Below are 55,864 nucleotides of genomic sequence, written 5' to 3'. Positions count from 1 at the left end.
TCGGAGAGCAGCGCGACCAGCGCTGGCACGTCGGCACGCCCCGCCCGCTGCACACGATAGATCCGGTCGCCGAGTCGGAGCCGACCACCGACCGAAGCCCGTGCCCGTGACTGCAGTCGGGCGATCAGCGTGTCCAGCCAGGCGCCGACGTGCCGCCGGGCTTCGGGAGTGTCCGGATACCGGCAGCGCAGGTGCAGCCCCGCCTCGTCGAGGATGAACCAGAGCATCACGCCGTCGGTCCGAATCGTCGCGCCGACGTACTGCGCCTCCAATCCGGTCGCGTCGACTCGCACCGGCAGCCGACGCAGGTCCAGCCACGAAATCGCGAACATCCCCGGCGCCTCGGGCATCCCGCCCCACGGACGCAGGATGTCCTCCAGTGGCCAGGACCCCATCCGGACGGCCTCCTTCACCGCCTCCGCGCTGGCACGGGGATCGGAGTCGGCCGACTCGAGCACCGAGTTGGTGATGAACCACCCCACCGAGTCGTGCCAGGTGGTGTCGTACCGACTGTGCACCGGAAACACGGCCCGCAGTGCGGTGCCGGCCAACTCGTGGGTCACCTCGGTCATGGCCCCCACCACCAGTGCCAAGGTCGAGACGCCGTCGTCGCGGGCCTGCGCCGAGAACGCGGCGCTGTCGTCTACGTCGAGGACATCGCGCACCTCCACGCGCTCCTCCTGCAACGTCGCCTCACCCAGCGGCAGCGGGAACCGTGGCATCACATCGCCGCTGCTCGCCAGCACTTCTGCCCAGCGGCGGTGCACTTCGTCGGGTGCCGGCGGGCGGTCCCGCAGCGCGCGGGTGTGCTCCGCGAAGGCGGGTGCGGGCGGCAACGACGGTGCACGACCCTTCTGCACCGCGGCCAGCGCGGTGAGCAGGTCGCGCGCGATCACCAGCATCGACCACATGTCGACGTGCGCGTGGTCGGCGGCGACCACCACGGTCGGCCCTACCGCGGTCTCGAGCACGCAGAGCCGGTACGACGGACGACCGTACGGTGAACAAGCACGGTCGAGCACGGCGCGGAGCGCATCGTTGACCGCCTGCCCCGGAGCGATCACATGCTCGACCCAGCCGCCGGGGTGGATATCGACCTCGTGCAGCCGAGGCTCGCCGTCCTCGCCTGGCACGAAGACCGACCGCAACGTGCCGTGCCGCTCGATCACCGCCAGCCAGGCGGTCGCGAGCTCGTCGGGCGGTACCGGCGCGGAGAGCCTGAAGGACAACGCCATCCAGGATCCCGATCGGTCGCCGGCGCCGACGTGGCGTCGCTGGTCGAAGGACACGGGAAGTGACCGGCCCACCCGACCCGCAGTGACGTCGAAGCCCAGCAGGCGGCCGAACGGCAGGCGCAAGTGCGCGACGTTGGTCAGCCGCATGACGGTATCCTAGGCTTCTTTCCCGAGCGATCGCCGTCTCACCAGCACCCTGGAGCCGCCGTGCCGACCTTCCGTGTTCCCGGCGCCGACCTCGACGTGGAACTGAGCGACGAGGGCGGCCACCCCGTCGTCCAACTCCACGGCCTCACCTCCAGCCGCCACCGCGACCGTCTGATGGACCTCGATCTCGGCCGCGGACTCAGCGGAACCCGACTGCTGCGGTACGACGCGCGTGGCCACGGCCACTCGACGGGCCGTACCGTCCCCGAGGACTATCGGTGGCCGGTTCTGGCCGATGACCTGCTGAACCTGCTCGACCACTGGTTCCCCGGTGAACAGGTGCACGGTGTCGGTCCTTCGATGGGCACCGGGACACTGCTGCATGCCGCTGTCCGCGATCCTGGCCGATTCGCCGGCCTCACCCTGCTGGTGCCCGCGACCGCCTGGCGCACCCGCGCCGCGAAGGCCGACATCTACCGGAAGAATGCCCGCTTGATCGAGGAGCAGGGACTCGACGCCTTCCTCGGTGCCGATCTCACCGTGCCTCGCCCGCCGGCCACCGTCGGAACGCCGGAAACCGTGCCGGATGTCGCCGAGCACCTACTGCCCTCACTGTTCCGCGGGGCAGCGATGAGCGACCTGCCCGCCCCGGAGGCGATCGCCGCGATCGAGGTGCCGACCACGGTGTTGGCCTGGATCGACGACCCCGCCCATCCGGTGTCGACCGCCGAGGCGCTGGTGGACCTGCTGCCGAAGGCCACACTGGAGGTGGCGCACACACCGGCCGATCTCGCACGCTGGCCGAGCATCCTGTGCGAGGACGTAGCAAGACACGGGTAGGCGCGATGCCCTAGCGATTCGTTCTGGGGCCAACCGCCCGATACGATCGCCCGTGCCCCACAGCTCGCCGTCGGCCGGTCCGACTGGGGCCCGAGCGCCCAAATGTACGCTCTGGCTACACGGAACTGATCGAATCGGTCCCAGGACGGGTGCATAACTCGACGAACTCGGGGACCCGTCATCTCCGATCTCGGGCAACAGCAAACCGCGCCAGGCACACCCATCAAGGCCATGCCGGCTAGCGGTGCCTCTTCCCCACAGCACCTCAACCGATTCACTGTTCGGCGCGGAAGGAATGCCGCGACAACGCGAAACAACGGTTCAGCTCGCGAGTATCCGTCGGGCTTCGCGTACACCGGATGCCACGGCCCCGTGCACGGTCGACGGGTACGCATTGTCGGTCGCTTCGCCTGCGAAGAAAAGACGATCGGAGATGGGCTCTGCCAGTGCGGTGTAATCGGCGAGTGACGAGCCGATCGCGGGATACGAATAGGAGCCGCGGGCGTACGGATCCTGGGACCATCGGGTGATCCGGTATCGAATCGGGTCGGGAACGCTCGGGCCGTACATGGTGCGAAGTCCGTTGAGAGCGTCGGCAAGGGTGGCGGTGTCGTCGAGCGCCTCGACCCGGCGAGCGGCGGAACCGCCGCGCAGCGCGGCAAGGACGGGCGCACCGTTGACGCGCTGCAGAGGTACCCAGGTGTCACCGGTGGCCAGGTTCGGGTTCGTCTGGACGAGGATTTCGTTGTCGTCCCAGAAGATCTTGTCGAACTGCAGGAAGATCTTGTTGTACAGGCCGAATCCGACGCGCCCGATCGCGTCGAGCTTGGCGGCGGGGAGCGGCGGATCGAACGCGATCGCGCCGGCTTTGAGCACACCGAGCGGCACAGTGATCAGCACGCGGTCAGCGGTGAAAGTGCCGAGACCGGTCGATACCTCAACGCTGTGCTCCCGCATGGTCACCCGGTCAACGACATGGCTGTGGCGGATATCGAGTCCCTGCGCCAATCCGGTGGCAACTTGGTCGTATCCGTGCCGGAACATCACCTGATCGCCGGGCATGTGTCCATCGAGTTTCAGTCCCCAAAGCGGGATCTCGGCCGCATCCGCGCCGCTGGCCTGCGTCGTGGTGTTCATCAAGTATCGCAGTCTGCCGGTGACATCAGCGGGGACCGGTGCCAGCACGGAGTCGAGGGCCGCCGCGGTGGATGTGTCCGCCTGCCCGGGCGCCCTCGCCAGAGTTTCGAGCGCGCTGACGGCTGCGACGGCACCCGCCTCGAGCTGTCCGGTTGTTGCAGCACCGAGGCGGGTCTGCCCGTCGTAGGTGACGAGGTCGCTCGCATTATGGACCACAGTGAGTAGGCCGAACTCGTCCCGAAGCGCGGTGACGGGGTTGCCGTCGATCCCGTGAATCCAGGACGCACCGAGGTCCAAGGCCACGCCCTGCCAACTGCGATCGGTCCACAGTCGTCCTCCGATGCGATCGCGTGCTTCCAGCACGATCACCTCGATCCCGGCGCACGACAGCTGTCTGGCCGCTGTCAGTCCGGCGGCTCCCGAACCGATCACGAGCACCTGCGTCGACCGCGAGGCAGCGGCCGCCCCCGCGGCGTTCTTCAGCAGGGGCGGGGTCACCAACGCGGCGACCGTACCCCGCAGGAAGGAACGGCGTTTCGATTCGCTCATCGCAGACCTCTCTCGGGGTGTCCGAGTCCGGCTCGGATCACGTCGATCGTGATGCGAACAGCCTGAATCCTGAATGCAACGCTGTTATGCAACGCTGTTGTATGACATTGTTACGGGAAGGGTGCGGCCGACGCAAGGGACGAGGAGTGTGACATGCCTATCGAGGTGGACAGTGCCGAGCGCCGACGCCGAATCGGCGAAGCCGGAGTGCAGATCCTGCGGGAACGCGGGAACGCGAGTCTGACCGTCCGTGCGGTCGCCGAGATGCTGGGCGGGTCGACCAGCCTGGTTACCAATTTCGTCCGCAACCGTACGGAATTGCTGGATCTGACGTTGGAAACACTTTCCGCGCAATGGAATAACGAACTCGACGAGATTCTCGGCCCACCGGAACAACGGTTGGCGACAACCGTCCGCTGGGCATTGGACTGGCACAGCGAATCCGCGCCGCTGGTGGCCCGGATCATGGTTCAGATCCTGGCCGATCCCACGATCGACCTGCAGCGGCTCGCCGCTGTGCACCGCGAGCTCGACCACTTGCACACCGTGCTCGGCGATGCCGTCGACGCCGCGGAGGTCCTCGAACCCGAGGCTGCGACCGACCTGCTCCACCTTGCTTCTCGCGGCGCCATGCTCACCCGGGTAGAAAACCCGGACGACTGGCCGCCCGACCGCATCACACGCGCCGCAGATCTCCTGGCGCGCCTCCTAAACTCCATGAGCGAACTCGACCGGCCGAGCTCCGCAAGTTGACCAGGTCCGGCACGGGACGGGCTGTCGCACGGGTTCGCAACCGACCCGATCAATCCGACCGGAAGACACAACCCAGTGGGGCAGAGGGCTCGGGAGGCGACAATCCGCGGCTGGTTTCCCGCAGAACCGGCTGAACGCGCGGCCAACAAAGATGCTGGCCCCTACATCCTTCTCATCGTCGGTGTTACAGCGCATGTTTGCGGCTACCAACAACACGCGCTGCCCATCACCCGCCGCGCGGCGAATACCGGGAGGAACTGTCAAAACCTGTGGATCGATGAGTTTCAGGCGACCTCCGTTCCGGTGGCGTGGGCCGAATCGGCGGGCGGTGGGGTGATGTCGCGAGGGCATTCGAGGAGCCGGTTGGGTGCGTATGTTGCGTTGGGTACCGGGTTGCGTTGGGACATCCGCCGCCGACGGCGGCGTGGTGCGACAGCTACAGGGTCGACAACGTCCTCGACCAGTGGTCGGGCAGTCACCGAATTGGTGGCGGGGTCACTATGACCACCAGTGCGCCGCGCGTCCCGATACCGAGGACATAAACGAGCTGCGTCGCGGGGTCTATCACGATCGGCTGGGGCTCACCCACGAACAGCTGGTCCACGGCGATCGTGGCGGTGACTGCTCGAGTGCGGGTGTCGAGGACGGAGACGGAGACCGGATAGGGCGATCGGACCTGCTTGTCTTCTTGCGGTTTCGAGTTCGGCTGACGTAGTTTGCGATCGAGATCGAAACGGGGGACGACTGTGGTCGTGGGAAAATCATCGATCACCGTGAAGGTGGCGGTCGGTGCCGCAGTGTTCGCGCTGACCGGGTGTGGATCGGCGGGATCGACAGGTTCGGGGACCGATATCGAGGCACTGCTGTTGGCGCCCAAGGATGTTGACCAGATCATCAATCCTGTCAAGGCGAAGACGATCGACTCGGCCACCTGCGCCGCGATGGCCGCCGATTACACCAAGGATCAGGAGACCCTTCCGGCCGACGCGATGGAGCACCTCGCCGGCATCCACCCGGAAACCTGCGCGGTGTTGGCTGGGATCGGGTTCCGGCAGCTGTATGGATCGGACTTCACCGCATTCCGAAAACGGCAGATCGACAAGGGGACCGGACAGAGCACCTCGAGTTACGAAGCTGTCGCGCTCTATCGTTCGACCGGTTCGAGCGCCGTAGCCGCGATCACGACGGCGCTCCAGGCGTGCGCGGGAACGAAGATCCCGATCGGCGCTGCGGGCGCGACTGTCCTTATCGACAGTGTTCGTACCCGGCCGAATGCTGCGGAGTGGACATATCATTCGCTGAATCCGCAGGTGGTGGACCGGCAAAGGAACTGCGCCGTACGGGTCACGCCCACCGCCGTGATCGAGATCGAGTTGGCGGACGGCGATGCGGGTGCCGTCGCGGACGCGGTCGTCAAACGGCTCGGCGGGTGAGGCGGGGTTTCGCCAAGGCGATCGTGACGATCGGAAAGCCGAGCAGGGCAAGGCGGATCATGTGGTCCATGAATCCTGCCGGGCCGGTACCGAGGAGGTCCGGTTTGACGACTGCTCCGAAGACACCCAGCACGATCACCAGGGCACAACCCGCCATCACCAGGATCTGTCCTGGTCCTCGGCGCACGATCAGCAGGATCGCACCGACGATCAGCAGGAGCGCTGCGCTCGGATCGAAAACGGCTGCCAGCCAGTAGTAGCCGCGCAACCATCCCCGTGGCATGACGGTGTACAGGTCGGCAAAGCCGGCGCTGTAACCGTCACGCAGGGCATGAACTGCACTGAGGGCCCCCACTATGGCCGCCAACCCACCCAGAAAAGCCAAACTGACTACGGCTGCACCACTTTTAACCACGCCCGATAGTACGCATCAGATCACGGACGGGACTGCTGCACAGATAGGTGACATCTGATTTGGCTTGCCTTCGGGCGGGCTGGAAGGATGCTGCCGTGCCCATGCCCTACCCCCGCGAGTTCCGCGACGATGTCGTCCGGGTGGCTCGCAATCGTGATGCCGGGGTGACGTTGGAGCAGATCGCCGTCGACTTCGGAATCCACCCGATGACGCTGTCGAAATGGATGCGTCAGACCGATATCGACGAGGGAACCAAACCGGGCACCAGTACGAGCGAGTCGGCCGAGCTTCGGGAAGCGAAGCGGCGAATTCGGTTGCTGGAGCAGGAGAACGAGGTCCTCGAGCGGGCCGCCGCGTGTTTCGCGCAGGCGAGCCTGCACGACGCCGACGGCAGACCGCCCTCGGTCGTTTGACGCCGGTCGAATACGAGACCATCATGACCCCACCGGCCAGTCAGGCCGCGTGACCGAAACTGTCACCTGATCTTGCAGCAGTCCCCACGGCTCGGGGCTCGTTCGGGGGTAACCGCCTCGCTGATCGCCCAGTTTGATTGTCGGCCAGAACTTATAGAGCCCTATCCGGCCGATCGGGAGGTGAGTGGCGGCTGGCACACACACTGGCCGGGGCTAATGGCCAAGCAACATCGCTCTCGGTCGTGCGCGACCTGAACGAGGAACTCGGTCACCTTCTGCACGTCGTCGTGGCCGAGCAACTCCTGCTCGGGGCTGTCCTTCACGAAACGCGTTTCGGCAGACCAGGTTCCATCCAGGGCGTGGATCGCGGACCAAGAGGGCGGCGGGGCACCCGTCCAGGCTTTCCCCTCGAAACCTGCGACGGGGCGCAAGTAGTCGGATATTTCGAGCACCTCATCCAGTCGCGGATTATGCACTTGCAGCGCGCCGATCAACTTGCCCCCGGAGCGACGGCCCTGGCATGTGGTCGACAAACCGACGATGCCCCCTCCTCGATGCCTATGGGGCTGTCCACGTCCGCATCGGTGATCGACAGCTTGTTCAGGAACCCGCTCTCCTGTGGATCGCGATCTGTTCCGATGAAATATGAAGGACGGCAGTATGAGTCATTGCCATTTGATTCAAGACCGCAGCACTCCACGCGACGAGGAAGCCGCGGCCACTCAGAATCCAGGGGGACGGCGGAACCCGCCGATCACCTCGGCAAGGCACCGCAGGAACTGCACTGCCGTGCGGTCGTGGAGGTAGGGCGCGATCACTTGAATACCGACCGGAAGACCCTGCCGGGTCACACCGACCGGCCCGACCGCTGCAGGCAAATGGTTGAGCGCCGAAGGCGCCATCCATGCCAGCATCTCGCGATACGGCCGGTCGGTGCCGTCGACCAGCAGTGTTCGTACCGACCAGCTGGGATCCGGTCGATGGTCGTGAGGGAAGGCGGCAGTCGGGCTCACCGGACAAAGGAGCACGTCGAACTCGCGAAAGAACTCTGACCAGCGCCGCCGTGAGTGTTGCCGGCGTTCGTCGAGCCGGTGCCAGTCACGGAAGCGGACCGTCAGGTCGGATGCGAACCCGCCGGTGGCCCCTTCGGCTGCGGCCATCTCCACGAGTCCGGCATACGACTCATCTGGTTCGATCAACCCACTCTGCGCCATCAGTAACGATTGGTAGAGAGCCATCGTCTCCTCGAGTCCGACCGGTCCCTTGCGCTCGACCACGACCGCGCCCTCGGCCCGCACTGCCCCCAGGGCCGTCTCCATGATCGCGACCAGCTCGCTGTCGACGGCGCAGAACGGGTCGTCGAGCCATGCGGCGACCCGGAACTCCCGCAGCGTGCTCGATCTCGCGGGAGGCAGCTCCAGCCGCCACGCCGGGGCGCGGTCGGGGTCCGGCACTGCGAGGACGTCGAGACCGAGATCGAGGTCGTCGGCGTGCCTGCCGAGCGGTCCCAATACCGCCATGTCGAACTCCGCGAGCGTCCCGGGAGCATGTCCCGAGACGCTGCCGTGTCTCGGGACGATTCCATACGACGAGCGCAACCCGTACACACCGCAGAAGTGGGCGGGCACCCGAATCGAGCCTGCCGTGTCGCCGCCGAGCTCCAGGCCGGTCAACCCCGCGGCGAGGGCGGCGGCGGACCCGCCGGAGGAACCGCCGGGTCCGCGGGTCAGGTCCCAGGGATTGCTCGTGGTTCCGTAGATCTCGTTGTAGGTCTGCCAGTCCCGGGCGTCTTCCGGAAGATTCGACTTGCCGAAGACGATCGCGCCCGCGTTCTTGAGTTGCGCGACCGAGTCGGCGTCGCAGGTCGAGACATGGTGTCCCCATCTGGTCGAACCACCGGTGGTTCGCATGCCCGCAACTTCGAGACTGTCCTTGATCGTCACAGGCACACCATGGAGGGAGCCAAGCTGCTCGCCGCGGGAGACGGCGCGGTCGGCCGCCGATGCCGCAGCTCTCGCACCCTCTTCATCCCGGGCGACGATGGCGTTCACCTGCGGATTGAATTGGTCCACCCGGGACAGGTAGTGGTCGAGTAGCTCGGTGCTCGACACCTCCTTCGCGGCGACGGCGGCAGCGAGCTCGCGTGTGGAGAGAAATGCTAGGTCGGTCATACGAATCTCCTGAGGAAGCCTGAACCGCGGCGGTCACGCGCCGAAGTGTCAACCGCTACAGCGGATATACGAGATAGCGGGCGGGCATACTGTCGAGGCGAACTGCGCGACTCGTCAGCCGAGCGCTGCCGCCGGTGAGCTCGATCGCGTCTTCGTAGTACCCGGTCGCCAAAAGTCCTGATAGCGAATCGTTCTCGGTGAAGCTCACGTGGAAGTTCGAACGGACCATCCAGTGGTCGGCATCCACCGGGCTCGCGTGGGTGCGCTGGGTGACATGGCGAGTCCGGTACGGCTCGATGGTCCCCGCCCAAACCTCGGTGATGAACTTGACACGGTCCAGCACTCTGGCGCGATTGTCGTCATACATATACGCCAGCGGCAAGCCGCGCTCGATGTTGTCTAGGGTTTGCACGGTGTACGAGCATTCCTGCGCGAACAGGTCCGGCCATTGCGCCCAGTCCTGTTGGTCGAGCACGTAGGAGCAGCGCCCGAGCAGCTCGTCGATCGCGTGCAGTCCGGCGGTAGTCTCAGTAATCAAAGCCCATCACCTTCCGGTAGTTCGCCCAGCCGACGGTATTGCCGATCTCGTCGTTCTGAGTGGCGTCTTCGGGGCGGCCGTCGACGCCCTTGACGAAGCGGGCCAATGTCCCGTCATCCGAGGTCATTTGCTGGCGGTTGAAAACCGCGGCATCCTCGATCGTGATGAAACCGCTGGGCCCCAACAGATTCGATGCTTGCCGTACTCGATGCGCGCGATACTCCTCGGTGTCGCCGGCGTGCCCGAAGAATGCATAGCTGACCTCGGTACGATCGACACCACGTGGGCGTGCGAATCGCACGTTGATGGTGTCGACATGCTTGGTCAGCACCGTGACCGGGCGCAATGCTACAACTCTGGCCCGGTCGTCCGCGCCGCGAAACTGTACGACGCTCGGATCCGCCAGGTAGCCGTTGTCGACGTACGGTGTGCTCTGATAGCCGACCGAGAAGTGGCCGACCGGTTGTGTGATCCGAACTTCACCCTTGCCACCTTGCCAACCCAGAATCCGAAACCCGGTGTGCAGCAACGGCGCATGATAGAAGTCGTTGTCGAAGTAGGTCTTCCAGTTCGTTTTGTAGACGACCTTCTGGTAGCCGAGCAGGGTGAGGTTCCCATCGTCGAGCAGGCAATCACGGACCGGATCTGCGCACTCGCCGAGAAAGGTTTCGAGCAACGGGGTCTCGCGATGTCTCGTCACGAAGATCAACCCGGCCAGCTCCGCGACCCGCAGCTCCGGCAGCGCGTAGTCCTTGCGATCGAAGTCGGAACGGAAATCCCGCTCCCCCGGCGCTCCGCAGAAGTCACCCGAACTGTTGAAAAGCCAACGGTGATAAGGACATTGGAACTCTGTGGCTACTCCGGCCGAGCGCTGTTCCAGCAACGTCCCGCGATGGGTGCAGGTGTTGACGAACGCTCGAATCTTGTCATCGGAACCCCGGCTGACCAGGATCGGGACTTCGCCGAGCCATGCCGTTTTGAAGCTGTTGACCTCGCCCAATTCCGCTCGGTGCGCGACCGGATGCCAGTATGGACCGTAGAAGATCCGCTGCAACTCTTCCCGGTACACCAGCGGATCGGAGAAGATCTCCTTGGGCAGGTCGAGCGGATTGGTGAAGCGCGCGGCGATCGACGCCCGAACCCGCTCGTAGTCCGCCGCGACTTCTGGTTCATATTTGGTGACTAACACCATGCCTCCGCATCGATATTTTTGCAGGCACTCGGACCGTCCAATTCGACTATGAACGATCTACCCATTTGATTCCGGCGCGTAGAACAAAGCTACTGCCCGTTGAACGAATCTTATGATTCGATACACACCAGGTCAAGCATTATCACACTCAAATCCGTTGTGCCACATGCCGGAACAGCTGAATTGACCTCAGCCCGTTCACCGTACCGTTTACCCGAAGGGTCGAATTAACGTGTCCAATCCGAATTCTCATTTGCCACTGGCCGGCCGGGTCGCCATCGTCACCGCTGCGGGCGCAGGTATCGGGCGGGCGATCGCGGTCGAGTGGACCGCGCGTGGCGGCTCGGTGGTCGTCGCGGATCTGCACCGCGACGCGGCCCGCGCGACGGCCCGATCGATCACCGACGCCGGCGGGCAATCCGCGTGGGCGACCGCTGATGTCACGGACGCCGATGCGATGCCACGCGTCGTCGCGACGGCCCTCGACAGCTTCGGACGGATCGACGCACTGTTCAATGTCGCCGGCGCGAGCCTGCCGAAGCGTGTGGACGAGATGGCCGACAGCGACTGGTATCGGATGATCGATATCAACCTGACCTCGGTCTATCGCTGCTCGAAGTTCGTAATCCCCGAACTGCGACGGATGGGCGGCGGCAGCATCGTCAACATATCCTCGACCGCGGGACTGCTCGCCGAAAACCGTTGCTCCGCTTACAGTGCCGCCAAGGGCGGAGTCCTGCTGCTGACCAAGAACATGGCAATGGACTATGCCGCCGACGCCATCCGCGTGAACGCGATCTGCCCCGGAAGCACGATGACTCCCCGCATTCAGGACTACCTCGAACGAGTACCCGGCCATGACTCCCTGCTCGATGACCTGTGCCCGATGAAGCGCTACGCCGAACCGGAAGAGATTGCCCGGCCGGCAGTCTTCCTCGCCTCCGACGAGGCCAGTTACATCACCGGCGCAGTCCTGGCCGTCGATGGCGGGCTCACCGCGGGGAAGCATTTCGCAATCTTCGAGGATGCCTGACCAACGCGAATCCCTTCCGACGCATATCGCCCCGATATTCGATGAAGCCGAATATCGGGGCGATTCTTTGCGCGCCGCGCCACTACCTATTCCGGCATGGCAACCGCGACACCGTTTTTGACCGTGTGCGCCATCCCACTCAGTGCGCACACTTCGCGGCCGACGGTCTGCAATTGAAATTCGACTCGCTCGTCCGGCTGCTGCCCGTAGGCGATCCGCGTGGTCGCCGAGTTGATCGCCGCGCCCAGCGGAGTGGGCCAGCCCCGCAACGCGTGCACGATGCTGCGCAGCGTCTGCAGCGTGGTGACCGCGGCCTGCCAGCCGTAGGCCGTGGTCACGCACCCGACTGCACGGCCCGAGAGATACGGGTTGCCGTCCTCGCGAAGGTCCTCGACATAGTCGAGGGCGTTCTTCACCAATCCCGATATCGACCCGTGGTAGCCGGGCGACGCGATGATTACGCCGTCGGCGACTCGCAGTGCATCGATGAGCCTTCTGGCCTCAGCGACTTTCGGCCCGTCCGGGTCGTACATCGGCAGGGCCGCGAGCACGCTGCCGCCGAACAGTTCCGTGCGCGCACCGTTCGCGGCGGCGGCATCCAGCGCAATGCGCAGAGCCGACTCCGTCGAGGACTCGGCGCGCAGTGTGCCGCCGAGCCCGACGATGAATGGCCGCATCCTTCGTTCCACGGCAGTCACACCATCTTCATCAGGCCGTGGTGTCCCCAGGCGAAACCTGAACCCAGGGAATAGCTTTCAGCCGTCCATGTTGCCGGGTCGACCAACCGCGGGCCCCAGCCGTACTCGAAATGCCATCCGGAAGGATTGCGGAAGTAGAACGAGAAGACGTGGTCGTTCTGGTGGCGGCCGGTCGAAGTGCTGGTGATACCGCGCTCGAGGCACAGGTCGTAGCTGTGGCCGACGTCATCGATGCTGACCGTCTCGAACATGACGTGCTGGATGCGGCGCGGCGCGCCCGGAATATGCATGAACGCGAGCGAATGATGGCGCGAGTTGCAGTGCAGGAATACCGCGAACGGTCCCACCTTGGGAATGTGCGCGAAGTCGCTGACACCGAAACCCAGTACCCGCGAATAGAAGTCGGCCGCACCGAGGATGTCGGCGGCGTAGAGCACGACATGCCCCATGCCCATCTCGCCGGTATTGAACCCCGCCATGTCCCGTCCCGGACGGAACCGCGGCATGAACACCTTCTCGTGTCCGAGCACGAGTTCCATCCGCACTTCCGAATACGGGCAGATGAAGTGGACGAACTCCATGACTCGCCGATCGGCCGCCTCCTCCGGCGTTCCCGCCGTTACGACGACGCCCGCGGCCTCGAGCTGGGCCGCTGCCGCCTCGAGCGCCACCTTCGAGGGCACATCCCAGCCCACATACGCCACATCATCGTCGTGGCCGGCGCGCACTCCGATCCGGTGGTGCCGGTCGTCGGCGCGAACGTAGAGCAGACTGTTGTCGCTGTCGCGCGACACCTCCAGCCCGAGAACGTCGGTCGCGTACTGTTTCCACCCCGGGACGTCGCTGGACGTCCCTACGACATAACTGAGTTGGCTGACAGCGGCCATGGATCTGCTTCTTTCCGGAGATCTAGTGGAACAACGTGGAGTGTGTGAGGACTGCGACTCAGAACACCGCTAGCTTGGGGTCGCGCTGGAGGCCGAGCACCATGCGTCCGTAATGCTGGTAGTTGGCGCGGGCGAACGACACATGGCTGGCCATCATGTGGATGTCGCGCCACTTTTGCTGCATAGGGCTCGTGTCCTTGAAGCCCGACGTGCCGCTCAGCGCGAACAGTCGATCGACGGATTCGACGAGCAGTTCGGTCACCCGGTTGTAGTCGCGCAGGATCTCTGCGCGATCGGCCAGCTCGAGCCGCCCGGAAGTGCCGGCTGCGTCCAGGATTCGCCGAATCGACAGCTGCGCCAGCCTGAGGTCGGCTGTGGTGCGCGCGACCGCCTCCTGGACGATCTCCGAGCCGGCGGTCTGCGGGCGGCTGCGCGCCCACTCGACGAAGTGGTCGTATGCATCCAGCGCTGTACCCATCATCGGGCCGAGGAAGGTGAGCCCGGCGTGCAGCGCCAACGGCTGACGGTAGAGCGGGCCCTGATTGATTTCGGTGCCCGGACCGTCGCCCGATACCAACGCCGCCGCGGGTAGCACGAACCCGTCCGGCACGAAGATATCGTCGACCACGATGGTCTTACTACCGGTGCCGCGCATACCGGCCGCATACCAGTCGTCATCGATGGTGTAATCGCCCGGCCGCACCAGGAAGTGGTGATTCGCCGGCCGGCCGCCATCCTTGATCAGTCCGCTGACGATCACCCAGGACGCGTGGTCGACACCGCTGGCGAAGGCGTGCCTGCCCGTCAGCCGATAGCCGCCGTCGACCTTCTGCACCGTCGCCGCAGGGGCGAGCGATGCGGCGATGCAGGCGTCCGGACCGTCCGCCCACACCGCCTCTTGTGCGGTGAGCGGGAAGAACCCGACCATGTGCGCATCGTGTGGCAGCAGCGCCGCACACCAAGCCGTGGACGCACAGGCGCGCCCGAGTTCCAGCGACACCTCGTACATGGTGTCGAGCGTGAGCTCATCACCTCCGAATCGGCGAGGGGCAAGGATCCGTCCACCGAGCCCGGCCGCCACTATCTGGTCGATCAGCTCCCGCGGCACCGAGCGCAGCGCCTCCGTCACCGCGGACAGCTCCCGGATCTGCGGCCCGAGGGCCCGCGCACGCTCGACCAGCGCCTGATGCAAGGCCAGGTCCGCAGAATCGTCGATATTTGTTACTACCATGGCAATTCGTCTCCTTCAGCTTCCGGCGGCGCGCTAGAACAGCACGCTGAGGTTCTTCGATTGCACGACGTTCTGGTCGAGCAGGATCGTGCGTTTCGCGATCTTGAATTCGCCGTCGGTCACACGCAGCACATCGCGCCGTTCACCCACCCAGACATCGGTCTCAGACTCGAGTCGATTCCGGTACAGCAGGAAGTTCGACACAACGTCGAACTCCGCGGATTCCACTGCGGCGGAGTCATGCTCGCCACGTAGAGTGACGACGACGTTGGACACCAGATGCCGACAGCGCGAGGGCGGGTCCTCGGCCCAGTGGGTTCCGGAGTGCATTTGGCTCACGCGCATCCGCAGCGACTCGTAATTGTCGTAGAAGTGCGCCATCTCGATGCCCTGGGGCACCTCGTCCTGATCGCGCTGGCGGCGAAGACGGTTCTTGCGCACCGGCATCCAGTAGAGGATGTCCTCGGTGAACAGCTCGAGCCAGGTGCCCCACTGCCAGCGATCGAGCAACCGCGCCTCACGGTAGAGGAACTGCTCGACTTGATGCTGGAGCAGCAACTGTCCCAGGGCATTCGTGCCTTCAGGCGCCACGATTCCTTCGGCGGTCATTCCGCACCTCCTGCTACTACGGGCCCTGCCGCAGCCATCTCACCGTTCCGGTCTGCCGGCGGAATCACCGGCCACGCCTCGCTTGTCATGAATTCCAGCCAGCGCCGGTAGAATCCGCGCTGACCCGCCTCGCCGAAGAACGTGTCGTAGTACTCGCCCGGAAATTCCGGGTGTTCCTGCTCGTTTCCGAGGCCCATCTCGTAGTTCCAGGCCATCTTCCGTGCCTGATAGCCGTGTTCGAGAACGCCACCGATCATGCCCCAGTTCTCCCCATCGTCGGTCTCGACGACACCGGCGGCCCCCTCGGTGAAAGACGCCGAAATCTGTTGCGCGCGTTTGACTTCCTCGGGCGCGTTCTTCTCCACGACGGTGAACGACCAGATCTCGAACTTGCCGGGGCCCTTGGGGTGCCACACCCGCAGATTCGCAGAACCCGGCAGGCCCGCGAAGTTCGGGAACGCGTTGAAGTTGGCTACCATATCGGCGCGATCGCCGACCCGCTCGCGCGCGATGCGCCGCTTGTTCTCGTTGTACTGGCCGAGCGGGTCGTCCGCGAACCTGGTGTGGCGCTCGAACAAGAAGCTCTCACCGTGGCCCTCCCGCAGCGAGACATGGGCGCCGTCCTTGGCCTCGAAGCCCGGGCCGAAGGCCAGGAGCGACGAAAGATGGCTCGTGGTGGCGTGATACGTGTCGCCGGCGAACTGTTCGGCGGCCAGCTTCCAATTGGCGTTGATGGTCCACTTGATCGCGCCGGGCAACACCTCGATGCCGCCTTCGGCATGATCGACCCAGCCGTCGATGTAGTACTTCAGATCACCCAGGTACTCGTGCAGCGGCGGCGCGGCCTGGTCGAAGTTTCCGAAGATCAGACCCTGGTAGCTGTCGACCTGCGCGACCTGGATCAGGCCGTTGTCCTCGAGTGACAGCTTGTTGAAGTAGGCGTCCTCCATGTTCGGGACGCCGATCAGCTTGCCCGCACTGTCGTAGGTCCAGCCGTGATAGGTGCACATGAACGAGCGGGTGTTGCCCTCCTCGGCGCGGCACACCCGCATGCCGCGGTGGCGGCAGACATTGAGGAATGCTTTGACTCCGCCGTCCGGCTGACGCACCACGAGCACCGGATCTCCGCCCATGTAGGTCGCGAAGAAGTCGTGGGGATTCGGGATCATACTGTCGTGCGCCAGGAACAGCCAGGAGCGCCCGAAAATGCGCTCCTGCTCCAGCTTGTAGATTTCTTCACTGATGAAGATCTCGGGCCCGATGTTGCCCTTCTTCCAATTCACCAGTGAATGCAGATAGTCGGCGTCAACAGCCACGACCATCTCCTTTCAATATTATTGTCCGGCATTGCTATTCGATGACTGCGCTACAGCCAAGCAGTGCGCGAGTGCCGAGTCGATATGTTCGTTCTGAGCTGCGGAACAGCGGTTTTCAGCTCTCGATCACGACATAGACGGCATCGTCGACGACCTGGACCTCGTACTTGGCGAGCGGCGCGGATGCAGGTGGCGCGGTGACCGCACCGGTCTTGATGCAGAATTTTGCGAAATGCCAGCCGCATTCGATCTGACCGTTCTCGATGTATCCTTCATCGGCCAGCGACGACTTGTCGTGCGAGCACCAGTCCGCTGTCGCGTAGAAGGCGCCGTCGATGTTGTATACCGCGATGGGCGGCTGCGTGTTCACCCGAGTGACGTTGCCGGGGGTCAATTCCCCGACAGCACACACCCGGACAAGATTCTCCGACTTCTCGGATGTTGTCATTGTCTTCTCCTCTTCACCACTGGGTGCTCGTGGCCGTCGCGGCGTCGTCACCGACGCTGCGTAGATCCACCGAAGGGTCGGCAAGCAGCGCGGACACCGGGCGCACCTGTCTTTCGATCAAGGGCATCGCCATTCGGACATCGCGGCGGCGGTTGACCCCGACCACTCCGACGAGGACTCCGCGGCGCAGGTGGAACACGGTGAAGTCCAGCGATTCCGGATCGCCGCGCCACACCTGCTCATCGGCGCTCCGGGGATCGCCCGCGACCTGAATGTTGGTGTCGCCCTGATCGGACCAGAACCACGGGACCTCCCGATAAGGTTCGCGGCGTCCCGCCATCGCGCGGGCGGCGGCGATGCCCTGATTCTGGGCGTGCTGCCAGTGCTCAAGTCGAATGTGTTGTCCAGTCAGCCAATTCGGATGCTGGGCCACATCGCCCGCCGCGTAGATGCCGGGCACCGAGGTCTCGCAGAATTCGTCGACGAGGATGCCGTTGTCGATCTCGATGCCGCAGTCCCGAGCCGCATCGAGTGCCGGAACGACGCCGATGCCGACCACCACCAGGTCGGCCTCGGCGACGAACCCGTCCACGGTGCGCACCCTGCGCACCCGGTGATCGCCCTCGATCCGGGCCACCTCCGCATCGGTTCGAATGTGCACGCCACGCTCGGAATGCCAGCGCGACAGCCGGTCTCCGATTCGCGTGCCGAGCACTCGCCGCAACAGTCCAGCGTCGCGCTCCAGCACCGTGACTTCATTGCCCAACACGACCGCGGCGGCCGCGAGCTCCATCCCGATCAACCCACCGCCGACGATGACCACAGCACCGCCGGTCAGCAATCGTTCCCGGATGGCAATCGCGTCGTCCACGGTACGCAGGAAATGCACCCCGTCGAGGTCAAGTCCTGGAATATCCGGCCGGCGCGGCGCGGTGCCTGTACAGAGCAACAACTTGTCCACGCGCAGCGACGTACCGCTATCGAGTTCGATTGCGCGACTGTGCGTATCGATGCGGGTTGCACGCACGCCGAGGCGCAATTCGATATCGTTGTCGGAGTAAAAACTATCCCGATGGATGAGTGTCGTGCCGGGTTGCTTCTGTCCCAGAATCACTTCCTTCGACAGCGGCGGGCGATCGTAGGGTAGGTGGTGCTCGGCGCCGATCAGGACGACGCGACCGTCGAACCCTTCGTCTCGAAGCGCCTCGACGGCACGGGCCCCCGCCAGGCTCGCGCCGATGACGGCGTAGGTTTCGGTCATTTCGTCCTCTCTGTCATGTTCGGTGCCACACGAGCTCTTTCGGGCGCTGCATCTCAATGGCGGTGATGGCCCCACAGGCTGGTCGAGTCGTAGTTCGACACCCGCCAGGTCGACTCGTCGACGAGGCGGCCGTCGTAGCCGTACTCGACCTCGGATCCGGATGGGTTCTTCATGAAGAAGGACAGCGCCAGATCGTTGGTATGCCTGCCGAGCGTTTCGGTGAGCTGTACGCCCCGGGTCGCAACCTCGTCCAGGGTCCGTCCGACGTCGTCGATGTCGGCCACCTCGAGCATGAAATGTCCCAGGGCCGGGGCCAATTCGTTGTTCTGCACGAATGCGAGGCTGTGGTGGCGCGGGTTGACGTGCAGGAAGTGGACCTTGCGTCCGTGGAACTCGATGGTGTCGCTGAGCCGGAATCCGAGCACATCGAGATAGAACCCCTTGGCGGCGGCCAGGTCGGTGACGAAGAAGAAGACGTGTCCCAGACCGAGATCACCTGTCACGAAACGGATCCCACGCGGCGAAAGGAACGGCTGCTTCGGCACGCGGGCGCCGTAGAAGAATTCGATCCGGTGGCCATCGGAGTCCACGCACCACAGCAGCCCCTCCACCCGGCGGGTCGCGGCGCACCGCACATCCTCTTCGACCGCCACACCTGCCGCGGCCAGCCTGCGACCGAGCGCGTCGAGCGCCTGCCGGTTGGCGACTTCCCAGCCGATATATGCCGCCCCGCCGGCCTCACCCCGGTGAATCGCGAACCGCCAGCCGCGTTCGTCGGCGCGCAGCAGGACGGTGTCCTGGTCGGCCCCTGCTGCGGCGGAGACATCCTGCAGGCCGAGGACCTCGGTCCCGTATGCGCGCCAGGCGTCCAGATCCGTTGCGTAGAGACCTACGTAGCCGAGCCCGACAACTTCAGTCATGATCTCGTATTGCCTTCCTGATGAAATACGCTGGATGCCGCGATGTCGGCTCCGGCGTGGGTGTGGAGAATGCGCGATAGCTGCCGAGCCCGACAACGGCACCGATCCGTCAGCCGGAACACCGGTCCACGATCGCGGGATCCTCAGGCGGTCAGAAATGCGCGGACCGCGGCCATGAATTCGCGCGGACGCTCGAAGGGCGGCCAATGCCCGCAGTTGTTGAGCACAACCAGGTCCGCGGTCGGCAGATGACCGAGCAACATCAGTGCGCCCTCCAGCGGCACCATCCGGTCGAAGCGCCCGTGCACGATAAGCGTCGGCACCGTAATCGTCGACAGCGCTTGCAGATTGCTACGTGGAACGATCGTCGAGCGTGACCAGGTCGCGGCATGCTCTGGCTCGCGCAGCCGCCACTTGTACATGTCCTCGACGAGGTCGTCGCCGATCAGCCCGGCGTCGTATACGATCCCGCGAAGCAGACGGGCGATGGCACCGAGATCGGGTGGGCCCGACTGACAATCGTCGAACAGCCGTCCCACCTCGGTCGGGGCCGGTGCGAGCAGATACGGGTCACCGCCGGTCGACGCACTACAACCTCCGACAATGAGCCGAGAGACGCGCTCCGGAGCAGTCAGCGCCATATCGAGTGCAACGGTGCCGCCAGTGGATGTGCCGAGCAGGGTGACGGTGTCCAGATCGAGCTCGTCGAGTATCGCGAGGGTGTTCCGCACGTACAGGTCGTGAACCGGCTCATGGAATTCGCGTGCGGCGCTGCGCCCGAAGTTGGGGTAGTCCACCAAGATACAGCGGTGATCGGCCGCCAGGTCCGCCAGCACCTGATGGTATGTCAGCCACGCCGTGGTACCGGGCAACGGACCGAATGCCTGCTGAACGATCACCGGCGGACCCGATCCCACATCGTGAAAGTGGACCGCGCTCCCGTCCACCTCCAGAGTTCGGCTGCTGGATTGCTCCCAGTGCTGCGTCGTCAACTGATCGCACCGCCTCCGATAGGAAGATCCGGCCCGTCGAATCGTGCAGCGATCGAAATAGCCAGTAGCACAGCCGCTTCCAGCTGGTCCAGCGAGACCGACGGAAGCGGCTGCGGCGCAACGGCTGCGGCGGCACGGGCCGGCGTGACCGGAACGTGCAGCATGCCGACCCGCGCCGCCGACTCCCGCGCGAGATGCCGGGCTAGATAGAAAGTCTGATTGCACAGGTATGTACCAGCGGTATTCGAGACGTATCCCGGAATTCCCGCGCGTCGCCAGCCGTCGACGATCGCCTTGACGGGCAGCGTGCTCAGATAGGCTGCGGGCGCATCCGGCTCGACGGGCTCGTCGACCGGTGTGCGGCCCTCGCTATCGGGAATCGGGAAGTCCCGCACATTGATTGCGATACGCTCGAGCGCAGGTGCTGTACGTCCCGGTGCCACCCCGGTGACGAGAATGACTTCGGCCCGGGCGAATTCCATGGCCGCACTCAGCGCCTCCCGCACCGCCTCGGTGTCCACCGGGAGGACCCGGCCGACGACATCGAAACCATCGAGCCGCCGCCCATCGAGCCGCTGTGCGATCAAGCCGCTGGGGTTGTCGGTCTCCTGCGCGTATGCGCCGAATCCCGTGACGAGCACCCGGCTCATGCCGACAGCGCAGACGCACAGCTGATCTGGAACGCGGTGAACGCCGTGATGAACGACTCGGCGCGTTCCAGCATCACCGACGACTGGTTCATGCCCGGCGCGATGAAAAGCCGAGTGTCCGGCGCCTGCTTGTGCCAGATGAAGGCATCATCCACCGGGTGGATCGCATCGTCGTGATCGCCGCGGCACACCAGTGTCGGCACGGTGAGGTCAGCGAGATGCGGCCGCAGCGTCAAGTACTCCTGGAACTCGGCGGTGGCGCGCGTTTCGGCGTAGAAGGCGATAGCGTCGCGCCAGTCGTCACCGTGCAAGGTCTGCCATTCGCGAGCCTGTGCGCTGTCGGGGTCGATGTCGGTGAAAACCGAGTTGAGGGAAGTGTTTCCGCTGGTGCTCAAACCGATGATCGGCGCATCCACGGTCAAGGTCCGGATCCGGGCCGCGTCGTCGAGCACCAATCGGCCTGCGATCCGCGACCCCAGCGAAACCCCGGCCAGGTGAACCCGATCGAGTTCGAGCTGATCCAAGAGTCGCCACAGGTCCGACACCCACACCCGCGGATGCGCCAGCGGCGCAACGCGTTCGCTGCGCCCCAGCCCACGCAGGTCCGGCACGATGACCCGGTGTGTCCGTGCCAGCCTGGGCACGAGGTCACCGAACCACCGCCCGGACGCGGCAGCGCCGTGCACCAGCAGCAGCGGCTCCCCCTGCCCGAACTCCTCGTAGTAGATGTCGACACCGTCGACGGCCAAGGTGGCCATGGGCGATTCCCTTCTGTTCCAACACTGTTTGTCGAGATGGCAGGGTCGACGACAAAGAGGCGTGCGGCAACGGAGATGTTCCGCAGAACGGCAAACACGGCTGTCCCCGTATCGCCGGCGCCGATGTTCCGGGGGGCGGACCGCAACGATTCTCATGGTCCGCGGCGGCGATCAGGGTGAACGTTCACCGAGCCCAAGAACGACGCGAGGAGCGCGACATGAAAGTAGAACCCTGCGGACAGATCCGGGTCCTGGAGACGCAATCATCGGCCGACTCATTGGCGGCTGAACTGTTACGCGCGGAGGCTGTGCGCACCGCACGCGGTCCGCTCACCGCCGAGTACCCAGAGCTCGATATCGACCTGGCCTACCGCGTTCAAGACGAGGCGCTGAGTCAGCGAATCGAGCGTGGCGAGAACATCATCGGCGTCAAATTGGGCCTGACCTCGCCCGCCAAGCAACGCCAGATGGGTGTATCAGCGCCGTTGACCGCGTGGCTCACCGATGCGATGACACTGCCCCACGGCACCCCACTGCCGCGGGAGCTGCTGATTCATCCCCGGGTCGAGCCCGAGATCACGTTCGTCATGGGTCGGCGGTTGGAGGGACCGGGCGTCACGGCCGCCGCCGCACTGGCGGCGGTGGATCGGGTGTACGCGAGCCTCGAGATCATCGACAGCCGCTACCTGGACTTCCGCTTCACACTGCCCGATGTGATCGCCGACAACGCGTCCTCCGCCTATTACGTGACCGGACCGGTCGGCGCGGACCCGACAACATTGAATCTGCCGTTGGAGGCCTGTCTGCTCGAGGTCGACGGCCAGCTGATGGCGACCGGGGTCGGCGCGGCGGTACAGGGGCATCCCGCGGAGGCGCTCGCCATGGCCGCCAACTCGCTCGCCCAGCGCGGTCATGCCATCGAGGCAGGTTGGATCGTGATGACTGGTGGCTTGACCGACGCGATCGACGCGCCCGCCGGCGCGACGATCAGCGCACAGTTCACCCATCTCGGATCGGTCGGGGTGCGGTGCTGAGGAATGGGCAGCCTCTCGGGAGTTCTCCCGATGTGACGGACGCCACGGCGGCCATACCGTCGAGGAGCGAGTCGGATACGGCTTCCACCAGCCCGCCGACCCCACCGCGACCCATCCGTCGCGCCCTTTTCACAGCACCAGCTCGCCGACTCCGCGGTCGGGCCTGGCGACCGAGAGGCAACCGTGACCATCTCCCAAACCGCCCCATACGCCCGGCTATCGAGCCCCCTGCGTAGTGGCGTCGCCATTCCCGAGATCGCCGGTTGGGACCGCCCCGACCGCGACTCGTCCACCTCCGTCGCGAAGGCGCTCGCGCTCCTGAGCAGCTTTACGCCGCATCACCTCACCATGGGCGTCACCGAGATCGCTCGGCGCGCGAACCTGCCGAAATCCACCGCGCATCGGTTGCTGTCGGTCCTTGTCGAATGGGAGATGATCACCAAGCGTGGCACGGAGTACTCGCCGGGCGGCCGATTGACCGAGCTGGCCGCGCTCTCCGCGCAGCCGGATACTCAGGATCTGCGTCGCGTCGCGCTGCCGTACCTGCTCGACCTCTACGAAATGACCCACGAGACAGTCAATCTCTGTGTTCTGGTCGGCGACGATGTGCTCTACGTCGAGAAGATCCACGGACACAACTGCGTCAATTCTCCCGCTCTGGTCGGCGTCCGGCTCCCGGCGGCCAACACCGCAGTCGGCAAGGCGCTGCTCGCATTCAGCGAAACCGTGGTGGTCGACCGGGCCGCGAGAAATCTCCGTCCGGCAACCTCGTCGAGCATCTCCTCGCCGGCTCAACTCGATCGCGAGCTCGCCGCGATCCGGCGAACCGGCATCGCCTACGACCGGCAGGAGACCAGGCCGGGCCTGAGCTGTATCGCGGCGCCGGTCCGAAGCTGGTCCGGCACCGTGGTCGCCGCGGTCTCCATATCCGGTTCGGTACAACGCTTTCAACCGGCTACCGCGGCGCCCGCGATCCGCACGGCCGCCGCGGGAATCGCCAAGCTCGCCCAGCAGGCGAGTTGGCAGCGACATCTGTCTCGTTGACGCGAATTCTCGAAAACACCGGTCGCACAACGCGACCCTCACAGCAAGGACAACCGATGACCCGCCTCACCTTCGACCTGCCCGATGGCGAGCAGTACACGGTGACGGTCGCCACGCTGCTCAACGCCGGGTATGCCGGCCGCAGCCAGGCCGATGTCGCCGCGCACGTCGCCGAACTGGCCGAGCTGGGCGTGCCTGCACCGACCAGGATCCCATGTATCTATCCGATCGCCCCCTACCTGGCGATGCAGGTCGACGAAGTCCCGGTGCAACACGAACGCACCTCCGGCGAGGCCGAGTGGGCGCTCGTGGTGGCCGGGAACAACCCCCGTGACCTGCTGCTGACCGCGGCATGTGACCACACCGATCGCCGCCTCGAACAACACGGCGTGGCATGGAGCAAGCAGGCGGCACCGGATGTGCTGGCCCGCAAGGCATGGCGCCTCGACGACGTGGCCGGCTACATCGATGAACTCACACTCACCGGCAGTGTGATCACCGGAGCCGGTCCGCAGCTGATCCAGCAGGGCACGCTCGCGGAATTGCTGACACCGATGTACTGGGCCGGGGAACTACGTGCACGCCAGCTCTTGAAGCCCGGCACCATACTCATGTCCGGAACCATTCCGATGCGCGCCGACGTCGGCCAATTCAGCACCGGATGGAGCGTCGAGCTCGGCGATCCCCGTACCGGGCAATCGATCTCGCTGTCCTACACGGTGCGCCAGACGCCGCCGCCGGTCGACTGATCCCCCGACATCACCCTCTCCGCAGGAGCCGCTGTGCACGAAACCGCCGATCCCTGGGCGCCGCTGCGCCTCAATTCCGGTGCGACACTGAGAAATCGGTTTGTACTCGCACCCATGACAACCGATGCGTCCGAGCCGGACGGATTGGTCACCGAAGCCGAAATCGACTACCTCGCCCGCCGCGGCGCCGCCGAGTTCGGCGCGGCCATCACCTCGTGCGCGTACGTGCACGCCGACGGCCGGTCCTGGCGTGGAATCGGCGCAACCGACGCCATTCACCTCGGCAGCCTGGCCTCCGTCGCCGATGCCGTTCGCGGTGATGGCGGCCTGGGTATCCTGCAGATCTACGACGGGGGCCGGATCGCTCTCCCGGAGCTGGTGGGGCCCAGCGGCATTCGCGGCCCCTCACCCATTCCGTCGGCCCGTCCCAACGCCCACACGCCCCGTGAGCTGACCGGTCCGGAAATCAATCAATTGCTCACGGCCTTCGGGCAGTCGGCCGCTCTCGGGGTGCAGGCAGGGTTCGACGGGATCGAAATCCACGGCGCGAATCATTATCTGATCCACCAGTTCTTTTCGCCACGCGCCAACCGCCGACTCGACGACTGGGGCGGCGGACTCGACGAACGAATGCGCTTCCCCCTCGCGGTGGCCGATGCCGTGCGCAGCGCGGTCGGCCCAACGGTCACCGTCGGATTCCGAATCACCCCGTTCGAATCCGAGCCCGGCTGCTACACCCTCGACGACTCCGCACGCCTCGCCGACCGGTTGGCATCCGCCGGAGTCGATTACGTGCATATTTCGATGGACAACTTCCGGACGAACTCGCCGCAGCCGGAGGATCGGGACTGGACGAGGACGCGGGCACGAGTGGAATCACGCAATCCGATCGAGGCGATCGCCGCGGCGGTAGTCGGACGCAGCGCGATCATTGCGAGCGGTGGCATCCGATCGCTGGACGACGCCCGCGACGCACTGCATGCGGGTGCGGATCTGGTCGCTATCGGACGCGCGGCACTCATCGATCCCGAATGGGTCGACAAGGTGAAAGCCGGTGCGCATCATCAGATTCGAACCGAGCTACCGGCGCACCCTACCGACATCGAAACAACATTGACGATCCCCCCACGCATGGTGCGCTACCTGCTGAGCCGACCCGGATGGATCCCCCGGGCAGAACAGGGTGCGCAGTCGTGACCCACACCAGATTGCGCATCGGGCTCTGCCAAGTAGTCTCCACCGCTGATCCCGCCGAAAACCTTGCGCTGATGCGACAGTGGGTACGGCGCGCGGCCGATGCCGGTGCCCGGGTGGTCGTGTTCCCGGAGGCCACCATGGCCCACTTCGGCGCCCCGCTAGCCGAGCTGGCCCAACCGCTCGACGGTCCGTGGCCCACTGCGGTCGCCGACTTGGCCGACGCCCACGATGTACTCATCGTCGCGGGCATGTTCACCCCTGCGGGTGACCGGATTCACAACACAGTTCTACTGACCGGGCTCGGAAAGCACCTCGGCTACCACAAGATTCACCTCTACGACGCTTTCGGCTATCGCGAATCCGACACCGTCGCCGCTGGCACGGACTGCGTCACGGTCACCGTCGACGGCTTCGTGCTGGGTATCGCTACCTGCTACGACGTGCGCTTTCCCACGCTGTTCCAACGCCTCGCCGAGCAGGGGGCTGGTGCGGTTCTACTTCCCACCTCCTGGGGCGCGGGCGACGGAAAGGCCGAGCAATGGGACACCCTGGTACGGGCGCGGGCACTGGACACCGGCTGTTGGGTACTCGGATGCGATCAGGCAGACCCGGGAACCACTGGAACGCAGGTCGATCCGAATGCACCGACAGGTATCGGCCGCTCGGTCGCGATCGATCCGCTCGGCCGCATCGAGGGTCGACTGGGCGCGGCCCCTGGGCTGCTCATCGTCGATATCGACGTCACCGTCGTCAGCGACGCCCGGGTGGCTACCGGCGTACTGGCCAATCGCGCGACAGTATTGTGAGCTCCATGCTGGGTCCGGGTCGGCCCGACACGGCTCACCGCAGGTCAGCGTTACTGGGTCGCTAGCAGAGAGGCGACCTGGGTTCGATTGTTCACACCCAATTTCGTGAAGATGTGCTCCACGTGCGTCTCCACCGTGCGTGGGGCGATGATCAAGGCCTGGGCGATTTGCTTGTTGGTCATTCCCTCGGCCAACATGCGCGCGACCTGCGCCTCACGCGGTGTGAGAGCGGCGATGAGGGCATCGTCGGTCGAGGACTGCTCCTCGACCGGCGCTGCCTCGCCCAGCGCATACCCGGTCGCGCGCTCGGTGCCGAGCCGACCGCCCTCGCTGAACGCGTTCTCGAAGGCGTTGTCTCCCAACAGGGCTCTCACCTCTTGCCCGGTCTGATCGCTCCAGGTCCGCAGTTCGAAGCCCCCTGGATAATCGCCGAGCGGTTCCCAAACCTGGCGAACCGCACCCATCAGGCGCGCCGATCGCCCGGGGTCGCCTTCGGCCGCTGCCACCCAGGACAGTATTTCCAGCACGACCGCGATTCCGAGGGCGTCGTGGAACGGCCGTTTGCCTGCCAACGCTTCTCGTAGCAGGAGACCTGCCTCGGCGAACTCGCCACGCATCCACTGCGCCAAACCGAGGAAGGTCTGGATCCAGGACAGCAGCCATCGCTCGCCGTGGGCCGTGCAGGCCTGACGGCACTGTTCGAGAACCTCGAGTGCCCGGTCGGGTTCGTGTTTGCGGCAGTAAGCCCAGCCGAGCTGTTCCAGTGCCAGGATGTGCAACAGACCGGGACCACCCTCCGCCTCCATCGCAGACCCCTCTTCGATAAGGGCCATCCCCTGCATCGTGTTTCCGAGATTATGTTCGGCCACGCCGCGGAAATGTGTTGCATGCGCGAGATTCACCGTATCGCCCAGCTCCTTCGCCAGAGCCTGGCTGGTGCGCAGCAGTTCCAGCGCCACCACCGCTTTGCCCTCGGCGACCGCGAGATAGCCGTTGGACCACAGGGCCGCCGCACGCTCGGAACTCGCGGCACTGTCGGACGCCAGGGCCCGATCGAGCCAATGCCGTCCCTCGCGCTGCTGGCCACAGCCGAGCCAATACCAGAACAGCGCAGCAGCCATACCGAGGGCAGCCCGCCCACCCGCCGGATCCGACAACAGCGAATCGAGGACGGCCCGCAGGTTCGCGTGCTCGCCCCGCATTCGTTCGACCATCTGCTCTTGGCCGGGACCGAACCAATTCTCTTCGAACTCGCGCGCCAGCCGCTGGTAATAGGTTCGATAACGCCCGTTGATCTCGGCTTCGGCAGGACGCCCGTGCAGCTTCCGTAGCCCGTAGTCACGCACCGTTTCGAGCATCCGATAGGTCGGCGTGCCGCCCGTCGAATGCTGGGCGAGGATGGACTTGTCCACCAGCGCCGAGATGCAATCGACGACCGCGTCTCGCGGCAAGTCCTCGCTACTGCAGATGCATTCGGCTGCCTGTAGATGCACGGCGCCGGTGAAGACCGAAAGCCGTTCCCACAGCAGTCGTTCTCGATCCGAACACAGTTCGTAGCTCCAGTCGAGGGTCGCCCACAACGATTGATGGCGCGGGGCCGCGGAACGGTCACCGACGCTGAGCAATTTGTGGCGGTCGTCGAGCCGATCGAGCAGCTCACGTGGCGACAGCGCCCGCATGCGCCCGGCGGCGAGCTCGATCGCCAGTGGCAATCCATCGAGTCGCCGGCACAGCTCCTCGATCGTCTGGGCATTGTCGGCGGTGATCCGGAAGGTCGGCGCTGCCGCCAACGCACGGTCGGCGAACAGTGCCACGGCATCGGGTCGCGAATCCGCCGCGGATGCTGGATACGCCAGCTGCGCGGCCGTCCGGTGTACCGCCAGCGGGTCCACCTCGAACACATGCTCACCGGAAACACGTAGTGGCTCACGACTGGTGACGAGGATCCGCAGACCCGCGCACGTGGACAAGAGATTTCGGACCAGGATCGCACTCTCGTCCAGCAGGTGCTCGCAATTGTCCAACACCAATAGCAGCTCACGCCCACGCAGATAGTCGATCAAGGTCCCGACCACATCCGGCTGATGTGTCGGGGCGCCCACCGCCTGCGCGACCGTCAACCCCACCAGGGCGTGATCCGCCAAATCTGCCAGCTCGACCAGGACCACACCATCGGCGAAGCCGCGCTGCACCTTTCGAGCCACGTGCACGGCGAGCCGGGTCTTGCCGACACCACCGATACCGGTCAATGTGACCAGCCGCGAATCGGCCAGCACCCGGCGGACTTCCGCCGACTCGGCTTTGCGTCCCACCAGGCTGGTCATGTCCACGGGAAGGCCTGAACCGCCCGGGGGCGTCGGTGCATCGGCCATCACATCACCTCGGTCGTTCGATGGGCTGTCGGAGCTGTCGACGATATCCAGCGAGGCGGCGGCCTGGCCGTCGGGAAGGGCCATATTGTCGACGGGCAAACGGTGGCGTCGTTGGATTTCGCAGAGGTCGCCACCGAATGCGGCGGCGGTGGCAAAGCGATCCGCCGGATCCTCGGACATCGCTCGCTCGATCGCGGCGCACACATCATCCGGAATGTGTCGTTCACGCAAATCCGGAACAGGCTCTGAGGTGATGCGAAGAAACTGCGACATCACCTTCTCTCCGGTGCGGCGTTCGAAGGCAGCGTGACCGGTGATCAAACAGAACAATGTCGAACCGAGACTGTAGATGTCCGATGCCACGGTCGGCAAATGGCCTTTCAATACCTCTGGTGCGGTGAAGGCCGGCGACCCCGTGATGATTCCGGATGTGGTGACGAACCCACCTGGAACATGGGCTATTCCGAAGTCGCTGAGTTCCGGTTCGCCATACCCGTTCAGTAATACGTTTCCCGGCTTGACATCCCGATGCAGCACACCCGACTGGTGCGCCGTCTCGAGCGCGCCCGCCAGCCGCACGCCGATCCGCAGGCCGTCTTGCCACCGGAGCGGACCATCCTGTTCGATCCGACGCTGCAGCGATCCGCGCGGATGGAACGGCATGACGATATACGGGCGGTCGGCCATTATCACGCCAGTGAACAGAATGCCGACGATATTCGGATGGCCCGAGAGTCTACCCATGGCCCGCTGTTCCCTGAGGAACCGTTCGAGGTTCTCGCGGTCGAGGTCGGAGGTCAGCACCTTCACGGCAACCGTCCGCTCCAGCGCTGACTGCGCACAGCGGTACACGATTCCGAAACCGCCGCGCCCGATCTCGGTGACGTCCTCGAATCCGGCCTCTCTCAGACCGGCTGGAATGCTCGCGCCAATTTCACGTTGCGTTCGCAGCGGATCGTGGCTGACCATCGACAAGGCCTATCTCCCGAGAGCTACGCGCGGAACATGAGGCCGAAATCCTCGAATCGGCCGATCTCGGGCAGCCGACCGATCCATTGAGCAGCATAGCGCCAGCATACTGCGACACACGTGCCCGATCTGCTGATTCACCCGATCCAAGCGCCGCCACCGCCGATGTTCCGACATCCGGACCGGCGCCATTGGCGTCCGGTCTCGAGGGCCGTACTTTGCCCGGAAGTCCGAGGGTGCTTCACGAGGAGATATCACGTGTTCGATCAGAAGATCAAACCCGAATCCGGGGGCGGAATCCAGACATCTAATTCTGCCGCGGAATTCTTCCGTACGGTGGATCGCGAGTTGGAACAAGGAATTATTTCGCCTCGGATCTTCAACGATCCGGAGCTCTATTCTTATGAGCTCGACCGAATCTTCGCGCGCTGTTGGTGTTTCGTCGCCCATGAGTCCGAGATTCCGACGCCCGGTGACTACGTGCTGCGCTACATCGGCGAGGATCAGTTCATCGTCGTACGTGACGAAGACGGCGAGATCCGGGTTCTGTTCAATAAATGTACGCACCGCGGCAGTCCGGTGTGTCGGGTGGAAAAGGGCAATAGCTCGCACTTCCGCTGCCCGTATCACTCCTGGGTCTTCAAGAACAATGGCGAATGGAGCGGCGCGCCGTATCGTAAGAAGGCATACAAGAAGTTGGACGCCGCGGCGTGGGGCTTGGCGGCCGCGCCCCATGTGGACTCGGTACACGGCCTGGTATTCGCCACGCTCGATCCGGACGCGCCGACGCTCGACGAGTATCTCGGCGACATGCGCTGGTACCTGGACGTCTTGCTCGGTCTCAATGACCAGGGCATGCGGGCAATCGGCGAACCCCACCGCTGGCGTGTGCCCGCGAACTGGAAATCCGCCGCCGACAATGTCATGGCCGACGCGTATCACGTTCCCTCCCTGCACCGTTCGGCGGAGGAGGTCGGCATGTTCCCCAACATCGAATCGGGCGGCGCGGGGCCACAAGGGGTGTCGAGGCACGTGTACTTCGACGAAGGCCACGGGATGATCATCAACGACGGATTCCTCCCACCGCCGTGGCATCGTTCAGGCTTTCCGCCGGAAGTCGCCGAGACATTCCAGACCGACCGCCTCACCCCGGACCAGCGTCTGTTCGTCGAGAACCACTCGGCGACAACCTTTCTCATCTTCCCCAACCTGGGATTGATTCGCGTCCCCGCGTCCCCACACCCGGACGCCCCGCCAACGGTGTTCACCTACCTGCGCCTGCTGCAACCCGCCGGGCCGGACACGCTGGAGAACTGGAATTGGACGCTGGGCTGGAACAGCGCACCGGACGGATTCAACGAAGACGCCTACGTCGCCGGGCTCAGTATGCACGGCCCGGCCGGAATCCTCGAGCAGGATGACCCGGTCGCGTGGGCCGGTGCACCGGTCGCCGGCAGATCGGTTTTCGCGCGGAAGAGCGGCATGCGCCTCAACTTTCAGCTCGGTATCGACGGAATGAGCGACTACGAGGAGGACACGCAATGGCAGTTCCCCGGCCGAGCGACCACGTCCGCGCTCGGAGAAGCCCCGCAGCGGGCCTTCTACCGACGCTGGCTGCGTGAGATCTCGAACGCGAACGATGGCGAAGGACAGGAGACCGACCAGTGACGCTTTCGACGACTTCACCCACGAACACCCCCCGAGACATCACCGCCGAGTGCGCGAGCTTCCTCTATCGTGAGGCCGAGTACCTGGACCACCGCGAGTTCAACTGCTGGCTGGAATGCCTGTCCGAGGAGCTCGTGTATCTGATGCCCATTCGCATCACTCGCGGCCCGGAAGCGCGGCACCTGGAGCTCTCCCCCATCGGATTCCACATGAAAGAGACGTACGCATCGATGAAAATGCGTGTCTCTCGGCTCTACACCGAACACGCCTACGCCGAAGATCCGCCATCACGAACCCAGCGGCTGGTGACAAACATCCGAGTCGATGCACTCGACACCCCCGGAAAATATGATGTGCGAAGCAGTTTCATGTGTTTTCGGGGGCAAGGCGACGGCATCGGATCCGATCTGATCGTCGGCGAACGGTTCGACATACTGCACGACACCGCCGACGGCTGGAAAGTCGCGGCGCGGACGGTGCATTTGGCACACACCACACTGGTCACCGCCAACCTCGGGATATTCCTGTGAGTCCGCTACGGCTCAGCAACGAGTTCGCCGAGGTCTTCATGCGGGTGGTCGCGACCGGCAATGGCGAGCGGCTCGAGATCACCTCACTGCGGCGGGGCACCAGTATTCGTCTCGACCCGGTCGTGCTGGAGGCCCTGACATGGCAGTCCACCGACGTATTCACCCGAATGCTCGAGGGCTCGATCGGCCCGGCGGCGCTGTGACAACCGCCCGTTCGGCCTCGCGGAGGCGAGGCACCCCAGTGGAAAGAGTTGGATATGAGTGAAGGTTGGTTGGCCGGAAAGGTCGTGCTGGTCACCGGCGGCGGCACCGGAATCGGCCGAGCAGTGGTGGAGTGTTTCGTCGACGAGGGCGCACAGGTCGGGGTGCTCGATCGCTCCGACGAGGCGATCGCCGAGCTGCGCGCCCTACCGGGCACCGCGGTATCGGCGACCCAGGGTGACGTGCGCAACCTTGCCGATCATCAGCGCGCGGTCGCCGACACTGTCGAACGGTTCGGCCGGATCGACGTGCTGGTGACGGTCGCGGGGATTTTCGACTACTTCGTGTCCCTGAAGAGCCTGGCCGACGATCGCATCGACGCTGCCTTCACCGAGATGTTCGACATCAACGTCAAGGGATCGCTGCTGGCAGTGAAGGCAGCCCTGCCCGAGCTGTCCAAGACGCAGGGCAATGTGGTGCTGACGATTTCGAACGCCGGCTTCCTCCCCGGTGGAGGCGGACCGTTGTACACCGGTTCCAAATTCGCGGTCCGCGGCCTGCTGTCCCAGCTGTCCTTCGAGCTGGCCCCGCACATCCGGGTCAACGCGGTCGCGCCGGGCGGGACCGTCACGCAGTTACGCGGCGTGGAGGCGATGGATTCCGGCGACGTTCGACTGGTCGACATGCCCGACCTGCCCAATTTGATTCGCCAGACCAACCCGCTGCAGGTGGCCTCCGAACCCGCCGACCATGTCTGGGCCTACGTGTACCTCGCGTCGAAGGAGCGCACGAAGTCGGTGACCGGGTGCGTCATCCACTCCGACGGCGGATTGCAGAGCCGAGGTCTGGTCCCGCTGGGCGACGAACTGACCACCTAGTGCCTCATTCGGAAAGGTTGACACGGTAATGCCTGGAGATGGCCGCCCATGACTACTCAAGGATGGTTCCCGCCCGAAGGTGATGTCCACGTCCGAATCTGGCTGGCCGGCATGGCCTTCGACTACAGGGCCACCGCGGCGGCAGTGCGCTACTTGATCCACGATTGGAGGAAAAAGCATTGGTTCACAATCGAATTCATACGCGACACGATCAACGACTATGGGCTGCTGCCGCGCCTGCCGTGCGAAGAACTGTTCCTCGGACCGTGACCAGCACCACCAAGATGCCAGTGGGCCGGGTTGATCAGCGAGCTGTGTTCGGGCTGTTCCATCGCACGCAGCTCCACAGTGCTGCGCCGACGGTTCCGCTTATAGAACCCATCTTTCCGGACACGGCACCGGTCGACACCGGCCGCCGCCCAGCAACGCCTCTCCGATACACATAGACAGTGGACCTGCGCCAGCTGCAGTACTTCATTGCCGTCGCGGAAGCGGGCACCTTCACCCGCGCGGCGGAACAGGTGCATGTCGCCCAATCCGGGGTCAGTGCCCAGATCAAGGCGCTGGAACGTGAACTGGGACAACCGCTTTTCGATCGGCGGCCGCGAGCGGCACAGCTCACGGCCGCCGGTGCGGCGCTGCTCCCCCACGCACACGCAGCGATCAACGCCCTCGCGGCCGGTCGCGCCGCCGTAGATGCCCTCACCGGGCTACTGAACGGGCATGTGGCGATCGGCAGCATTACCTCGATCTCGCCACGCAGCGTCGACCTACCCGAGACTCTCGCCTCGTTCCACCGCAAACATCCGGGCGTCGGCATCTCACTCATCGAAGACACGGCGGCGACACTGCTCCGACGGCTGAACGAAGGTGTCATCGACGTCGCGTTCACCAGCCTCACCGACGAAGCGGTGGCGGGCATCCACACTCGCGAACTCCACACCGAGCACGTTGTCGCCGCACTCTTGCCGTCCGATCCGCTGGCACGCCAGGGGGAACTACCGCTGAGCGTTCTCAGCGAACGGCCACTCATCGCGCTGCCGGAGGGCTCCGGCCTGCGCTGGCAGCTCGACCGAGCCCTGTCCCGCGCCGGCATTCCCACCCATATCGCGTTCGAGGCCGGTGACGCCGATGTTCTGGTCATGATGGTGGAAAAGGGCCTCGGCATGGCCTTGGTTCCGGAATCAGTACTCCGGCACAATGATCGAGTTGTCGGAGTGCCCATACCAGAGCTTCCGCGGGGCCGGCTGGGAATCATCTGGCGCGCCGGCGCCGCCGCCAGTCCCGCCGCCCAGGTCTTCATCGAACACACGGCGGCACTGGCATCGCAACGCAGAGAACCACGTCAGCCCTCAGCCTTCGAATGAATCCGCAACGGCCCGTGCCCTTGCGCGTTCGTGTCGGGCCACGTCCAAACCTCGCCATCGGCGGGCCTGCGGAGCATCGAGATCGAACTGGTCGAGGATCCGGGTGACGATGTGGTCGACAATGTCGTCGATCGTCTCGGGCTGGTTGTAGAACGCCGGCATCGGGGGCACGATCCGCGCGCCCATCCGGCTCAGCGCCAGCATGTTCTCCAGATGAATCTCGTTGAGCGGCATTTCCCGTGGCACGACGACCAGCCGGCGATGCTCCTTGAGCACCACGTCGGCAGCGCGGCAGATGAGGTTGTCCGCGTGGCCGTGCCGGATTCCCGCGAGGGTCCGCATACTGCACGGCACGACGATCATCCCGGCAGTCCGGAAGGACCCCGACGAGATCGCTGCACCCTGCTCGCCCAGGTTGTAGGTGACGTCGCCCAGCGCCGCGACCTCGCGCGTGGAGTAGCGCGTTTCCATCTCGATATTGGACTTCGCCCAGGTGCTCATCACGAGATGCGTTTCGACCTGCGGCATTTCGCGCAATGTCTCCAAAAGGCGTACCGCGAACGGTGCACCGCTGGCACCGGTGATTCCCACAATGATGCGGGTCACGGATTCGGTCATCGCCGCACCTCCCCGTCGGCCCCCACCATGTGCAATCGAGCGAGCAACGCCGCACTGCGCCGCCAATCCTCCCGGGCCGCGAGCTCAGCGGAGGTCCGGAATGTCAACGGCTCCACCGGAATACCGATATCGTCACGTTTGTGCTCGACGAGCGCGAAGACGCAGCCAGCGAGATCGCCGTCGTCCAACGATGCCGTCAGTTCGAGCTTGACGTGGTGACAGACCGAACCATGCACTGCGATGAGTCCAGCCGAACCCGAGCGCCGCAGATTCGCCCGACTCCGGTTACTCGCGATCGCCGCGAGCAAGCGTTCGCCGTCCGCGGCCGGCTCGAGTTCCGACCGCGACAGCAGTGCGCTGTGGGGGAACCCGTTCGGATCCACGGTGAGGAATGGAAAGGCCTGTTCATGGGCTTCTGGATCAGGGAATCCGCGCAGCAACGCGATGATCTCGTCGGGCAGGGGCATCAGATCAGGCCTTTCCATCATTTCTCGGGTGTGTCAGCGGATCCGGAATTACAGCGGCAGCGTCGCTTTCCACCGCTCGCGGATCTCGGCCCGATACGGCTCATCGAAACGGTTCGACTTCGGGTAGGAGTCTCTCCACGCGAACGGTTTACAGGCATCGATCAGCACGATCCCCATGGACATATCCCCGGCCTCACGCTTGGCGGGCGACAGTCGTGGATCGATCGCGGTGGTCGGAGCCCGCAGCACGTGAATCGACTCCGACGGGTCGACCCGAGTGAACATGGCCCACAGGACATGGTTGATATCGGTGATGTCGATGTCCTCGTCGACCACGACGAAGTACCGCTCCATGCCGCCGGTGCGCTTGCGGCCGGCGGCAGCCATGAGCGCGTGCATCGCGTCTCCCGCGCCGGTCTGCTCGATCGAGATCACCATCATGAGCTGGCGCGCGTAGGCCCACACGCCTCGAATGTTCTGCACTCCAGAGGCCTCCAGGTGGTCCCAGGTGACCGATGCGGAGTACAGCGGGACCGCCTGGTCGCCGGCCGGAACGGTCGGAATCATCGGCGGCGCACCGAGAATGATCGGCGAGTCTCGATGCATGATCCGATTGACCCGGACCACCGTCTCCTGCCCCGCGTGGGTGAAGTAGCCCGTCCATTCACCGAAGGGACCTTCGAGGACCGATTCCTCTGTGACCGGCGGCATCTCGCCTTGGATGACGATCTCGGCGTGCGCCGGAATCGGCAGGTCGCTACCCGGGGCGTACAGCACCTCCACCGCTTCACCGCGAAGACCGCCGGCCACGTCGTACTCGGAAACACCTGCGGGCGCGGCGATTGCGGCGACCGTGGACAGAATCGGATCCGAACCGACGACCACCGCGATCGGGCACGCGATGCCACGATCCCAATACTTCTTCGCGATCGCGCGTGCATGGCGGTTGCCGAGCATCCACAGCGACAAGCGATCCTTACCCTGCACACACCCCCGGTAGGTGCCGACGTTGACCCATCCGGTGTCGGGGTCGCGTGTGATGACCATGCAGGCCGTGCCGATATAGCGACCACCGTCCTCGGCGTGCCAGCGCGGCGTAGGGAAGGCGGTCAGATCGATATCGTCGCCCTCCATGATGTTTTCGAGCACCGAACCCGTCGATACGACCACAGGCGGTATCGGTTCGATCCGCTTGCTCAGGTCCTTCCAGGCCCGGATGATATCCATCTTCGAGGTATCCGCGGGCAGCCCGAGCGCCACCGCGCAACGCTCTGCGGTGCCCATGAAGTTCGTGAAGACCCGATAGCCCGCTGGATAGCCGGAAATATTGTCGAAAAGTAGTGCTGGCCCCTCCTTTTCGGCGAGCAGCTCGGTGATCGCACCGATCTCCAAGTCCCAATCGGCACCGTCGATGACACGCACTTCATCCTCACCCAATTTCTCAGTGAGGTTATCGATGTAGTGCCGCAGATCGCGAAATACAGTCATAGCGCAGTCAGGGCACACGAGCCAGACGGCATCGCGACCCTATTCCTTTCCATTGGTTGACTTTTCGAATCGATCAGAAGGTCGACCGGGCGAAGGACTGGCCTTGTTCTCGCCCGCCTGATTCCACTCTGCGACCCACCGCGCCATAAGTCCAATAGCTGGATCTGCTGCAAACCATCACAATTTCAGATGCACTACGCGACACGTGGGGACATCCGACCCGCGCATTCGTGAACCCAGAGTGCCTGCAACCGGCTGCCGGGGATTGAACAGCGGGCGCACCTCACTCACCCAATGCTCGAGCACCTCGACCACCCAATCAATGTCCGGGACAGTCAATACCGTCCGCCGTCCAGGCGGACTGCCCTTCGGCGACAGCGGACAGATGGTGTTCGACGGCGGCCACGACATCAACGACCCCGACGTGATCGTGTTCGGGATGCGCCGGTTCGTCCGGTCGTCGCGGCGGGAGTTGGCGATGTAGCCGAAGAGGTTCAGCGACCAGCCCGCACCATTCCTGGTTGGCGTAAGCGCTCTGGCCCAGGTGCGGCGCGCAGCGTGGTGACGTACTTCCACAGCCCATCCGAGATCGTGGTACCAACTGGTAGGAGGGTCGGCGGCCACGCCTCCGCCCTCGGCAAGGGACAAGATCGCTGCTGCGCCTCGCCAAGCCAGTCGGTGAAGTACGTCCCTTGTGCGAGATCGATTAGTATCAGCCAAATCTGGCGTCACGCTCCGGCTTCTGGGGGCCAGACACACTGCGCCAATATTTCGCTGGACAGCGGTTGCGTTCGCCCGCCCTAATGCGATGCATGGACATGGCAGATCCAGCTAGCGAGCCGCCTAGCGCCAGTCACGCGGCGACTGCTCGAACAACGCGACGTTGACGGTCGCCTGCTCCGCCGTCGCGGCGAGCCGCGCTCAACCGCCGGGCATCGCGAACAGCAGCGAGTGATTCGACCAAAAGGGAAGAGGAGAAGCTCGGCGCCACAATCGATCACATCGCCGTCGAGCATGCCGTGGACTACATCGGCTACCGCTACCGAATGGGCGAATCCAATCCGACCCTTCCAGCTGACTTCAGCCCCTTCGCCGGGGACATGGTCTTCATCCACGTATCGTTGCTCGGCTTCAAGGACCGAAGCTACTCACTCGACCCCATCCTGGTTGATGAGAGAGGCGTGCAACTCCCGCCAAGGGAAGCCCGCACAGGTGTAACCACAGGAACGTGCGAGGACCTGAGCCCGAAAGCTGACGAAGACGGCATCACCTGGCGCTGCTGGGCCGCTACACCCACGCCCGGCACGAAGTACCGCATCCGGATCGAGCTCTACGACGCGGGCCGGACCGCAGACATCACCCCAGGCGAGATTCTCGGCTACCGCACGATGCTCGACTTCAAGGAATCCGACCTGTTCACCGCCGTCGACCATTAATCCGTAGCGGGCAACGCCGCTGATTGGACTCAGCGGATTCGTCGGCGACGCAGGCCATCGCGTACATTCTCCAGCGCCGCAGACTTCAGGGAGCCGACATTCTCCTGCCCCACCGAGTTCCGGGGCGCGACCTTCTCCGGCGACACGACGAACGTGAACGCGCGCTATGAACCACCCGCGCCACCGCAGGTATCGGTGTTCGTAAGCCCGTTCGTCAACCGGTCGATCCAGAGTGTGAGCGGCAGGCATCGACACGCGGTGACTTCGGCGGGTCTTCTTCGCCCAGGCCGTTGTGTGGCAATCACGAACGAGGCACGCATGCCTGAAATAGCGATCATGCATGGCCGAGTGTGTTTCTCTTGTGCGGTGTCGACGATCGTGCGACGGGGGTCCGCCTGAGCACAAACGGCTGCCTTTACAGCCGCCGGCAGCGACATGCGCGGAGACGCCGAGTCAGACGCGGAGGAAAGGATGACGCCAGTGAGCGCTGTTCGATTCGAGAAGGAAGACAGCCTTGGCCGGATTGTGCTGGCCAGCCCGCCGTTCAACTTCGTGAGCGCGCAATACAACAACGACCTCATCGCTGCGGTGCACGACGCCGCCGACAGCGACATCCGCGCGCTGCTCATCCACGCCGAAGGACCGAACTTCAGCGTCGGCGGTGCGGTGCACGAATGGCCCGGCAAGAGCTACAACTGGTTTCGCACGTTCGTCACCGAGGTGACCAACTCCTACCGTGCGATTGAATCGATGCGCATTCCCGTCGTGGTGGCTCTGCGCGGTCAGACGACAGGCGCCGGTTTCGAGCTCGCGCTCGCTGCCGATTTCATCGTCGCGTCGGAGAACACCGTACTGTGGTGTGTGGAAATCAACTCGGCGCAAGTGCCATTGGCGGGCGGCTATCAACGGTTGGCCAGCTTGATCGGTCCAGGAGCGGCCCGCCGCATGGTCATGCTCGGCGAGCGGACGCCGATTACGCAGGTCCCGCAGGTGGCCGACTTCATCGTGCCCGACGACAAACTCGACGACACGGCACGCGAGCTGGCCACACGACTGTCGAAGGGACCGACCCGCGCTTACGCGGCTGCCAAGTCGCTGCTCAAAGCGTGGTGGGTGGGCGGCATTCCCGCCGCCGACAAATTGATGCTGGACCTGTCCATCGACACCTACAACACCGACGACGCGCAGAAGGCAATCAGCGCAGGCGCCGCCATCTACGAGGCCCTGCTGCGGGGCAACAAGCCGCCGCACGGTGACCCAGACTTCCACATCGAATACACCGGCCGCTGAACTCCCAAAACCGCTGCCTATCAACACCGTTGCCAGGCCGAAGGCGTGCACCGCCCGCTGGCCGCGGCGGCCCGGGGGTTGAAGGACAGATCCGGGAAAAGTCACGCTGAGCGGTGTGGCTATCAATCCAGCGCTAAGCGGGTACCGCCCACTTATGTGCGGAAAGGGGCGCGGGGAACGCGGTGGCGCCTTCCTGGACCCGGCATCATGACCGATAGCACCATCAGCTGCGGTTGCTCCGATATCCGCCCGATTTTCGGCGAGTACTACGGTGACGCCTACGACTTGTATGTACCGCCGACCCATCCGCGGACCAGAGCAGGCTCGGACGGTCCCGCAGGCCAGAACTGGAGGCGGACGCGGTTGAGGACCTCGAAGCTGGGCTCGTCGCGCGAGTGCAGCGGGATGCTGGCCTCGTCGAGGTCGGCGGCGGCGACGGTGTCGACCCGCGGATCCTCCTCGTCGGGCCACCAGGCCATCGACACACGCAGCCGCAACCAGCCAGTTGGTACGTCGAATGACGGGCCGTCCTCCGGGGGCAGCGTCGGCGATCCGAGGACCATGCGACCGGACCCGGCGTGCAGGCTGCACTCCAGCACGACCTCGGCATCGGCGCCCATGGCCGGAGGTCCATCGGTGACCTCGACGGCGACCACCAGGTCCCCGTTGACACCCGTCTCGACCGCGACCGCGTCCCTGCCCAGCGCCAGGTATCCGCCTGCCGGGGAATCGTCCGGGCCCCAGAGGCCGCACACATCCTCGGCCGTGTCCTGGTCGAAGACGTGGATCTGGCAATAGTCCGAGAACAGCAGCACGTCCTTCGACACCGACCACTCCTTCTGCACACCAAACGAATCCGCACGGCGCAAGGGGAACGAACCCGCTGCACAACCTCATCGAGCCCTACCACCGTCGCTCGCGCCGGGCGGCGGGATCGGTCTCAGCTTGCCAGCAGCCCATGACAGTGTCGGCACGCAGGTAGCTGTAGACGATTTCGCGGCTGATGCTGAATTCCTCGGCCAGCAACGACTTCGACTCATCCGCTGCTGCACGCTCGCGCGGCTGGCAGGCCTGGGCATCGGTCAGCGCGGGTTTGCGGCCGGTGCAGGCGGTGATGAAGAACGACCACGACGAACTCGCCGAGATCCCCGCGGACGGCTGCCCGTTCGCTGCTCGGGATGTCGCGACCAGCCGGGCAGACTCCCCACTGCTGTATGTGGTCCATATCGATGACCACCAATCCGCCGAGGCCAAGGGCTGGACTGGAGGAGGGCCAGTCGCGCGAACCGAGATCCGGCGGTAACGCCACTACCGCAGATAATTCACTCGAAACATGTTGCACTACAGCATATTTCGACGCCAGTGCAGGAGACCGCGCGATCGCACCACTACCCCCGATCCGGTGTCAGTTTTCGAAGTCGTGTTCAGTGCCGACCCGCGGCAGCGAGGAAGACGACGGTGCCCGGTCCCGCCCGGCCGAGCCGATCGGAGTCGGCTGCCCCAAAAATCTTGGGCTGAGGAAGATTTGGAATTTCCTCATTTCACACTCTGTGAACGTTAGTGTTCGTGGACCCCAACGGCGGGATTCACGAACAGGAGCTCAGATGAGTGCAAGTAGAACTTTCTCTCGTCGAATCGGCTGGGGTGCATCGGGATTGGTCATGACGACCGCGCAGACCGTCATGGTCGGCCCGGCCTCCGTCGGCACCCCCGGTGCCGACTCCGGCCACCTACGGCTGTGATGGCGCCGGAAGTATCGGTACCGGGAGTTTCGGCTAGGGAACCCCTGCCTTTCCTGACAGATTTCGACCAAGTAGGCGAGGTGGGGCTCCGGTAGTCATCGGCACACGGCCTCTGGGCTCTGCGAGCCGGTGCCGGCCGCCGGCCGAGGACGCCACCGCCTCGGGGAGCACGACTGTGGGCGTGTCGAGCAGGATGCGGAGACGGGCGATGAAGGCGTCGATGCTGCCGTAACGCGCGAGGATCTGCGCGAGAAACTCGTGCACGGTCGATCCCATCAGATCGGTCATTTCACCCCATTAAGGTTCACCGACAGGTCGGGCCCAGTTCTGTCTCGCATTCTGCACGACAATCCCGACCGCGTGGCTAATTCGGAGATATCTGCGACCTCCCGTGCCTGGACACTCTCGATTCGTGCCACCAGCGCGGTGTTCGGGCCGCTCCGGCACCGGATCTGATTACTGTGCGGTGCGGGTGAGCCGATCGTGCGAGCGTAGCGGGATCAGGGTGCGGTTATCGCTCCGCACTCTCACGTCGGATCATCCGGCCGGGGTCGATAGTGGACGACTCCGGAAGGGGTGCCCCGCTTCGCTGACTCCGAGCGGTGCATCCGTGCTCGGCGGCCGGGTGGATCGCCCACAGATCCCTTCGATCCACTCGGCCTGAGCAGCAATCGGATCGTCACGGTGGAAACGGTCGTGTGCTACGAGCAGGCCTGGATGCGCCCCCGCAACTGTTGCCGTCGTTGAACGTCCTCGACGGTGCCGCCGATCTCATCCGGGCCGACATCCGGATCCGCCGCCAACCCCTCGACGCGGACATCTGCAGTCGCACCGCCGATTTCACCACCATCCCCGATCGGATCCGCCGGCGCTGGCGCGCTACCGCCGACGACCTGCTCCCGCCCGCCTACTTGCGCTATCAGTGCGCCGCGATCGCCGCGGCCCGCACCGGTCGCACGGGTCGTGTTCAATGCTGACCTGCGGTAGCAGGGAATCGGGTCGCCTGGCCGGTGGTCAGCCGCTGCGGTAGTGAGGCCCACGTCGTTATCGGCGCGCCTCGGCCGATCGCCGGGTGCGGCCGCGGTGATCAGGTCTGCCATGTCGAAATCCGCTGGGAGGACGCCATTGTGAGGCCGCACCCGCGGCCGGGGTTCCACGCGGGCGGCGCTCGACACCGCGCTGTGCGAGGTCACCCGACATCTGGGCACCGACCTGCCGGCGGTTCTCGCACACGTCGCGATCGGGCCGACGGTGCACGAGTCCCAGGTCCGGTAGCCGCGATACGCCGCCGGTTGCGTCGTTCGCGGCGGAGCCTCGAATCCGCCCACAGTTCGGCGTATTCCCCAGCGATTCCTATTTCATGCACGCCGTGGAAAGGGCTGGCGCGCCTGCGGTTCACCGGAGCACGGGGATCGCTGGAATCTGCTGGCCACCGAGAAGTTTCCATACGTGGGCGCGTTCGGCCGCGAGGTCGATAGGCGCGTCGGCGAGGGTGTCGAGCAGTTGCGGCAGCGGCCATGTGTGCAATGCGCCGTATCGGGCGGAGTAGAGGGCCGCGGTATGGACGCAGAAGGTGTCGGTGGTGTCGAACAGCGCGTAGCCGATGACCTGGTAGATGTCGGTCAGCGACAGCGAGTCCGAGCGTTGCCCTGTCTCACGGTTGGCCGCGCCGAGGCGGGTCTTCACCTCGATCAGGACGCCGTCCACGATGAGGTCGGCATCGGCCGAGCAGAGCTGCGAGGCGGCGAACGTCGGCCCCAGGGCCACCGCCGACGATGGGTCGGGCAGGAATTCGGCCAGTTCGGTGAGAGCGAGTAGATACAGTGACCGCATCTCGGCGACAGCGTCGCCGGGAGCCAACGCGAGCAAGGCCTCGGTCGTGAATCGGTCGCTGCGAATTGGTTCGGCCAGTGGGGAATTGGGGAAGACGAACCGGTTGCGGTACAGCTCCGTGCACAGCGCCAACGCCCAGCTCGCCCGGGCGACGATCTCGAAGGTGCTCTCCGGCAGCGGCCGCATGTACGCGTGACCTGCCAGTGTGGCCAGCTCCCAGACGACGGCGATGTGGTCGGGGCGATAGAAGATCGGTTCGGCGAACACCGCTGTCTCGGGGACGTACTCGGCGCCGCAGGTGAATCGGAGTAGGTAGTCGAAGGCCGCGCCCAAGGTTCCCGGGCTGGCGCCGGTGCCGCCGACGAGCAGTGTGCCGGCGCGGGCTCGGTAGTCGGCCTGCACGGGTTCGAGATTCGGGTAACGGTGGTCGAGGTACTGACGCAACGGGCTGGCCTTGTCGTCAATCGCCCCGGCCAGACTGGAGTATTGATAGCTCACACACATTACTGTGGCATGAGTCACCGGCATTGCCGGAGATTGAGGGCTGACGGCCCGTCAGGTGTCCCCGTAGTGAAGGCCACCGAGCTCACCGCCGAGGGATGGCACCCCGGGTCGTGAGGTCGGTATCTACCGAGGGTGGACACCGTATCGAAATCTGTTGTGCTGGTACGTAATCCGACGGCCCAGCAATCACGTCCGAGAGTAGGGAGGCTATGCGATGGTAGATCAGGATCAAGCAATAACGCTCTGGGATGCGCTCGATCTCAACAAGGACGGTGTCCTCACTCGGGGCGAAGTGATCACCGCCCTGCGCATAGGGAGCAATGGCTCGGGGGAGATCACTATCCCCGGCTTGAGTTCTGCCGACATGACCGGCATAGCCGACTGGTTCGACCAGTCCGATGTGAGCCGAGACAGCCGACTCACCCGCAGCGAGTTCATCGCGGGCCTCGAGACTCTCAACGCCAACTCCTGATCCTCGATCCCTCGGGGCGCGCGGCCGAAATCGCCGCATACCGCGCAGATCCAAGCGGCGACGCGACGTGCCCGCCGATGAACGATGTCATAGATCACCGATAAAGCCGGAGGGTCAGCGGTTCCGCGTGGTGACCGCTGACCTCCAGCGCCGTTCGCAGACCTTGCCGACCGTGAATCTGCGGCCTGGCGGCGTCGCCGCCCGCCGGTGCCGTCCATATGTTCGGAAAACGATTGGCCGAACGCGAACCCTCCGGCGGCGGGTGGGATGCCCCCGGGGTAGTGCGCACAATCGCGCGGAATCCGGCGCTAGGGATTTGCCCCAGACAGTGACCCGGTTATCTGCGACAGGTACCACCACATCAGCCAAGGGCACCCACGTGAGCTGCGATAACTGTTGGTGCGGTGCGGTCGAACCTCGGGTGCGACACTGGTCACGTCCCGGAATCAGCTGTCGCGTAGACCGGACATGGCGATGCCCTGAGCGGAAGTTCCCAGGGCATCACGAAATTCGGTTGTGGCGGCGCGACGACGACCCGTCTCCGCGGGGCGACGATCAGAAGATCGACGGGCCTCCTCCGAACAATGTGAACGAGGATCCCATAGGGACCGTGACCTGCATCGGGAATAGATTGAGGGTGAGCCCGCGATTGCCTCCCGTGCCCGCGTTTCCTCCCGTCCCTCCACCCCCGCCACCACCATGGTCGTCGTCATGGCACGTGCCGTCATCGTGGCAGTGATATTCGGCGTGCGCTACCGCCGGAGTGAGGAGTAGTCCAGATGCCAGAGCCACGCACCCGGCCCCGGTGATGAGGGTCGTACGCGCGAAAGTCAGCTTCCTACCATTATCGGTAATGGATTTCATTATCAATACGCTACCAGATGCCGCACACGCGCCCGCGCCCTCCCTCGCGCCGGATCCGGCGGTAAGCCTCGACCGGCGGACGCGAGATCGAAGCGGTGGACGCAGCTCGGTGAGAGCGCGCCGCAGCAGAGCGAGCCTGCGGGTCTGGGTGATGGGTTTCGCCGATCCGGCCATGGTGGCCGGGTGGTCGAGCCGTCTCGGCCGGGTGGCCGATGTCGCGCGCGATTGCGGGGTGACCGATGAGACGATCCGGAACTGGGTGAAGCAGTTCCAGCGGACGACCTCGACCGCCACGGTCGTTTGCGGCTCGAGATAACCAAAATCTCACTGTCCGAGAACTTTCCGGCCCCTCGAACCGACCGTCGTCGCACAGGGAAGACAGCACGCGGGAAGTAGCGGCAGAACGAGCACGAATAGAGCGGCAGAATTCGTCACACAGGGTCGGCATTGCCCCGAGGGCGCCGGTGGCCGGTCAGAATTCACATCGATGGGGCCAGCTGACCGGCCCGGTTCTCTGCTGGGGTCAGAGGAGCTTCAGCAGGTGCAGGTCGTCGACGTATTTGTGGACAAGGGCGGGGGAAAGGTGAGGGATGTCGGCGTCGGGGCCGAGATTGGCCTGCTGCACGGCGGCGCGGAAGAGGTCGGCGGGGAGGACGGAGCCCCGGGTGGGTTCGGCGGGGGTGCGGTAGGCGTCCAGAAGCGGGAGGACGGATTGCTGGCGTTGCTGCTGGGGCAGCGCCAGCAGGGCGCTCTCGAAGCGGGACAGCCATTCGCCGTAGTCGTCGAAGCGCTGGACGGGATGGCCCTCGTCGATGAGCCAGTCGACGAACTGGTCCAGGGAGATGCCGTCGTCGTAGGGGTTCAGGACGTCGAAGCTCTGATAGCCGCTGGTGGCGCGGTCGCCGAGGGTGACGATCGCCTCGGCGGTGAAGTCCGCGGGCAGGCCGTCGTAGTGCGACCGCTGCCGATGGCCGCCGGAGTCGGTGCGGTAGAACGACTTCGGCGCCATGCCGGTCACCAGGATGCTGAGGAGCAGCCGGGTGAACATGTCGGTCACGTTGAGCTGCCCGGCGTAATAGCTGTGCGCGAGGATCATGTCGGAGCGGAACACCGCCACCGGCAGCCCGAACCGCTCCTGCGCTTCCCGTAGTAACACCTCGCCGGCCCACTTGCTGTTGCCGTAGCCGTTGGCGTAGCTGTTGTCGAGTATCCGCTCCGGGCTCATCTCGCGGATGTCGCCGTCCTCGGCGAACATCCCGGGCGGCACCTGGCCGGCCACCGCCACCGAGGACAGGTACGTGACCGGCTTGCGCTTGCCGGTGAGGGCCAGCCGGATCACCTCCGCGGTGCCGACGACGTTGGGGCCGAACAGCTGGTCGTAGGGCAGCACGTGGTTCACCAACGCGGCGGGATGCACGACCATGTCGGCGGTGTCCGCCAGCCGCTGCCAATCCTTTTCCGTCAGACCGAGATTCGGGTAGCCGATATCGCCGGGTAGCACCTGCAGCCGGCGTTCGGACAGCTCCTGGTAGTGCCGCAAAAGCGCCGGATCGCCCGAGTCGAACACCGCGTCCAGCCGCGCGTGCGCCGCGTCCGCGTCCTTGCCGCGGATGATGCAGATCAGGGCGCCGTCGACGGCGTCCAGCCGCTCCAGCCAGCGCAGGCACAGGAACCGGCCCAGGTACCCGTTGGCGCCGGTGAGCAGCACGGTCCGCGGCGTCGTGGCCGCCGGCGGCAGCGCGGGCGCGGCCTCCAGAGTGCCGGCGTCGATGAACTTCTCCAGTGTGAGGTCGGCGGCGCGGATCCGATCGCCGGTGCCGTGCACCGAGACCGCGGTCGCGCGCCGCCCCGCGGTAACCTGCTCTTCCTCGATGTATCCGGCCAGCTGTCGCAGGTCGACCGCGGGACTGACGATCACGCCGACGGGCACCTGTATCCCGAAGATCTCCTGCAGCAGGTTGGACAGCGACAGTGCCGACAGCGAATCGCCGCCGAGATCGCCGAAGTGCGAGTCGGGCCGGATATCGGCGTCGGCGCAGCCCAGTAGCGCCCGCACCGCCCGGTGCACGATCTCCGGCACCGGTCGGTCACCGATACCGCTTCGCAGCGCGGTCAATTCGTCGGTCTGCTGCCGCTCCAGCTCCCGATAGAGTTCCTCCAGCTGCTCCCCGTAGCGCTGCTTCAGCTTGGGCCGCAACAGTTTTCCGACACCGGACAGTAGCCCTTCGGCGCGGGTGAACGGGTGCGTCTCGATGATGATGTCGCGCGGTATCTCGTAGGAGGCCAGCCCGGCATTCTGCGCGATCTTCTGCAGCGACTGCAGGACGGCGGCCTTCAGATCGTCCGGATGCGCATGCAGCGCCTCGTCGGTGGGCACCACCACCGCCAGCACGTAGGCGCGCTCGCTGGAGCCGTACACGTAGATCTGCCGGACCAGCGAGCTGATCGCGTATACCGCCTCCAGCTGGGACACGGCGACGAATTCGCCCTGCGAGAGCTTCAGCACGTTGTTCCGCCGATCCACATACACCAGTTCGTCGGGGCTGATCTCGGCCATGATGTCGCCGGTGCGGTAGAAGCCATCGGCGTCGAACATCTCCGCGCTGAGCTCGGGCCGCTTGTAGTACCCGGGGAACATCGTCATCGTCTTCACCAGCAACTCGCCGCGCGGATGCGGCCGGTCGTCGTGGTGGTAGCCGAGTTCGGGCACGTCGGCGAGCTTGTAGTCCAGCACCTGGGGTCGGCTGATGTGGTTGTCCCGCATGATGCCTCCGGCCTCGGTGGAACCGTACCCGTCGTGCAGCGGCAGTTCGAACACGGACTCGATGAAGGCCCGCGTCTCCGCGGACAGCGGCGCGGTCCCGCAGCTCATCGCCAATACGCGGCCACCGAACTGCCGCTCCCGCAGGTCGATTCGCACCTCACGCTCGGCGGTGGTGCGGTCGGCGCCGTCCGTGACGCGCTGTTCCACCTCGCTGACGAACTCCTGGAATACCAGATCGCACACCCGCGGCACGAAGGACACCTCGGTGGGCCGCACCAGCGCGAAATCGTCGAACAGGGTGGACATGTGGCTGCCGGCGGTGAAATACGCGGTGCCGCCACGCATCAGCGTGCTGACCACCTGCATCCGCCCCGCCAGGTGGCTCTGTGGCATGTAGTTGAGCTCGATCGCGGGCAGCGAAATGCCATCGGTTCCGTAGCGGGCACGCCACATCGCGGCCAGCATCTCCTCGGTATACATCGCGCCCTTCGGGGTGCCGGTGCTGCCGGAGGTATAGATCAGCATGGACAGCGGATTCTCGTCGGCGGCGGGCACGAACAACGGGGCGGGAGACAGGCTGCTGCCTCGGTCGAGCACGGTGTTCAGCTCGGCCACCACGATGGGACTGTCGGCCTGTGCCAGTCGGTGGCGGGCGGCCTCCATGGCGGCACGGTCGCTGTCGTCCTCCGGGTGGTAGTCGAAGACCAGCAGTTGCTGCGGGGCGGCGGTCCCGGCGAGCACCGCGTCCACGGCCCCGTCGAGCATCTCCAGGCTGCAGGCCAGCACCCGCGGGGAGGTCTCGGCGAGGATCGCCGCCCACTGCGCCGGCGTCGCGCTCACCTGCAGTGGCACCGAGACCGCGCCCTGCCGGGTGCAGGCGAAGTCGACCGTGATGTAGCCGGGGCTGGTGAACCCGAGGATCGCGACGAAGTCACCGGCACGCACCGGATGCTGCGGGTCTCGGTGCCATGCGGCGGCCAGCGCGCCCACCCGCGACCACAATTCCCGGTAGGTCATGGTGTCGAAACGCGGCAGCAGCCGCCGGACCCGGCGCCCGGCGGCGTCGGTGCCGAGTTCGGTACCGCGCATGCCCAAGGCCGGCCTGTCGGCATACCCGGCTGCGACGGTGTCGACCATCTGGGCCAGTCGCAGGCCGGGCCGCGCGGCGGCGGCGATGACCTCCTCCGACGGCATGGCATCGCGCACCTGCTGGTCGGTGAACACCTGCTCGATGCGGTGCTGCTGTTCGGTTTCCCACGTATGCGTCGCCATGGCCGGTCTCCCTGGGTCGTTCGACGGACTACAACTAGAGAAAACCTCTGGCAAATTCGAAGTCTAGTTCCGTGCCTCCGGCGCGCGCCACGATCACGGTGGACCGGGCGAATACGCGGCGACATCGCGGGCTTGTGGTAACCGACGCAATCGCGGGTACGTGGCGACGCCGCACTCGGTCGGCATCACCGCCCGCCACCTGGGCATCGCGACCATCGAGGCGCGGTTCGCGACGAACTCCGAGGGTCAGTTACGCAAGGCTCCGTGCTTACGAGGACACCCGGGACCGGACGAGACCCAACGATCTCCCACTGAATCCGCCGCCCGCCAACGTCTTTCGAAATTGCGTTCAGCTGTGAACAGTTGACCGTTGGCCGCCGAATCTCTAGGCGTACAAGTCTTTCGATGGCTCTTGACAGCAATTCGTAGTGTCGAGTGCCGGCACTTTGTTCCAATCCCTAGGTCGCGGGATCGATTCCTGCCAGAGGCACATCCGGTGACTGGCCCGGAGGCGATGGCCGCAGAGAGCTAGCTTGTCGGAGCCGGCGGATCCACTGGCTCCGTGATGTAGGAGAAGAAGCTCGCTTCGACTCGAGGAAGTCGCAATTCGTAGCGGATCGCGCTGATGAACTGCTCGAAGAGTTCTCTCGCGCAGGTCCGGAGTTGCTGCTCCTGTTTGCGGCGGCGGTTTTTTGGTTTGCAATCCGTTCAATGGTGGCCAATCCGGTCGGGCGGGTGTTTCACGAATGCGATCCGCAGCAGCTACTCCGTATGCTTCGCCCGAGGAGGTCGACATGTCCGAAGACACACCGGCAATTCCGTCCTGGGTGCCCCGAGACTCATACCCCTTCGAGCACCGCTATCTCGACCTGGGCGGCGCTCGCGTCCATTACGTCGACGAAGGCACCGGTCCACCCCTGCTACTTCTGCACGGCAACCCCACCTGGTCGTTTCTCTACCGTGAGTTGATCACCCATCTCGGCGGCCAATTTCGCTGCATCGCTTTGGATTACCCCGGGTTCGGCCTCTCACGTCCGGGCCCTGGATACGGCTTCACGCCCGCCGAGCACGCGGCAGTCGTCGAGCGATTCGTCACCGAGCTCGACCTGTCGGGCGTGACGCTCATGGTGCAGGATTGGGGCGGACCGATCGGGTTCGCGGTCGCGACGCGGCATCCGGATCGGTTCGCCGCGTTCGTGATCGGCAATACCTGGGCCTGGCCGAAATCGGATCTGGGAACGCAGATATTCTCCCGGACGCTGGGCGGTCCGATCGGCAGCTACCTGATTCTGCGTCGAAACTTCTTCGTCGAGAAGCTCATACCGCTCGGTGTCCGGCGCCGGACGCTATCGGAGTCGGTAATGGACGCCTACCGTGGACCGTTCCCGACGTCAGAGTCGAGGCGTCCGATGCACGTATTCCCCCGCGAAATCCTCGGCAGCCGACCGTTTCTCGCCGAGATCGAGCGAGGGCTGCCCACCCTGGGTGACAAGCCCGCCTTGCTGGTGTGGCCGACGAAGGATGTGGCGTTCCGCGAACCGGAGCGTCGCCGCTGGGAGCGGGTCTTTCCGCAGCATCGCACCGTCATCCTGGAGGGCGCGGGCCACTACATCCAGGAAGACGCGCCCGAGCAGATCATCGCCGCGATCCGGGAATGGGCGCCGCAACGCGACGGCGAAGGGTGAACCAGCGACAGAACCGGGTGGTTGGCGTCGTTACGGGTGGCGCCTTCTACCAATCCGGCTGACGCCAGCCAGCACGAACCCTCGCCCGACTGATCGCGACCTCCACCTCGCAGTGCCACTGCAACGCCCGGACGACGGCGACTGATGGTCACGGTACCTCCGAGCATTCGATTACTCGGCCGTGTCATGGATCTGGGCTACGGCCCACGCCGCGATCTGCGCGCGCGAGGTGAAGCCCAGTTCGATGAGAATATGTTCGACGTGCCCCTGCGCGGTTCGCGGCGAACCGACCAGGCGATCGGCGATTGCCTTGTCGGTCAGGCCTTCTGCGACGAGGTTGGCGACCTGGCGTTCGCGCGCGGTGAGGCGCTCGGGCGAACGATCGGCCGACGAGGTGGCTCGGGATGGTTCGCCGAGCGCGAAAGCGACTGCGGCATCGAGACTCAGCAGACCTACCCATTGGTTCTCTCACCGACGCGCCGTATTCAGAATTCGGAGATAACCTGACCAGCGGCTATTCGAACTTCGTCGTTTTGCACCCGGAACCTCGCAAGGACTCCCGAACATCGGGGTCCCGGACTCGTGCGAAAAACAACGACAGTGGCTTGACCAGCACCGATGAGGACGCGCAGGCTGAGTGCATGGAGGCCCGCGACGTCGTGGTCGGGCAAACCTATGCGGTGCTGATTCCACACCGGATTTCGCCGGGGCGCCGTCTCGACCGTGATCAACCCGGCACGCCGGCGTCGGCGTGGTGGTGGATGACCGGTACTCGTTTCCGGCTCACCGTCACCGAAGTGGACTCGACCAGCAGTCCGGCCATGGTGGAGGGGCGACCGATCACCGAAGGCCCCAGCATCGAGGTCGCGCTGACCGACGAGCAGGTCACTGCGCTCACCGTGCTGGGTCTGCCCGGTGGCGAATATCGCGTGCGCGGACGATTGGTGGACGACCAGGACCGTCCCGTGGGTTTACCCGAGCCCCTGCGCGTCCCGGCTCGCTGGCTGCAGCCCGCCGAGGGGATCGACCACCGCACGCATGGCAACCTCGATCCCTATTCGGGGTGACCGTGTGTGTCTTCCGCGCCTCGGCCCCGCACCAGGCAGTCGATCTCCAGCCCATCGACCAGTCATGCCCGCAGACCCGAAACCAGCGAAAACACCGCGCCGAGACAGTGACCCCGGGCCTGCGGGAACTCGACCCGAGCCGCACCCGGCATCGAGTGGAAGGAGGACATGAGATGCCCGATCCGCTGACTGCGCTGACCCAGGCCGGGTCGAGTGCGCTGTATAACGCGTTCTGCAACTCCGGCAGCGTCACGCAGTGCCAGGGGCTGACGGGGAACGGCAAACCCTGATCGACCCGAATCCAGAAAAGCCCCTCACCTATCGAACTCGATGGCGAGGATCTCGAACACCGACACCCCGCTGGCCACTAGCTTCACTCGGTCACCGACTGCTATCAAGGGGTCGCCGCAGTACTCGCCGAAAATTTGGGCGGATATCGAAGAAACCGCAGCTGAGGGTGCAATCGGTGGTGACGCCGGACCCAAAGAGGCGCGACCTCGAAATCACCCCCACCAGGGGTAATACCCGAACTTCGTTGATTCTCGGCGATTGCTACCGGAACCCCGGATAAACGCAGCGATCAATTGCTCGGAAGAATCTGGCGGGGTTATGGTTGTGGCGCTGCCAGTGCTATTCGCCGTGCTGCGGATGTAGCGGCCCGTATTTCCACCGCTGATTCGGTATCAGTCGACCGAGTAATCTTCCACGCACGGTGCGCGGGGATAGCCCTGGTGCAATCGAGTTGAATGGATCATCAGAAGGATCAGCAATGTTCGCAATGACCAGGCAAACGGTGGCTCGGGCCGTCCTCGCTGGTGCGATTGCGGTGGCTCCGGTCACCGCCGTGACCGTGCCGGCCCAGGCCGATGTGGTCACCAACTACGCCCCCACCCCTGTCGATCAGCACTGGGACCACGGCTGGGACAGTAAGCACTTCTTCTTCCCTCCGGGCTGGGGAATCCCTCCGGGATGGTTCAAGCATCTGCTGCCGTTCGAGTTCTTCGACTGGTTCGATTGGGACTAGGAGAGCGTTCAATACGGCCGCCGGCGCCCGACACTCGCACACGGACGCCGATGTTGAGATGTGCCTGCACGCAGGTCCGGATTGCGGTGTCCGAAGGATGGGCGTGAGCCTGCGCATCGACCCTACGAATGATGGAACCAGCGGGTATTCGGCTCCCCGGCAGGCCCGGATGGTGGCGGCATGGGGCGTGGTCGTGACCGATCGTGCCGACTACCCCGCGCGCTTCACCCCGGCCTGGTCCGCGGCGTAGCGGGCGCGGGCATCGGCGATGATCGTGACGCCGTGCTCGCCGATCCCGGGTATCGCCAGCAACTCGGTGTCCGACAGCTCGAGCAGATCGCCCATGGTGCGGACTCCGCGCAGATACAGCGCCCGGTCGGCCCGGAGTACGAACGAACGGTCGAAGACGCCGAGAGTCTCGGCCATGTGCCACGGAGGGCCGCCTGGTGACGTCCCTGACCCAGGACTACCCGGTCCGTGATGAGGACGCCGCCCGGTTGTCGGCGTTCGTGCGCCGCCACGTGCGATTGGAAGGCCACTACTCTTTCCATCTGCCCAACCTCGGAGGTGGTCACCGGCCGCTGCGTGATCCGGCCGCTGCCGAAGACGACTGATCAGACGGATAGAGCGTCGCAGCCCGCGAATCGTTTTGGATAGCATGCGGTTTCGGCTGTCATCACCGTCTGATACCCGCGCGACAGCGAGCATCGCATGGACATCGGACCTGAGATCCGGACTGCTGCCGGAGTCGTGCGGGGCGGGCAGGAAAGCCTTGTGGCGGTCTTCCCGGGCATCCCCTATCGGGTCCCTGTAGGTTTCACTGAAATCGGGCGAATATTCCGTAATTCATTGGACGGCAACGAATTACGGTACAGGCACGTTTTCGGCGAAAACTACCTTAACCGGGCTCGCATCGGATACGAAAACGCGACGGTGCGCATATCGACCGGTTCGGGGCGCAATCGCTGCTGCTGGCAGTGGATTTCGGATGCCGCGGCACCGGTGATGGTAGCGATCCCCGGTGCGTCGCAGGTGGGTGTGGCCCCGCTGCCTGCGGATTCCGGGGACCTCCCATGAGGTTGGTGCCCCCACGCAGTCGCCCTCGCGGTACACCAGGACTAAAATTTGGCACAAGGCGGAGGGATATGACTCAATACCCACCCGATATCGAGATGATCGCCGCGATGCCTCGTGGCGGTCCTGATGCGTCTTGGCTCGACCGGCGGCTACAGACCGGAAGGCTCGAATACCTCGACAGATACGACGTGCCCGAGCAGCGCAAGCGGAGGATCGTTACGTTCCTCGATCGAGTCGGCAACGTGTTCGGTGACCACGACCGCAACGCGCAATTGGTCGCCGGACGGCTCGCCGGCCTCCGCAATCCGCGGGTGCTCGAATTGGGCGCCGGCCACGGCGAGCTGGCGGCACGAGTGCTCGACCTGCACAGCACCGCGACGGTGACAGTGACCGACCTGGACCCGAAATCGGTTGCCGCGATCGAAGCAGGTCCCCTCGGCGCCCACCCGCGTGCCACTGCCAGGGTCGCCGACGCAACCGCCATCGACGCACCCGACCGTAGCTACGACCTGGTCGTGTTAGCGACCTCCATGCATCACCTCCCGCCCAGCCTCGCGTACCGGGCCATCGCCGAAGCCACCCGTGTCGGGAGGAGATTCCTCGTCCTCGACGTGATGAGGCCGCCGGCGATCGCCTTGGCAGTGGTGCCCTTGCTCACCCTCCTCCCCGTGATCTTGATCGTGATGGCCTGCTCCTCGCCGTTCGCGGTCGCCCCGGTCCTGCACGACGCGTACATCAGCTTGTTGCGCTCCTACAGCGCATCGGCGTTCATCGCACTCGGCAGCGCGGCCGACCCCACGATCACTGTCAAGTTCCTACCGACAGCCAAGGGGCAAGCGGCCGTGCTCTACACCAAGCCGTCGAACGCTCACTTCACCGGCCGCATGCTTCCGGTGACCTACCGCCACTGGGTTGCTGTCGGTGATGGCGCAGGTCCACGCCGTGCCAGGTGATAATGCGATTGAGGTGCAGGGTCGGCCTCGGTGACAGGTGGGAACCAACTGGCGACCACACGGCTTGCGTCGCAACGAACTTCGCCCGTTCGCGGGTCATCTCAGATTGCACGCGCATGACGTGCGACGTGCACAGATGCCATGGCAGCATCCTGGGGGTCAAGTGGTCGCAGGTTCAAATCCTGTCAGCCCGACAAAGAGCCGGTCTTCGGACCGGCTCTTCTCGTATCCATGTCACTGCTGCTAGCTACCATTGCTACGGCGACGGAGAACGAGGAGCCCCGATGAGCCTGCACGACCAGCTTGTGGAAGTAGCCGCCGGCATGGACGTACCCGAAGGATTTCGCGCGGACGCGAAAGGCGATGTGATCGTGGTGTCCCCTCAACGACCCGAACACTGGAACACCATCCAGGAGATCGCCTTTCGGGTCCGGCTCGCGGACGCGGAGCTCTCCACCACATCGGACGTGAAGATCGCAGGAACCGGCGAGAACGACAAGGCCCCCGACGTGGCGATCTTCCGCAAGGGTGAAGCCCTCCATGCCCGGAACGCGCTAGCCTTCTTCGAGGTGGTTTCGCCGAGCAGCATCGAGGCCGATTACATCGACAAGGCCCGCCTCTACGCCGAGGCCGGAGTTCCCGAATACCTGATCGTCGATCCGGCACGCGAAACCTGGACACTGCACTCCAGCCCATCCGACGGTGAATATCAGCTCACGTCGACGAAGCCGATCAGCACGCCAGTTCGAGTCGCCGATATCGAGTTCGAGCTCTAAGAACTCCTAACAGAGTGAGAGGTTGACCAGCCGGCGCCAGCAGATGATGCTGCAGGCCAGGCTGAGGAAGGCTTCGTGGATGTCGTCGCGG

The 55,864-nt window shown here is 64.9% G+C and carries 56 protein-coding genes and 1 pseudogene (1 of these 57 cut by a window edge); 30 read left to right on the top strand and 27 right to left on the bottom strand.

Features of this window, described 5'->3' with window-relative positions:
• Nucleotides 1-1,382, bottom strand: the 5' portion of a protein-coding gene (locus ACWEKS_RS38860; protein WP_452344724.1) for a GNAT family N-acetyltransferase. The gene continues 385 nt to the left of window position 1, outside the view; the window shows 1,382 of its 1,767 coding nt (coding positions 1-1,382); the start codon lies at nucleotides 1,380-1,382; its stop codon lies off the left edge, out of view.
• Between the two features lie 60 nt (nucleotides 1,383-1,442).
• Here ACWEKS_RS38860 and ACWEKS_RS38855 point away from each other — a divergent pair, with 60 nt between their 5' ends.
• Nucleotides 1,443-2,222: an alpha/beta fold hydrolase gene (locus ACWEKS_RS38855; RefSeq protein ID WP_452344723.1), complete on the top strand. Its 780-nt coding sequence runs from the start codon at nucleotides 1,443-1,445 to the stop codon at nucleotides 2,220-2,222.
• 321 nt (nucleotides 2,223-2,543) lie between these two features.
• On the opposite strand, the gene ACWEKS_RS38850 is transcribed toward ACWEKS_RS38855, so the two are convergent.
• Nucleotides 2,544-3,908 carry a flavin monoamine oxidase family protein gene (locus tag ACWEKS_RS38850; protein ID WP_452344722.1) on the bottom strand — a complete coding sequence of 455 codons (1,365 nt, stop codon included), beginning with the start codon at nucleotides 3,906-3,908 and terminating at the stop codon, nucleotides 2,544-2,546.
• A 153-nt stretch (nucleotides 3,909-4,061) separates the two neighbouring features.
• Between ACWEKS_RS38850 and ACWEKS_RS38845 the strand changes: the two genes are divergently transcribed.
• Together ACWEKS_RS38845 and ACWEKS_RS38840 are read left to right on the top strand one after the other, a co-directional pair.
• Complete coding sequence (locus tag ACWEKS_RS38845; protein ID WP_452344721.1) at nucleotides 4,062-4,661, top strand: hypothetical protein; 600 nt, start codon at nucleotides 4,062-4,064, stop codon at nucleotides 4,659-4,661.
• 773 nt (nucleotides 4,662-5,434) lie between these two features.
• On the top strand, nucleotides 5,435-6,094 hold the full coding sequence (locus ACWEKS_RS38840; RefSeq protein ID WP_452344720.1) for a sensor domain-containing protein: 660 nt from the start codon (nucleotides 5,435-5,437) through the stop codon (nucleotides 6,092-6,094).
• Here the strand turns inward: ACWEKS_RS38840 and ACWEKS_RS38835 are convergent.
• Entirely contained in the window at nucleotides 6,075-6,479 is a 405-nt protein-coding gene (locus ACWEKS_RS38835) for a hypothetical protein (RefSeq protein WP_452344719.1), read from the bottom strand. The two genes, ACWEKS_RS38840 and ACWEKS_RS38835, sit on opposite strands and share 20 nt — an antisense overlap.
• Before the next feature lie 131 nt (nucleotides 6,480-6,610).
• On the opposite strand from ACWEKS_RS38835, the gene ACWEKS_RS38830 reads away from it, so the two are divergent.
• Nucleotides 6,611-6,922: a transposase gene (locus ACWEKS_RS38830; protein WP_452344729.1), complete on the top strand. Its 312-nt coding sequence runs from the start codon at nucleotides 6,611-6,613 to the stop codon at nucleotides 6,920-6,922.
• Nucleotides 6,923-7,644: 722 nt separating this feature from the next.
• Here ACWEKS_RS38830 and ACWEKS_RS38825 read toward each other — a convergent pair.
• Genes ACWEKS_RS38825 through ACWEKS_RS38815 form a run of 3 tightly spaced genes read right to left on the bottom strand, consistent with a single transcriptional unit; the run spans nucleotide 7,645 to nucleotide 10,823 of the window.
• The gene (locus tag ACWEKS_RS38825; RefSeq protein WP_452344718.1) at nucleotides 7,645-9,093 is read right to left on the bottom strand and encodes an amidase; all 1,449 of its coding nucleotides are present in this window, start codon (nucleotides 9,091-9,093) and stop codon (nucleotides 7,645-7,647) included.
• Nucleotides 9,094-9,148: 55 nt separating this feature from the next.
• Entirely contained in the window at nucleotides 9,149-9,631 is a 483-nt protein-coding gene (locus tag ACWEKS_RS38820) for an aromatic-ring-hydroxylating dioxygenase subunit beta (RefSeq protein WP_452344717.1), read from the bottom strand.
• On the bottom strand, nucleotides 9,621-10,823 hold the full coding sequence (locus ACWEKS_RS38815; RefSeq protein WP_452344716.1) for an aromatic ring-hydroxylating oxygenase subunit alpha: 1,203 nt from the start codon (nucleotides 10,821-10,823) through the stop codon (nucleotides 9,621-9,623). The genes ACWEKS_RS38820 and ACWEKS_RS38815 overlap by 11 nt, the downstream gene beginning before the upstream one ends.
• A gap of 232 nt (nucleotides 10,824-11,055) precedes the next feature.
• Here ACWEKS_RS38815 and ACWEKS_RS38810 point away from each other — a divergent pair, with 232 nt between their 5' ends.
• A complete protein-coding gene (locus ACWEKS_RS38810) occupies nucleotides 11,056-11,856 on the top strand; it encodes an SDR family NAD(P)-dependent oxidoreductase (protein ID WP_452344715.1) in 801 nt (266 codons plus the stop codon).
• 86 nt (nucleotides 11,857-11,942) lie between these two features.
• Here ACWEKS_RS38810 and ACWEKS_RS38805 read toward each other — a convergent pair whose 3' ends face one another.
• The 11 genes from ACWEKS_RS38805 to ACWEKS_RS38755 form a co-directional block, all read right to left on the bottom strand.
• Nucleotides 11,943-12,533, bottom strand: a complete 591-nt coding sequence (locus ACWEKS_RS38805) for an NADPH-dependent FMN reductase (RefSeq protein ID WP_452344714.1) — start codon at nucleotides 12,531-12,533, stop codon at nucleotides 11,943-11,945.
• 17 nt (nucleotides 12,534-12,550) lie between these two features.
• Entirely contained in the window at nucleotides 12,551-13,441 is an 891-nt protein-coding gene (locus ACWEKS_RS38800) for a VOC family protein (RefSeq protein ID WP_452344713.1), read from the bottom strand.
• A 58-nt stretch (nucleotides 13,442-13,499) separates the two neighbouring features.
• Entirely contained in the window at nucleotides 13,500-14,672 is a 1,173-nt protein-coding gene (locus ACWEKS_RS38795; protein ID WP_452344712.1) for an acyl-CoA dehydrogenase family protein, read from the bottom strand.
• A 33-nt stretch (nucleotides 14,673-14,705) separates the two neighbouring features.
• Nucleotides 14,706-15,281 carry an aromatic-ring-hydroxylating dioxygenase subunit beta gene (locus ACWEKS_RS38790; protein ID WP_452344711.1) on the bottom strand — a complete coding sequence of 192 codons (576 nt, stop codon included), beginning with the start codon at nucleotides 15,279-15,281 and terminating at the stop codon, nucleotides 14,706-14,708.
• Nucleotides 15,278-16,603, bottom strand: coding sequence for an aromatic ring-hydroxylating dioxygenase subunit alpha (locus tag ACWEKS_RS38785; protein ID WP_452344710.1), 1,326 nt, complete (start codon nucleotides 16,601-16,603; stop codon nucleotides 15,278-15,280). The genes ACWEKS_RS38790 and ACWEKS_RS38785 overlap by 4 nt, the downstream gene beginning before the upstream one ends.
• 109 nt (nucleotides 16,604-16,712) lie before the next feature.
• Nucleotides 16,713-17,045, bottom strand: coding sequence for a non-heme iron oxygenase ferredoxin subunit (locus ACWEKS_RS38780; RefSeq protein WP_452344709.1), 333 nt, complete (start codon nucleotides 17,043-17,045; stop codon nucleotides 16,713-16,715).
• 13 nt (nucleotides 17,046-17,058) lie between these two features.
• Nucleotides 17,059-18,306, bottom strand: coding sequence for an NAD(P)/FAD-dependent oxidoreductase (locus ACWEKS_RS38775; protein ID WP_452344708.1), 1,248 nt, complete (start codon nucleotides 18,304-18,306; stop codon nucleotides 17,059-17,061).
• A 53-nt stretch (nucleotides 18,307-18,359) separates the two neighbouring features.
• Complete coding sequence (locus ACWEKS_RS38770; RefSeq protein WP_452344707.1) at nucleotides 18,360-19,226, bottom strand: VOC family protein; 867 nt, start codon at nucleotides 19,224-19,226, stop codon at nucleotides 18,360-18,362.
• 143 nt (nucleotides 19,227-19,369) lie between these two features.
• Entirely contained in the window at nucleotides 19,370-20,173 is an 804-nt protein-coding gene (locus ACWEKS_RS38765) for an alpha/beta fold hydrolase (protein WP_452344728.1), read from the bottom strand.
• Between the two features lie 41 nt (nucleotides 20,174-20,214).
• A complete protein-coding gene (locus ACWEKS_RS38760; protein ID WP_452344706.1) occupies nucleotides 20,215-20,868 on the bottom strand; it encodes a pyroglutamyl-peptidase I family protein in 654 nt (217 codons plus the stop codon).
• Nucleotides 20,865-21,626, bottom strand: a complete 762-nt coding sequence (locus ACWEKS_RS38755) for an alpha/beta fold hydrolase (protein ID WP_452344705.1) — start codon at nucleotides 21,624-21,626, stop codon at nucleotides 20,865-20,867. The genes ACWEKS_RS38760 and ACWEKS_RS38755 overlap by 4 nt, the downstream gene beginning before the upstream one ends.
• A gap of 218 nt (nucleotides 21,627-21,844) precedes the next feature.
• Between ACWEKS_RS38755 and ACWEKS_RS38750 the strand changes: the two genes are divergently transcribed.
• From ACWEKS_RS38750 to ACWEKS_RS38730, 5 genes are all read left to right on the top strand, one after another.
• A complete protein-coding gene (locus tag ACWEKS_RS38750) occupies nucleotides 21,845-22,660 on the top strand; it encodes a 2-keto-4-pentenoate hydratase (protein WP_452344704.1) in 816 nt (271 codons plus the stop codon).
• A 183-nt stretch (nucleotides 22,661-22,843) separates the two neighbouring features.
• On the top strand, nucleotides 22,844-23,704 hold the full coding sequence (locus ACWEKS_RS38745) for an IclR family transcriptional regulator (RefSeq protein WP_452344703.1): 861 nt from the start codon (nucleotides 22,844-22,846) through the stop codon (nucleotides 23,702-23,704).
• Between the two features lie 56 nt (nucleotides 23,705-23,760).
• Nucleotides 23,761-24,453 (top strand): DUF2848 domain-containing protein, encoded by a 693-nt coding sequence (locus ACWEKS_RS38740; RefSeq protein ID WP_452344702.1) that lies wholly within the window; start codon nucleotides 23,761-23,763, stop codon nucleotides 24,451-24,453.
• A gap of 33 nt (nucleotides 24,454-24,486) precedes the next feature.
• Nucleotides 24,487-25,650: an oxidoreductase gene (locus ACWEKS_RS38735; protein ID WP_452344701.1), complete on the top strand. Its 1,164-nt coding sequence runs from the start codon at nucleotides 24,487-24,489 to the stop codon at nucleotides 25,648-25,650.
• A complete protein-coding gene (locus ACWEKS_RS38730) occupies nucleotides 25,647-26,456 on the top strand; it encodes a carbon-nitrogen hydrolase family protein (protein ID WP_452344700.1) in 810 nt (269 codons plus the stop codon). Before ACWEKS_RS38735 ends, ACWEKS_RS38730 begins: the two co-directional genes overlap by 4 nt.
• A gap of 50 nt (nucleotides 26,457-26,506) precedes the next feature.
• On the opposite strand, the gene ACWEKS_RS38725 is transcribed toward ACWEKS_RS38730, so the two are convergent.
• Complete coding sequence (locus ACWEKS_RS38725) at nucleotides 26,507-29,797, bottom strand: protein kinase domain-containing protein (RefSeq protein WP_452344699.1); 3,291 nt, start codon at nucleotides 29,795-29,797, stop codon at nucleotides 26,507-26,509.
• Nucleotides 29,798-30,055: 258 nt separating this feature from the next.
• On the opposite strand from ACWEKS_RS38725, the gene ACWEKS_RS38720 reads away from it, so the two are divergent.
• The 6 genes from ACWEKS_RS38720 to ACWEKS_RS38695 all read left to right on the top strand — a co-directional run bounded on the left by ACWEKS_RS38720 (nucleotide 30,056) and on the right by ACWEKS_RS38695 (nucleotide 34,441).
• Complete coding sequence (locus tag ACWEKS_RS38720; protein WP_452344698.1) at nucleotides 30,056-31,465, top strand: aromatic ring-hydroxylating oxygenase subunit alpha; 1,410 nt, start codon at nucleotides 30,056-30,058, stop codon at nucleotides 31,463-31,465.
• Nucleotides 31,462-31,995, top strand: a complete 534-nt coding sequence (locus ACWEKS_RS38715) for an aromatic-ring-hydroxylating dioxygenase subunit beta (RefSeq protein ID WP_452344697.1) — start codon at nucleotides 31,462-31,464, stop codon at nucleotides 31,993-31,995. The genes ACWEKS_RS38720 and ACWEKS_RS38715 overlap by 4 nt, the downstream gene beginning before the upstream one ends.
• Nucleotides 31,992-32,198 (top strand): dihydrodiol dehydrogenase, encoded by a 207-nt coding sequence (locus ACWEKS_RS38710; RefSeq protein ID WP_452344696.1) that lies wholly within the window; start codon nucleotides 31,992-31,994, stop codon nucleotides 32,196-32,198. Before ACWEKS_RS38715 ends, ACWEKS_RS38710 begins: the two co-directional genes overlap by 4 nt.
• A 54-nt stretch (nucleotides 32,199-32,252) precedes the next feature.
• Nucleotides 32,253-33,074 carry a 3-(cis-5,6-dihydroxycyclohexa-1,3-dien-1-yl)propanoate dehydrogenase gene (hcaB, locus tag ACWEKS_RS38705; RefSeq protein ID WP_452344695.1) on the top strand — a complete coding sequence of 274 codons (822 nt, stop codon included), beginning with the start codon at nucleotides 32,253-32,255 and terminating at the stop codon, nucleotides 33,072-33,074.
• Between the two features lie 48 nt (nucleotides 33,075-33,122).
• Nucleotides 33,123-33,344, top strand: coding sequence for a hypothetical protein (locus tag ACWEKS_RS38700; protein ID WP_452344694.1), 222 nt, complete (start codon nucleotides 33,123-33,125; stop codon nucleotides 33,342-33,344).
• A gap of 179 nt (nucleotides 33,345-33,523) precedes the next feature.
• Nucleotides 33,524-34,441, top strand: a complete 918-nt coding sequence (locus ACWEKS_RS38695; protein WP_452344693.1) for a LysR family transcriptional regulator — start codon at nucleotides 33,524-33,526, stop codon at nucleotides 34,439-34,441.
• Here the strand turns inward: ACWEKS_RS38695 and ACWEKS_RS38690 are convergent.
• From ACWEKS_RS38690 to ACWEKS_RS38680, 3 genes are read right to left on the bottom strand one after another with little or no spacing between them, the layout of a single operon-like run.
• Complete coding sequence (locus tag ACWEKS_RS38690; RefSeq protein WP_452344692.1) at nucleotides 34,427-35,059, bottom strand: non-oxidative hydroxyarylic acid decarboxylases subunit B; 633 nt, start codon at nucleotides 35,057-35,059, stop codon at nucleotides 34,427-34,429. The genes ACWEKS_RS38695 and ACWEKS_RS38690 overlap by 15 nt on opposite strands.
• Nucleotides 35,056-35,547 (bottom strand): hypothetical protein, encoded by a 492-nt coding sequence (locus ACWEKS_RS38685; RefSeq protein ID WP_452344691.1) that lies wholly within the window; start codon nucleotides 35,545-35,547, stop codon nucleotides 35,056-35,058. Before ACWEKS_RS38685 ends, ACWEKS_RS38690 begins: the two co-directional genes overlap by 4 nt.
• Nucleotides 35,548-35,574: 27 nt before the next feature.
• Nucleotides 35,575-36,996, bottom strand: a complete 1,422-nt coding sequence (locus ACWEKS_RS38680; protein ID WP_452344727.1) for a UbiD family decarboxylase — start codon at nucleotides 36,994-36,996, stop codon at nucleotides 35,575-35,577.
• A 340-nt stretch (nucleotides 36,997-37,336) separates the two neighbouring features.
• On the opposite strand from ACWEKS_RS38680, the gene ACWEKS_RS38675 reads away from it, so the two are divergent.
• The 3 genes from ACWEKS_RS38675 (at nucleotide 37,337) to ACWEKS_RS38665 (ending at nucleotide 39,740) form a co-directional block, all read left to right on the top strand.
• On the top strand, nucleotides 37,337-37,498 hold the full coding sequence (locus tag ACWEKS_RS38675; protein WP_452344690.1) for a hypothetical protein: 162 nt from the start codon (nucleotides 37,337-37,339) through the stop codon (nucleotides 37,496-37,498).
• 535 nt (nucleotides 37,499-38,033) lie between these two features.
• Nucleotides 38,034-38,450, top strand: coding sequence for a hypothetical protein (locus ACWEKS_RS38670; RefSeq protein ID WP_452344689.1), 417 nt, complete (start codon nucleotides 38,034-38,036; stop codon nucleotides 38,448-38,450).
• Nucleotides 38,451-38,930: 480 nt separating this feature from the next.
• The gene (locus ACWEKS_RS38665) at nucleotides 38,931-39,740 is read left to right on the top strand and encodes an enoyl-CoA hydratase/isomerase family protein (protein ID WP_452344688.1); all 810 of its coding nucleotides are present in this window, start codon (nucleotides 38,931-38,933) and stop codon (nucleotides 39,738-39,740) included.
• Between the two features lie 278 nt (nucleotides 39,741-40,018).
• Here the strand turns inward: ACWEKS_RS38665 and ACWEKS_RS38660 are convergent, their stop codons facing one another.
• On the bottom strand, nucleotides 40,019-40,567 hold the full coding sequence (locus ACWEKS_RS38660; protein WP_452344687.1) for a hypothetical protein: 549 nt from the start codon (nucleotides 40,565-40,567) through the stop codon (nucleotides 40,019-40,021).
• Between the two features lie 176 nt (nucleotides 40,568-40,743).
• Here ACWEKS_RS38660 and ACWEKS_RS38655 point away from each other — a divergent pair, with 176 nt between their 5' ends.
• On the top strand, nucleotides 40,744-41,043 hold the full coding sequence (locus ACWEKS_RS38655) for a hypothetical protein (RefSeq protein WP_452344686.1): 300 nt from the start codon (nucleotides 40,744-40,746) through the stop codon (nucleotides 41,041-41,043).
• Nucleotides 41,044-41,344: 301 nt separating this feature from the next.
• Nucleotides 41,345-41,482, top strand: coding sequence for a hypothetical protein (locus tag ACWEKS_RS38650; protein WP_452344685.1), 138 nt, complete (start codon nucleotides 41,345-41,347; stop codon nucleotides 41,480-41,482).
• Nucleotides 41,483-41,515: 33 nt separating this feature from the next.
• On the opposite strand, the gene ACWEKS_RS38645 is transcribed toward ACWEKS_RS38650, so the two are convergent.
• Entirely contained in the window at nucleotides 41,516-41,770 is a 255-nt protein-coding gene (locus ACWEKS_RS38645) for a hypothetical protein (RefSeq protein ID WP_452344684.1), read from the bottom strand.
• A 410-nt stretch (nucleotides 41,771-42,180) separates the two neighbouring features.
• On the opposite strand from ACWEKS_RS38645, the gene ACWEKS_RS38640 reads away from it, so the two are divergent.
• Nucleotides 42,181-42,459, top strand: coding sequence for a hypothetical protein (locus ACWEKS_RS38640; RefSeq protein WP_452344683.1), 279 nt, complete (start codon nucleotides 42,181-42,183; stop codon nucleotides 42,457-42,459).
• A 418-nt stretch (nucleotides 42,460-42,877) separates the two neighbouring features.
• Here the strand turns inward: ACWEKS_RS38640 and ACWEKS_RS38635 are convergent, their stop codons facing one another.
• The gene (locus tag ACWEKS_RS38635) at nucleotides 42,878-43,813 is read right to left on the bottom strand and encodes a hypothetical protein (protein ID WP_452344682.1); all 936 of its coding nucleotides are present in this window, start codon (nucleotides 43,811-43,813) and stop codon (nucleotides 42,878-42,880) included.
• Between the two features lie 220 nt (nucleotides 43,814-44,033).
• Here ACWEKS_RS38635 and ACWEKS_RS38630 point away from each other — a divergent pair, with 220 nt between their 5' ends.
• Both ACWEKS_RS38630 and ACWEKS_RS38625 read left to right on the top strand, forming a co-directional pair.
• Nucleotides 44,034-44,291: an EF-hand domain-containing protein gene (locus ACWEKS_RS38630; protein ID WP_452344681.1), complete on the top strand. Its 258-nt coding sequence runs from the start codon at nucleotides 44,034-44,036 to the stop codon at nucleotides 44,289-44,291.
• A 1,015-nt stretch (nucleotides 44,292-45,306) separates the two neighbouring features.
• Nucleotides 45,307-45,471, top strand: a complete 165-nt coding sequence (locus ACWEKS_RS38625) for a transposase (RefSeq protein ID WP_452344680.1) — start codon at nucleotides 45,307-45,309, stop codon at nucleotides 45,469-45,471.
• Nucleotides 45,472-45,678: 207 nt separating this feature from the next.
• Here the strand turns inward: ACWEKS_RS38625 and car are convergent, their stop codons facing one another.
• On the bottom strand, nucleotides 45,679-49,191 hold the full coding sequence (gene car / locus ACWEKS_RS38620) for a carboxylic acid reductase (protein ID WP_452344679.1): 3,513 nt from the start codon (nucleotides 49,189-49,191) through the stop codon (nucleotides 45,679-45,681).
• Between the two features lie 794 nt (nucleotides 49,192-49,985).
• On the opposite strand from car, the gene ACWEKS_RS38615 reads away from it, so the two are divergent.
• A complete protein-coding gene (locus ACWEKS_RS38615; RefSeq protein WP_452344678.1) occupies nucleotides 49,986-50,876 on the top strand; it encodes an alpha/beta fold hydrolase in 891 nt (296 codons plus the stop codon).
• A 171-nt stretch (nucleotides 50,877-51,047) separates the two neighbouring features.
• On the opposite strand, the pseudogene ACWEKS_RS38610 reads toward ACWEKS_RS38615, so the two are convergent.
• A pseudogene (locus ACWEKS_RS38610) lies at nucleotides 51,048-51,323 on the bottom strand (response regulator transcription factor); the annotation flags it as partial.
• A gap of 158 nt (nucleotides 51,324-51,481) precedes the next feature.
• On the opposite strand from ACWEKS_RS38610, the gene ACWEKS_RS38605 reads away from it, so the two are divergent.
• Together ACWEKS_RS38605 and ACWEKS_RS38600 are read left to right on the top strand one after the other, a co-directional pair.
• Entirely contained in the window at nucleotides 51,482-51,943 is a 462-nt protein-coding gene (locus tag ACWEKS_RS38605; protein WP_452344677.1) for a hypothetical protein, read from the top strand.
• A 778-nt stretch (nucleotides 51,944-52,721) separates the two neighbouring features.
• Nucleotides 52,722-52,967, top strand: a complete 246-nt coding sequence (locus ACWEKS_RS38600) for a hypothetical protein (protein WP_452344676.1) — start codon at nucleotides 52,722-52,724, stop codon at nucleotides 52,965-52,967.
• Nucleotides 52,968-53,177: 210 nt separating this feature from the next.
• Here the strand turns inward: ACWEKS_RS38600 and ACWEKS_RS38595 are convergent, their stop codons facing one another.
• Complete coding sequence (locus ACWEKS_RS38595; RefSeq protein ID WP_452344675.1) at nucleotides 53,178-53,393, bottom strand: hypothetical protein; 216 nt, start codon at nucleotides 53,391-53,393, stop codon at nucleotides 53,178-53,180.
• Nucleotides 53,394-53,413: 20 nt separating this feature from the next.
• Here ACWEKS_RS38595 and ACWEKS_RS38590 point away from each other — a divergent pair, with 20 nt between their 5' ends.
• The 3 genes from ACWEKS_RS38590 to ACWEKS_RS38580 all read left to right on the top strand — a co-directional run bounded on the left by ACWEKS_RS38590 (nucleotide 53,414) and on the right by ACWEKS_RS38580 (nucleotide 55,773).
• A complete protein-coding gene (locus ACWEKS_RS38590) occupies nucleotides 53,414-53,581 on the top strand; it encodes a hypothetical protein (RefSeq protein WP_452344674.1) in 168 nt (55 codons plus the stop codon).
• Nucleotides 53,582-54,112: 531 nt separating this feature from the next.
• Nucleotides 54,113-54,997, top strand: a complete 885-nt coding sequence (locus ACWEKS_RS38585) for a class I SAM-dependent methyltransferase (RefSeq protein ID WP_452344673.1) — start codon at nucleotides 54,113-54,115, stop codon at nucleotides 54,995-54,997.
• Between the two features lie 284 nt (nucleotides 54,998-55,281).
• A complete protein-coding gene (locus ACWEKS_RS38580; RefSeq protein ID WP_452344672.1) occupies nucleotides 55,282-55,773 on the top strand; it encodes a Uma2 family endonuclease in 492 nt (163 codons plus the stop codon).
• Nucleotides 55,774-55,864 lie beyond the last annotated feature (91 nt).

The organism is Nocardia sp. NPDC004711, from assembly GCF_053601595.1.
The sequence above is the reverse complement of the archived record's forward strand: the minus strand, read 5'-3'. Positions and strand labels throughout refer to the sequence as shown.

What these genes read in the sequence shown, in the direction of transcription:
- ACWEKS_RS38850 (WP_452344722.1), bottom strand. Translation starts at nt 3,908, where the DNA reads ATGAGCGAATCGAAACGCCGTTCCTTCCTGCGGGGTACGGTCGCCGCG.
- ACWEKS_RS38845 (WP_452344721.1), top strand. Translation starts at nt 4,062, where the DNA reads ATGCCTATCGAGGTGGACAGTGCCGAGCGCCGACGCCGAATCGGCGAA.
- ACWEKS_RS38830 (WP_452344729.1), top strand. Translation starts at nt 6,611, where the DNA reads ATGCCCTACCCCCGCGAGTTCCGCGACGATGTCGTCCGGGTGGCTCGC.
- ACWEKS_RS38825 (WP_452344718.1), bottom strand. Translation starts at nt 9,093, where the DNA reads ATGACCGACCTAGCATTTCTCTCCACACGCGAGCTCGCTGCCGCCGTC.
- ACWEKS_RS38815 (WP_452344716.1), bottom strand. Translation starts at nt 10,823, where the DNA reads ATGGTGTTAGTCACCAAATATGAACCAGAAGTCGCGGCGGACTACGAG.
- ACWEKS_RS38805 (WP_452344714.1), bottom strand. Translation starts at nt 12,533, where the DNA reads ATGCGGCCATTCATCGTCGGGCTCGGCGGCACACTGCGCGCCGAGTCC.
- ACWEKS_RS38800 (WP_452344713.1), bottom strand. Translation starts at nt 13,441, where the DNA reads ATGGCCGCTGTCAGCCAACTCAGTTATGTCGTAGGGACGTCCAGCGAC.
- ACWEKS_RS38795 (WP_452344712.1), bottom strand. Translation starts at nt 14,672, where the DNA reads ATGGTAGTAACAAATATCGACGATTCTGCGGACCTGGCCTTGCATCAG.
- ACWEKS_RS38790 (WP_452344711.1), bottom strand. Translation starts at nt 15,281, where the DNA reads ATGACCGCCGAAGGAATCGTGGCGCCTGAAGGCACGAATGCCCTGGGA.
- ACWEKS_RS38785 (WP_452344710.1), bottom strand. Translation starts at nt 16,603, where the DNA reads ATGGTCGTGGCTGTTGACGCCGACTATCTGCATTCACTGGTGAATTGG.
- ACWEKS_RS38780 (WP_452344709.1), bottom strand. Translation starts at nt 17,045, where the DNA reads ATGACAACATCCGAGAAGTCGGAGAATCTTGTCCGGGTGTGTGCTGTC.
- ACWEKS_RS38775 (WP_452344708.1), bottom strand. Translation starts at nt 18,306, where the DNA reads ATGACCGAAACCTACGCCGTCATCGGCGCGAGCCTGGCGGGGGCCCGT.
- ACWEKS_RS38770 (WP_452344707.1), bottom strand. Translation starts at nt 19,226, where the DNA reads ATGACTGAAGTTGTCGGGCTCGGCTACGTAGGTCTCTACGCAACGGAT.
- ACWEKS_RS38760 (WP_452344706.1), bottom strand. Translation starts at nt 20,868, where the DNA reads ATGAGCCGGGTGCTCGTCACGGGATTCGGCGCATACGCGCAGGAGACC.
- ACWEKS_RS38755 (WP_452344705.1), bottom strand. Translation starts at nt 21,626, where the DNA reads ATGGCCACCTTGGCCGTCGACGGTGTCGACATCTACTACGAGGAGTTC.
- ACWEKS_RS38750 (WP_452344704.1), top strand. Translation starts at nt 21,845, where the DNA reads ATGAAAGTAGAACCCTGCGGACAGATCCGGGTCCTGGAGACGCAATCA.
- ACWEKS_RS38740 (WP_452344702.1), top strand. Translation starts at nt 23,761, where the DNA reads ATGACCCGCCTCACCTTCGACCTGCCCGATGGCGAGCAGTACACGGTG.
- ACWEKS_RS38725 (WP_452344699.1), bottom strand. Translation starts at nt 29,797, where the DNA reads ATGGTCAGCCACGATCCGCTGCGAACGCAACGTGAAATTGGCGCGAGC.
- hcaB (WP_452344695.1), top strand. Translation starts at nt 32,253, where the DNA reads ATGAGTGAAGGTTGGTTGGCCGGAAAGGTCGTGCTGGTCACCGGCGGC.
- ACWEKS_RS38700 (WP_452344694.1), top strand. Translation starts at nt 33,123, where the DNA reads ATGACTACTCAAGGATGGTTCCCGCCCGAAGGTGATGTCCACGTCCGA.
- ACWEKS_RS38690 (WP_452344692.1), bottom strand. Translation starts at nt 35,059, where the DNA reads ATGACCGAATCCGTGACCCGCATCATTGTGGGAATCACCGGTGCCAGC.
- ACWEKS_RS38685 (WP_452344691.1), bottom strand. Translation starts at nt 35,547, where the DNA reads ATGATGGAAAGGCCTGATCTGATGCCCCTGCCCGACGAGATCATCGCG.
- ACWEKS_RS38675 (WP_452344690.1), top strand. Translation starts at nt 37,337, where the DNA reads ATGTCCGGGACAGTCAATACCGTCCGCCGTCCAGGCGGACTGCCCTTC.
- ACWEKS_RS38655 (WP_452344686.1), top strand. Translation starts at nt 40,744, where the DNA reads ATGCTGAATTCCTCGGCCAGCAACGACTTCGACTCATCCGCTGCTGCA.
- ACWEKS_RS38650 (WP_452344685.1), top strand. Translation starts at nt 41,345, where the DNA reads ATGAGTGCAAGTAGAACTTTCTCTCGTCGAATCGGCTGGGGTGCATCG.
- ACWEKS_RS38645 (WP_452344684.1), bottom strand. Translation starts at nt 41,770, where the DNA reads ATGACCGATCTGATGGGATCGACCGTGCACGAGTTTCTCGCGCAGATC.
- ACWEKS_RS38630 (WP_452344681.1), top strand. Translation starts at nt 44,034, where the DNA reads ATGGTAGATCAGGATCAAGCAATAACGCTCTGGGATGCGCTCGATCTC.
- ACWEKS_RS38625 (WP_452344680.1), top strand. Translation starts at nt 45,307, where the DNA reads ATGGGTTTCGCCGATCCGGCCATGGTGGCCGGGTGGTCGAGCCGTCTC.
- car (WP_452344679.1), bottom strand. Translation starts at nt 49,191, where the DNA reads ATGGCGACGCATACGTGGGAAACCGAACAGCAGCACCGCATCGAGCAG.
- ACWEKS_RS38615 (WP_452344678.1), top strand. Translation starts at nt 49,986, where the DNA reads ATGTCCGAAGACACACCGGCAATTCCGTCCTGGGTGCCCCGAGACTCA.
- ACWEKS_RS38600 (WP_452344676.1), top strand. Translation starts at nt 52,722, where the DNA reads ATGACCAGGCAAACGGTGGCTCGGGCCGTCCTCGCTGGTGCGATTGCG.
- ACWEKS_RS38595 (WP_452344675.1), bottom strand. Translation starts at nt 53,393, where the DNA reads ATGGCCGAGACTCTCGGCGTCTTCGACCGTTCGTTCGTACTCCGGGCC.
- ACWEKS_RS38585 (WP_452344673.1), top strand. Translation starts at nt 54,113, where the DNA reads ATGACTCAATACCCACCCGATATCGAGATGATCGCCGCGATGCCTCGT.
- ACWEKS_RS38580 (WP_452344672.1), top strand. Translation starts at nt 55,282, where the DNA reads ATGAGCCTGCACGACCAGCTTGTGGAAGTAGCCGCCGGCATGGACGTA.